Source organism: Photobacterium sp. SP02 (assembly GCF_038519165.1).
Classification (GTDB): Bacteria; Pseudomonadota; Gammaproteobacteria; order Enterobacterales; family Vibrionaceae; genus Photobacterium; species Photobacterium halotolerans.
Map to the genome: position 1 here is coordinate 1 of NZ_JASJOJ010000039.1, position 42,606 is coordinate 42,606.

At 49.6% G+C, this 42,606-nt stretch carries 33 protein-coding genes; 22 read left to right on the plus strand and 11 right to left on the minus strand.

Annotated features, from left to right (window positions below; all coding sequences use genetic code 11):
• The 3 genes from P0Y67_RS15535 to P0Y67_RS15545 all read right to left on the minus strand — a co-directional run.
• The coding region (locus tag P0Y67_RS15535) for a transposase (RefSeq protein ID WP_446728846.1) at positions 1-484 on the minus strand (484 nt) is incomplete at its 3' end.
• 293 nt (positions 485-777) lie between these two features.
• On the minus strand, positions 778-1,488 hold the full coding sequence (gene deoD, locus P0Y67_RS15540; protein ID WP_342392600.1) for a purine-nucleoside phosphorylase: 711 nt from the start codon (positions 1,486-1,488) through the stop codon (positions 778-780).
• A gap of 34 nt (positions 1,489-1,522) precedes the next feature.
• Positions 1,523-1,693, minus strand: coding sequence for a XapX domain-containing protein (locus P0Y67_RS15545; RefSeq protein ID WP_036760236.1), 171 nt, complete (start codon positions 1,691-1,693; stop codon positions 1,523-1,525).
• A gap of 576 nt (positions 1,694-2,269) precedes the next feature.
• Here P0Y67_RS15545 and P0Y67_RS15550 point away from each other — a divergent pair.
• The 3 genes from P0Y67_RS15550 (at position 2,270) to P0Y67_RS15560 (ending at position 3,906) form a co-directional block, all read left to right on the plus strand.
• Positions 2,270-2,785, plus strand: coding sequence for an outer membrane beta-barrel protein (locus P0Y67_RS15550; RefSeq protein ID WP_342392601.1), 516 nt, complete (start codon positions 2,270-2,272; stop codon positions 2,783-2,785).
• 143 nt (positions 2,786-2,928) lie between these two features.
• Complete coding sequence (locus P0Y67_RS15555; protein WP_342392602.1) at positions 2,929-3,573, plus strand: hypothetical protein; 645 nt, start codon at positions 2,929-2,931, stop codon at positions 3,571-3,573.
• Positions 3,574-3,699: 126 nt separating this feature from the next.
• Complete coding sequence (locus tag P0Y67_RS15560; protein WP_218387299.1) at positions 3,700-3,906, plus strand: DUF3283 family protein; 207 nt, start codon at positions 3,700-3,702, stop codon at positions 3,904-3,906.
• Positions 3,907-3,918: 12 nt separating this feature from the next.
• Here the strand turns inward: P0Y67_RS15560 and P0Y67_RS15565 are convergent, their stop codons facing one another.
• The gene (locus tag P0Y67_RS15565) at positions 3,919-4,848 is read right to left on the minus strand and encodes a DMT family transporter (RefSeq protein WP_342392603.1); all 930 of its coding nucleotides are present in this window, start codon (positions 4,846-4,848) and stop codon (positions 3,919-3,921) included.
• A gap of 180 nt (positions 4,849-5,028) precedes the next feature.
• Here P0Y67_RS15565 and P0Y67_RS15570 point away from each other — a divergent pair, with 180 nt between their 5' ends.
• From P0Y67_RS15570 to P0Y67_RS15585, 4 genes are all read left to right on the plus strand, one after another.
• Positions 5,029-5,478 (plus strand): Lrp/AsnC family transcriptional regulator, encoded by a 450-nt coding sequence (locus P0Y67_RS15570; RefSeq protein ID WP_027254278.1) that lies wholly within the window; start codon positions 5,029-5,031, stop codon positions 5,476-5,478.
• A 260-nt stretch (positions 5,479-5,738) separates the two neighbouring features.
• A complete protein-coding gene (locus P0Y67_RS15575) occupies positions 5,739-6,107 on the plus strand; it encodes a diacylglycerol kinase (RefSeq protein WP_342392604.1) in 369 nt (122 codons plus the stop codon).
• Positions 6,108-6,143: 36 nt separating this feature from the next.
• Positions 6,144-8,117, plus strand: a complete 1,974-nt coding sequence (locus P0Y67_RS15580) for an LTA synthase family protein (RefSeq protein WP_342392605.1) — start codon at positions 6,144-6,146, stop codon at positions 8,115-8,117.
• A 146-nt stretch (positions 8,118-8,263) separates the two neighbouring features.
• The gene (locus P0Y67_RS15585; protein WP_192016320.1) at positions 8,264-8,485 is read left to right on the plus strand and encodes a hypothetical protein; all 222 of its coding nucleotides are present in this window, start codon (positions 8,264-8,266) and stop codon (positions 8,483-8,485) included.
• Between the two features lie 4 nt (positions 8,486-8,489).
• Here the strand turns inward: P0Y67_RS15585 and P0Y67_RS15590 are convergent, their stop codons facing one another.
• From P0Y67_RS15590 to P0Y67_RS15600, 3 genes are all read right to left on the minus strand, one after another.
• Complete coding sequence (locus tag P0Y67_RS15590) at positions 8,490-9,053, minus strand: DUF4145 domain-containing protein (RefSeq protein WP_342392606.1); 564 nt, start codon at positions 9,051-9,053, stop codon at positions 8,490-8,492.
• Positions 9,054-9,177: 124 nt separating this feature from the next.
• The gene (locus tag P0Y67_RS15595) at positions 9,178-10,002 is read right to left on the minus strand and encodes a helix-turn-helix transcriptional regulator (protein ID WP_342392607.1); all 825 of its coding nucleotides are present in this window, start codon (positions 10,000-10,002) and stop codon (positions 9,178-9,180) included.
• 108 nt (positions 10,003-10,110) lie between these two features.
• A complete protein-coding gene (locus P0Y67_RS15600; RefSeq protein WP_342392608.1) occupies positions 10,111-10,869 on the minus strand; it encodes a DeoR/GlpR family DNA-binding transcription regulator in 759 nt (252 codons plus the stop codon).
• Between the two features lie 282 nt (positions 10,870-11,151).
• Between P0Y67_RS15600 and ltnD the strand changes: the two genes are divergently transcribed.
• The 13 genes from ltnD (at position 11,152) to P0Y67_RS15665 (ending at position 26,304) form a co-directional block, all read left to right on the plus strand.
• Positions 11,152-12,051, plus strand: coding sequence for an L-threonate dehydrogenase (gene ltnD, locus P0Y67_RS15605; RefSeq protein WP_342392609.1), 900 nt, complete (start codon positions 11,152-11,154; stop codon positions 12,049-12,051).
• Between the two features lie 2 nt (positions 12,052-12,053).
• Entirely contained in the window at positions 12,054-13,313 is a 1,260-nt protein-coding gene (otnK, locus tag P0Y67_RS15610; protein ID WP_342392610.1) for a 3-oxo-tetronate kinase, read from the plus strand.
• Complete coding sequence (gene otnC / locus P0Y67_RS15615; protein ID WP_027254286.1) at positions 13,306-13,938, plus strand: 3-oxo-tetronate 4-phosphate decarboxylase; 633 nt, start codon at positions 13,306-13,308, stop codon at positions 13,936-13,938. Before otnK ends, otnC begins: the two co-directional genes overlap by 8 nt.
• Positions 13,938-14,714, plus strand: a complete 777-nt coding sequence (gene otnI, locus P0Y67_RS15620; RefSeq protein WP_342392612.1) for a 2-oxo-tetronate isomerase — start codon at positions 13,938-13,940, stop codon at positions 14,712-14,714. The genes otnC and otnI overlap by 1 nt, the downstream gene beginning before the upstream one ends.
• Before the next feature lie 101 nt (positions 14,715-14,815).
• A complete protein-coding gene (gene denD / locus P0Y67_RS15625) occupies positions 14,816-15,781 on the plus strand; it encodes a D-erythronate dehydrogenase (protein WP_342392613.1) in 966 nt (321 codons plus the stop codon).
• Positions 15,781-17,277, plus strand: a complete 1,497-nt coding sequence (locus P0Y67_RS15630) for a GntP family permease (RefSeq protein ID WP_342392614.1) — start codon at positions 15,781-15,783, stop codon at positions 17,275-17,277. Before denD ends, P0Y67_RS15630 begins: the two co-directional genes overlap by 1 nt.
• 421 nt (positions 17,278-17,698) lie before the next feature.
• A complete protein-coding gene (locus P0Y67_RS15635) occupies positions 17,699-18,367 on the plus strand; it encodes a response regulator transcription factor (protein ID WP_342392615.1) in 669 nt (222 codons plus the stop codon).
• Positions 18,364-19,797 (plus strand): sensor histidine kinase, encoded by a 1,434-nt coding sequence (locus tag P0Y67_RS15640; protein WP_342392616.1) that lies wholly within the window; start codon positions 18,364-18,366, stop codon positions 19,795-19,797. The genes P0Y67_RS15635 and P0Y67_RS15640 overlap by 4 nt, the downstream gene beginning before the upstream one ends.
• Positions 19,794-20,858 carry an ABC transporter substrate-binding protein gene (locus tag P0Y67_RS15645; RefSeq protein WP_342392617.1) on the plus strand — a complete coding sequence of 355 codons (1,065 nt, stop codon included), beginning with the start codon at positions 19,794-19,796 and terminating at the stop codon, positions 20,856-20,858. The genes P0Y67_RS15640 and P0Y67_RS15645 overlap by 4 nt, the downstream gene beginning before the upstream one ends.
• A gap of 117 nt (positions 20,859-20,975) precedes the next feature.
• Positions 20,976-22,043: a 4-oxalomesaconate tautomerase gene (locus P0Y67_RS15650; RefSeq protein WP_342392618.1), complete on the plus strand. Its 1,068-nt coding sequence runs from the start codon at positions 20,976-20,978 to the stop codon at positions 22,041-22,043.
• A gap of 175 nt (positions 22,044-22,218) precedes the next feature.
• Positions 22,219-23,334, plus strand: coding sequence for a Bug family tripartite tricarboxylate transporter substrate binding protein (locus P0Y67_RS15655; protein ID WP_342392619.1), 1,116 nt, complete (start codon positions 22,219-22,221; stop codon positions 23,332-23,334).
• Positions 23,335-23,465: 131 nt separating this feature from the next.
• Entirely contained in the window at positions 23,466-25,439 is a 1,974-nt protein-coding gene (locus P0Y67_RS15660; RefSeq protein ID WP_342392620.1) for a tripartite tricarboxylate transporter permease, read from the plus strand.
• A 13-nt stretch (positions 25,440-25,452) separates the two neighbouring features.
• The gene (locus P0Y67_RS15665; protein WP_342392621.1) at positions 25,453-26,304 is read left to right on the plus strand and encodes a universal stress protein; all 852 of its coding nucleotides are present in this window, start codon (positions 25,453-25,455) and stop codon (positions 26,302-26,304) included.
• Between the two features lie 216 nt (positions 26,305-26,520).
• Here P0Y67_RS15665 and P0Y67_RS15670 read toward each other — a convergent pair whose 3' ends face one another.
• Positions 26,521-26,739 carry a DUF6500 family protein gene (locus P0Y67_RS15670; protein ID WP_342392622.1) on the minus strand — a complete coding sequence of 73 codons (219 nt, stop codon included), beginning with the start codon at positions 26,737-26,739 and terminating at the stop codon, positions 26,521-26,523.
• A 10-nt stretch (positions 26,740-26,749) separates the two neighbouring features.
• A complete protein-coding gene (locus tag P0Y67_RS15675) occupies positions 26,750-27,628 on the minus strand; it encodes an AraC family transcriptional regulator (RefSeq protein ID WP_342392623.1) in 879 nt (292 codons plus the stop codon).
• Positions 27,629-27,723: 95 nt separating this feature from the next.
• On the opposite strand from P0Y67_RS15675, the gene P0Y67_RS15680 reads away from it, so the two are divergent.
• Positions 27,724-29,106, plus strand: coding sequence for an MATE family efflux transporter (locus tag P0Y67_RS15680; RefSeq protein WP_342392624.1), 1,383 nt, complete (start codon positions 27,724-27,726; stop codon positions 29,104-29,106).
• A gap of 483 nt (positions 29,107-29,589) precedes the next feature.
• Positions 29,590-37,377 (plus strand): hypothetical protein, encoded by a 7,788-nt coding sequence (locus P0Y67_RS15685; protein WP_342392625.1) that lies wholly within the window; start codon positions 29,590-29,592, stop codon positions 37,375-37,377.
• 556 nt (positions 37,378-37,933) lie between these two features.
• Here the strand turns inward: P0Y67_RS15685 and P0Y67_RS15690 are convergent.
• A complete protein-coding gene (locus P0Y67_RS15690) occupies positions 37,934-39,526 on the minus strand; it encodes a sigma 54-interacting transcriptional regulator (RefSeq protein WP_342392626.1) in 1,593 nt (530 codons plus the stop codon).
• Positions 39,513-42,176, minus strand: a complete 2,664-nt coding sequence (gene tssH / locus P0Y67_RS15695; protein WP_342392627.1) for a type VI secretion system ATPase TssH — start codon at positions 42,174-42,176, stop codon at positions 39,513-39,515. The genes P0Y67_RS15690 and tssH overlap by 14 nt, the downstream gene beginning before the upstream one ends.
• Positions 42,177-42,606: the final 430 nt, after the last annotated feature.

A 42,606-nucleotide genomic window follows, 5' to 3' on the forward strand; every position in this document is an offset into this window, starting at 1 on the left:
TACCGAGTCGCCGGCAGATATCCCGGATGGGATGACCGGTAAACAGCAGGGCGAGCAGCTTTTGCTGAACCTGGTGTTTAGGATTAAAGCCAGACCATCTGTCGACAAACGTCGCCTGACAGCTTTTGCAGCGATAACGCTGACGATCACCACTGTAACCAAAGGCATGATACAGGTGGCGATGTGTCAGTACGGGCAACCCCAGATTGTCACAGTCCAGATTGCTGCAGGCGGGTAAGCCGTTACTTTGCTGTAATTTCAGGTAACGCCATTCTGCGATGACATTCTGATTGCTGATAAGGGGAGGAAAAGCGCCGCATTCTTTGCAAATGAAGGCAGGACGGTTTGGATTGGTTCTCTGAATGATATAGTCGTCTGGATTACGGGAACCAAAATTCTGGCAATGCACAGTTTTGCAATGATTCAATTGCCAGTGCCCGCTGGCTGGCGGCAAGGTTGCAGAGTGTTTTTGATTTGTCATCATGCTTGCCACCCTCCTCGTGTACGGACTACAGCGAAAACCTGCACGGAAAAAGGTGCCGAGTCATTACTGCATACGATGACCCGACACCCATTAGTTGGCCCAAACTGCCAGGCATAGCATTGTCGCCCGGGTAAACCCGCTTCAAATTGTGTAAGACGCCACATTTTACCAATTTTTGAGCTGCGACAGGCAAATCCCCTGATTGAGCTGACTAATTCTTTACTAAGGCGGAGCATTGGCGCCGGCCTTAAATACGCAATCCGGCCTGTATATGACAGACCGGATCAGATGCATCAGATAGTGATCGCTGTTTCCAGCGCAACTTGCATCATAGAGTGGAATGACTTCTGACGATCTTCAGAACTCAGGTGCTCGCCACGGGTAATGTGGTCAGACACTGTCAGAATGGTCAGCGCTTTCGCACCCAGCTCTGCTGCAACACCATAGATACCGGCGGCTTCCATGTCGACACCCAGAATGTTCAGCTTGTTCATCTTATCGAACAGGTCAGCTTCAGGGCTGTAGAACAAATCGGCAGAGAACACGTTGCCGACACGAACCGGCACGTTTTGCTCTCGCGCCTGGTTTACCGCTGTTTCCAGCAGGTGGAAATCGGCAATGGCGGCAAAGTCATGGTTGTTAAAACGGATGCGGTTCACTTTGGAGTCGGTGGATGCACCCATAGCAATCACGATATCCATCAGTTTGATGTCATCGCTCACTGTACCGCAGCTGCCGATACGGATGATGTTCTTAACACCGAAGTCTTTGATGAGTTCGTGAACATAGATAGAGCAGGACGGGATACCCATACCATGGCCCATCACAGACACTTTCTTGCCTTTATAGGTGCCTGTGTATCCAAACATGTTGCGTACATTGCAGACTTCTTTGGCATCTTCCAGATACGTTTCTGCGATCAGTTTCGCACGCAGCGGGTCACCTGGCATCAGTACTGTTTCTGCGAAATCACCAAATTCGGCATTGATATGCGGGGTAGCCATAGCGGACTCCTGACAAGTTATTCGTTTTAAAAAATTATGAGAAGAAACGTTCAACCACTGCTTGGTATGCCATACCACCCAGGTAAACACCCACAATCCCCATGATGCCAGACAGTACTGGCGGAGCGGGTAGTGGCAGTTTTACTGCACTGAAAAAGAGACCGACAACGACTCCTGCAATAGTTGCAAGCAGAATCTCGTTCATGTGTTTACCCTCTGTTGTATGTCGTACTCAAGTGGTACGTCTTATCTGAAAAAAACATCAGCACAGCAGTGGCAGAAACTCAATGAGAGTCAGTGAAGAACTGTTGCTGAATCAGGGAGCCAGTCTAGTGAAGTTACCAAGAGCAACTTTTGAAGTTAGTCACATTTTATTGATTGTTCAGCTGTCGATCCAGAGTTATTTACCAAATCTGTTGAAAACAGGAAGTTAATCGTTTGCGTTTTATTATTGTACTGAGTTATTCAACATGATGAATAAAGCTGTGTTTTTTAGTATAAATATTTATATAACAGTACCTTGTGTGAATTATTCTTACTTTTTAAGACTAGGATAAGATTGTTGAATTCAGGAAACGGGTAAAAATGAATGTAATCGATATCATTGCTTTGCGTGATTATCTCTGGTGTGTGAAACAGGAAAGAAAAACACAGGCAGAGATAACTATCTGCTTGTTTTTAAGATGTGTTTAGTTGGCGAAAATAAAGATATGGGCTATTGATTAATTGGGCACAGTCTGCAACGACAGTTTTCACTCTTTTGCTACGAAGGAACGTTAACATGAAAAAATTGATGCTATCAGCGGCGCTTGCAGTGTTAAGCCTGCCAGCCAGCGCTGACATTTTAGGTTTATCTGTCGGGGCCAATGCAGGTGCATCCCGCCTGGAGTATGACGGTAACTCTGATTATGGCTATGAATACGGGGTCAATGCGTCTTATCAGGTGACCAGTATTTTTAGTGTCAATGCCGGGTTAGCCATTGGTAGTGCGGAAGTGGATTCATCGTTGTCATCGGCAAAAAATGATATTGATTATACCTCTGTGCCGCTGACACTTCAGGCCGATATTCCACTGTTGGTGGGTAGTGTTTATGCCAGAGCCGGCACTAACTATTACGATGTGGATCGTAAATTAGCCGGTGTGACACACAAGGATGATGGCTGGGGATTTGCCGGCGGGGCCGGTTTCGTGCTGGGTATTATACCTTTGCTGGATTTGACACTCGGCTATGAATACCGGGATATGGGAGAGGTTGACAGTAACGCTATCCTGTTGAGCGTAGGATTCGGATTGTAACCGTCATTGAGTGCTGAAAAAGCGCGGAAACAGTAGCGAGATCAACACCTGTTCTGCCCGCAACCCGTATTGTGTTCTGTTTATGGGGTTGTTTATCCGGTGACAGCCAGGATAAGCAACGCCCGATTGCGGCGGAGGCATTCATGACCAATTTTGAACGATATGAGAAAACCAGTCGGGCTGTTTTTCTGGCGTTGTCGGAATGTGGTCCGGTGCAGGATTACTGGCAAGCTAATCAGGTACGGCCGGATTGCCAGGCGTTCATTTTACGCGGTCTGTCTCGCTTGTTACCGCTGCGACAGAATGTTTTCAGAGATGCCATTGATCCCTGGCTTGAAAATGCGCAGCAGGCGCTGCAGTCTCCGGGCATGCCAGTTTCCCAATTATTGAAGAATGACACTTATCCTTTTCCGTGCCGAGTCGATATTCAGGGTAATTTTCTTCCCTGCTGGGTGTGGGGCGAGTCAAAACACCTCTTAGTGATCAGTATCATTGAGTCCAGAACCGGGCGGTTTGGTTCTCCGCGAAATGTGCCTGCTGAACGTTTAGTCGACAGACACAGATGGTTTGATGCCCAGGTGATAGACGGAGAGCAGGATTGTATCAGCGCAGGGCAAACCCATTTTCATCAGTTCGTTCAGCCTGACATGAAAAGCGATGAGCCAAGCGTTATCGATGCGATACGTCACCCCAATCGGCGTACCCTGAATCCGATCCTCAGTGTGACTTTAATCGCGATGATCGTGGTTGTATTTACCTGGGTGGTGACATCCCACCTTGGTTTTTGACCTGAGGCAGACAGGTAACCAGCGCCTTGAGGCTACCGGGTAGTACAAGCAGGTCTTCATTTTAACGCTGAATTCGTTACTATGTCGCCAGACCCAAGCGTTGACTCCGTAATTGTAAGGAAAACCATGCATAATCTTTCTTTGTTATCGGCTTCTGAGAAAAACCGTATTGAACTTGATAAGCAGGCGGCTTACGCCGTTTGGCAGTTAAAAAACGGCAAAGCCGGGCCTGAAGTGTTCTTTAATCAGGCGGAAAGCATTTCTGATGATGACGAACGTGCTTTCTATGAAAAAGCCGTTGAGAAATACAAAAACCAGATGGGCATGGCCTGACAGCGACTCAATTTAACGCATGGCTTTTTTCACTATCTTACTTCTGCTGATGGGGAACGGTATGACTTCGCTGGCCGTGAGCGCGCCGATCACAATCAACGCCATAGCGATCATCGTTTGCCCGGTGAGGGGTTCGGAAAAGAGTGGAATCGCCATCAGTGCCGCTAAAACCGGCGTAAATGCCCCCAGCGCGGCACTCATTTCAGCCCCCAGCCGTGAGATGGCCAAGGTATAACACAGGCTGGAAACTATCCCTACACCGACTCCCTGAACCAGAAAATGGTACATCACTTCCTGAGTGTCCACCGACAGCAAATTAAACGTCATTGTCTGGCTGAGAAAACCAGCCAGTAGCAGGCCACATCCTGATATTGCAATCACAGCCGCCCCTTCTGTTGCTGACAGGCCAGAGACGCGCATCGCTATGGTAAACCAGGCCCAGCTAAAACTCGCCAGTAACAAAATGGCATAGCCAGTCAGCATGCCGGGCTGCCCGTTCGCCAGTGACTTGGCGACAAAGCACACTACACCCAATGCGATACACGCTAAACCGGTCCGGCGCATCGGTGAGAGAGGCTCGCCAAAGCAGACGACGGCAATACCTGACACAAGAAGCGGCAATATACCCGGAATTAAGGAAGCGCCATCCGCAACAGGAACATAATGTAACCCGTACCCGGCAAGAAGCAGGTAGGGTAGCCCGGCTCCCCAGCATATCAGCGCTAAGTATCGCTTTGGGGTCTGAAAAATGTGCCTGGCTTTATGCCGGCACAACCAGCCAAACAGCAGGGCGGCGGGAACAAAGCGTATCAGGGCAATATCGGCGATCGTCAGATCTGACTGGCTGGAGGCCCGCAGTGAAATAAAAAAACCGGACCAGATCATTAAAGTAACCGTCATGGCTAACAGTCCGGTCAGCATAGCGGGCGTGTTCTTTTGCATCAGCGTAATCCTTGCGATTGAAGTGATTTCAGTATCCGCAAAAGCACGCGATAATAGTTGGCAAACTTAACTACCCATTTCTGCTATATTGGTGATTTTTTCCAATTTTATTTAAATTAGTGACTTATTTTACTAACTTGTTGTTAGTGATGAGTAACAAACAGACGGGATGCGGGCGTGATGGATAAAAAAGATAAGCAGATTCTGACTGAAATACAGCGCGATGCACGTCAAAGCACCGCTGAGATCGCCGATAAGGTGGGTCTGTCGGTGTCACCTTGTGCCAGACGGATAAAGAAGCTGGAATCAGATGGTATTATCGCGGGATATCAGGCCACCCTGGACAGACAGAAGCTGGGATTGATGATGACCTTTTTTGTCAATGTCAGCCTGAATAATCACAGGGATCAACCCATTGATGAGTTTGAGCAGGTGATGTCAGGTATGCCTGAAGTGATCAGTGCGCATGTCATATCCGGAGCACACGATTATCTGTTAGAAGTGGTCGCCAGAGATTTACCCCATTACGAAGCTTTCATCCGCAAACTACAGACCCTGACCATGGTAAAAGATATTCATACCAACCTGGCTATCCGAACAGTCAAAACCGGTCAGCAACTACCAATCTAGCAACGCTTTTCAGTCAACAATGTCAATATTTTGCTCGCATTTCTTAAGTTTTTCTTAAGAAACGCGAGTCATACTGTATCTTTAATCTTGATGTAAAGGGTTTTTCTGAATTGGTGGTGACAAAAAAGCGCTCGACCTCACAGATTGAAATACTTGATCGCTTGTAAGCGGGAGCAACATCATAACTGGGTTTTTGCAGATTGTAGGCAGAGCAATATTTCACTATTTTCGGCCGTCTTAATGACTAAGCAAGGAACACTATGAAACCGGGTAACACTGGGTTGGTGCGTATCGTGAAAGCGGCGGGCTATTCGGTCCAGGGACTGAAAGCCGCCTGGAAGCATGAAGCGGCCATCAGACAGGAAATTATTTTGCTTGTTGCACTAACAACCATTTCATTTTTCCTGCCTGTCACTTTTATCGAGCACATTTTGCTCGTTGCCAGTTTATTTCTGGTTGTGATCGTTGAGCTGCTCAATTCAGCGATTGAGGCTGTGGTAGACCGAATTGGCAGTGAGTTTCATGAGTTGAGTGGCCGGGCGAAAGACATTGGCTCTGCGGCGGTATTTATTGCTCTGCTGCTGGCCGGCGGCATCTGGCTGGCGATCATCCTCAAGCTGTTTTGGTAATCCTTTGGTGATACCAAATATTTGGATCTCTTTGTAATGCAAAAACTTAAATCTATAACCGGGGTGATGTTTCCCATCGTCCTGTTTACTCTGCTGTCTCTGATTTTGCTCAGTGTGTCCCGCGTTGCGCTCACCCTCTGGCAGGTTGATCACATTACCGGTTGGCAAGATTGGCCATCAATCCTTTTATCCGGCATCAGAGTCGATGTCGCGACACTGTGCTGGCTGTTAATTCTTCCTTCGTTGTTATTGGCATTGCTGCCGACGAATGGCCTTCTGGGCCAGATTTGGTTGTTCATTCTCCGGCTATGGCTGGTGGCGGGCTTGTGGATTCTGGTTTACATGGAACTGGCGACCCCAAGTTTTATCAGTGAATATAATTTGCGCCCGAACCGCCTGTTCATTGAATACCTGATTTATCCGAAAGAAGTCTTCAGCATGTTGTGGGTGGGTTATAAGCTGGAACTGGCTATCGGTCTGATTGGTTCGGTATTAACCCTGTGCCTTGGCTGGTTGCTCAGTGGCTATGCGGTGCGAGATTTGGATGCTCCTCGCTGGTACTGGCGACCTGTGCTGGCGATTTTTGTGGTGGCTCTTGGTGTGATGGGCGCGCGTTCAACCTTCCAGCACCGGCCGTTGAATCCGGCCATGGTGGCGTTTTCTACCGATCCTTTGCTCAACGATCTGACACTGAATTCCTCGTATTCTGTCATTTTTGCCGCCAAGAACATGGCTTCTGAAAAGAGCGCGGAAGAGTTTTACGGAACAATGCCGCTGGATGACATTATCGAAACCGTGCGGGCGTCTTCTGGCCGTCCTGAGACTTTCTTATCAGATGACATTCCAACACTGAATACCAATCTGCCAACCGTTGAAGGTAAGAAAAATCTGGTGATCCTGCTTCAGGAAAGCCTGGGTGCGCGTTTTGTCGGTGGTTTAGGCGGACTGCCGCTCACGCCGAATCTGGATGCCCTGATGCAAGAAGGCTGGAACTTCACTCAAGTGTATGCCACTGGAACGCGCTCAGTGCGGGGTATTGAAGCCATGACAACCGGTTTTACGCCAACGCCGTCCCGTGCGGTTGTGAAGTTAAGTAAAAGCCAGACCGGGTTTTATACTATTGCCGAACTGCTGGACCGCCAGGGATACCACACCCAGTTTATTTATGGCGGGGAAAGCCATTTTGACAATATGAAGTCTTTCTTCCTGGGCAATGGTTTTGAAGATATTGTTGATTTGCCTGATTTCGTCAATCCTAAGTTTGTGGGCTCCTGGGGTGCCTCAGATCAGGATCTGTATCAGATGGCAGACAAACAATTTACTAAGCTGCATCAAACCGGCCAGCCTTTCTTCAGCCTGGTGTTCACCAGTAGTAATCACTCACCGTACGAATTCCCCGATGGTGAAATCGAACTGTATGAACAACCTGAACATACCCGTAATAACGCGGTGAAGTATTCCGATAAAGCCTTAGGCGAGTTTTTCGCCAAAGCCAAGCAATCTGAATACTGGAAAGACACGGTTTTCATTGTCATTGCCGACCATGATGCCCGTGCCGAAGGTAATGTACCGGTTCCGGTCGACCGCTTCCACATTCCGGCGGTCATTCTGGGCGGGGATATTCAGCCTCGTCAGGACGATCGCCTGGCCAGCAACATTGATATGGCCCCTACTTTGCTGTCACTGATCGGTGCCGATAACACATCGCCTATGATTGGCCATGACTTGACCAAAGAGATCGCGCCGGAATATCAGCGGGCAATGATGCAGTTTGATAAGAACTTCGGGTATCTGACCAGAGACAAACTGGTCGTGCTGCAGCCGGGCAAAGCCGCCATCGGCTACCAGTACGATTTTAGCCGGCAGACACTAACGCCATCGGGTATTTCTGAGCAGGAATCTCAGCGTGCGCTGGCCCATGCCTTGTTGGGTGGCAAGCTCTACAGGGAAGGGCGTTATCGTCTGCCGCCGCAGACGGATCAACAGCAAGCGATGGCAGTGAGCCACTAAATGACTGAGCCGCCTTTGAACAGGCGGCTTTTTCTTTTTGGTGATTGTGTGTCACAAGGAGTAGATTGGACACTACGGCTGAGCATCAAATTGGTGCTACGCTGAACCTGAAATGCGATTATCGGCATTAAGATAAGGGAGTATTTATGACAGCGGTTTGGATTATTGCCATCATTTTTGGTGCGCTTATTGTCCAGCAATACCTTCGCCTTCAGGCGAAACAGAAGGACAGGGATCGACTGGCCAGCCAGGAAGCGGAAGCCTTGAGAGCGGAAATGACCGAACTCAGAGAACGGCTGTCCGTACTGGAAAAAATAGTGACCGACAAGGGCTATCAGATTAAAGAAGACATAGAAAAACTGCCTTAGCAGATTAAATGATCGCGGGCGCCTCGACCATGGACTGGCTCAGGTTATGTTCCAGTTTGTCCAGTAGCGGGCCGGATCGCATCAGTATCAATTCCGCTTCTTCCGAGTGAACAAATTGCCCCTGAGAGGCGGCGTTACCTAGCTTAACGATCTCGAGCAAGGCATCGGCTAAGTGTTGATTAATCACGTTTTCTTTTGCCAGTTTGTGCAGCCGCGCGGGCAGAGAATAACGGCTTGAGCGCAGATCTGGCTGATACCGGCGGACGATTTTTTCTATTTCTACCCGCAAGGCGATAAAGGCAAGGGCAGCATCCACACCCTGATACCCACTGGGTTGCTCGGAGTCATCTATTTCCGCGGCAGCCTGCTCAACCTTTTCCAGCACGTTTTTCATTTCAACTTTGATTCCCCCCGGCAGTTCCAGCGATTTCAGGTAAGGAAATACCCAGGGCAGAGTGGCTAATACCATAAGTACAATGGTGATGGCATCGACATCTATGGTATCGACAAACACATGGGTATATGCCAGAACCAGAAAGACGAGGGAAAACGCGGATGCAATGATCATAACAGCCTTCCTTGCTGATAAAGCTCTTACTATTTAGTGGCTTAGAACCACCTCAAATGGACGGACAGGGTGAAAAAGGACGTAACTTGGTCAGCGATGTTTACTAATGTAGCAGGAAAAAGAGTTATACGTGTTTCATATAGTGGCCGGGTGTGATGCCCATTGCACTTTTGAAATGGCGGTGAAAATGGCTCTGGTCGTGAAACCCTGCCTCTGCGGCGGCATCTTTAATCGAGAGTCCGCGTTTGAGCATGTGTCTGGCCAGTCGGAGCCTGGCCTGTATCTGATAGGCGTGCGGCGGTAAACCAAATTGGCGTTTGAAGGCCCGCACCAGACTGAAAGGCGTCATGCAGGCCAGCGCCGCCAGTTCTGTCAGGCTGATCGGCCATTGCGGGTACTCATCCAGAAATTCTTTCACCAGATGCAGCGACTGTGCTGAGCCTTTGGCCGGTTTGATATTCAGCCGGGAACCGCCATGCTTGAGTACCAGCTGCGTCAGTGTGGTGTAGATCAGGGTTTCTCTGAGCAGGGTATCCTCTGAATGGTCCAGCGTATTGAACAAATGACGTAAACTGGCGGCTAATTCATCATCTTTCACCACAGACTGGCGAAAGTAAGGCGCGCCGTATTCCGGCTGCCCTAAATCCTGACTGATGTGCTCAAAATGCTGGGGTAACGGATACAGGGCGCGATAACTCCAGCCCGTTTCCGTGGCGGAATAGCCGGTGTGAATCTCGTCTGCGTTCACCAGAATAATGGTGTTTTGTGGCGCCAGATGCTCGGCGCCGTTGTGGTAAAAACCTTGGGCACCTGCACTGATCACACCGATGCAATACCCTTCGTGAGAATGGCGGGAGAAAGTCTGTTCAATATAATCAGCATTCAGATATGCCAGGCCATCCAATTCATCCACCTGCCCGTATGTGATCTTCGCTTTCTGCCTGTCCATTATCCTGCCTCTGAATACCCCGTGTTCCCCGGCACTGTATCTTACTTGCCCGCGGGCTGTTTTGTACGAAATTGTCTTTTCGTTATCAGCCCGTGTGAGCAAGGCTGCCTAAACCCTGTCCACCGCTATGCCTTTTTCGGCGAAATCATGCAGGCTGCTTTCTGACAGGGCTGTGTCAGTGATGACTTTGTCAAAGCTGCTGATGTCGAGCGCATGGAAGGTCGCGACTTTGCCGTATTTTGACGCGTCTGTGACCAGATAATTGGTTTTGGCTGCCGCCACGATCGCCCGTTTTACTGTCACTTTATCTTCGCTGGGGGTCGATATTCCGCGTTGATTCCAGGATGACGATGAGATGAAGGCCATATCCACATTCATTTCCCTTAACAAAGACACCGCTTTGTCTCCCACACAGGATTGGTTATGGCGATCCACTTTGCCGCCGGTGTGATAAAGGATGCAATCTGAGTGCGCCATCAGATACGCGGCGATGGCGAAATCATTGGTGATCACGGTCAGATCATCCCTGTGGTTCAACTGGTGCGCGATTTCCAGCGTTGTGGTTCCCGCATCCAGATAAATCGTACTGTGTGGCTTGATATAGCTGGCCGCATGTTGCCCGATCCTGGCTTTCTCATCCCGTTGCTGCGCGATTTTATCGTCGTGGGGCAGCTCGATGTGAATCGACTCTGACAACTGCACGCCACCCGAGACTGACATCACCCGGCCATCGGCCTCCAGCTTGGCAATATCGCGGCGGATAGTCATGTGAGACACATCCAGTTGCTGGGTCAGCTCACTGATGCTGATGACTTGTTGGTTTCCTAATAAGGCCAGGATGGCGCGTTGACGTTCAGCAGGAATCATAGGGGTTTTTCGCTCACACTGATCAATAACGGCATCAAGTCTAACACGTTAACGTGTTACTGATGTGAATTTTTGTTAGGTATGGTGAGAATGTGTGAAATATAACATGCTGATTTTTATGAGATAGGTGTGAAGTCATTGATTTTTTCACCTGACAGATCAGATCGGAGGTGTTTATTGGTGTTAATTTTTGTGACGAGCTCGGCAGAATGATCCTGGGTCTGCACCTAGAATCACAAACATGAACATTAATTCACAAAATATAACAAAGGGGCCTGCACAATGAGCGACATGCATTCTGTTGCGGTGATCGGACTGGGTTCTATGGGGATGGGCGTGGCAAAGTCCTGTATCCGGGCCGGGTTTGATGTCTACGGTATTGATCTGAGCGATGCGGCCCGTCAGGCACTGGCTGATGCGGGTGCAAAGGGCACGTCTCAGCAATGCACGGATTTTGCGGCTCAGCTTGATGCCGTGATTGTGCTGGTGGTCAATGCGAAGCAGGTGAAATCTGTGTTGTTTGAGTCGGGTCTGGCTGCAAGGTTAAAAGCCGGTACGCCTGTGATGGTGTGCGCCACTATCTCTGCCGATGATGCAAAAGCTATCGAAGCCAAACTGGCACAATATGACTTACGTATGCTGGATGCGCCTGTGTCGGGCGGTGCTGTGAAAGCGGCCAGCGGCGATCTGACGGTAATGGCATCCGGTGAAGCGGGTGTGTTTGACCAGCTGGAACCTGTGTTAAATGCGGTTGCGGCCAAAGTCTACAACGTGGGGCCGGAGATTGGTAAAGGCTCGACGGTGAAAATTATTCATCAGCTGCTGGCTGGCGTCCACATTGCGGTGGGGGCCGAAGCCATGGCCATGGCGGCCCGTGCTGATATTCCGCTGGATCTGATGTACGACGTGGTCACCAATGCGGCCGGTAATTCCTGGATGTTCGAAAACCGCATGAAGCATGTGGTGGAGGGGGATTACACCCCGACTTCTATGGTTGATATTTTTGTCAAAGACCTGGGTTTGGTGGCCGACAGCGCGAAAGCGATGCACTTCCCGCTGCCGCTTGCCAGTACCGCGCTCAATATGTTTACCGAGGCCAGCAATGCCGGCTTTGGTAAAGAAGACGACAGCGCCGTGATCAAGATTTTCTCGGGCATCGAATTGCCGAAAAAGGAGCGTTAATTATGTTACTCGGAGTCATCGCCGACGATTTTACCGGCGCCACCGACATCGCAGGTTTTCTGGTTGCCAACGGCATGAAGACCATTCAGCTCAACGGCGTGCCTGCCGACTCGATGAGTGCAAACGCTGATGCTGTGGTCATCAGCCTGAAATCCCGCTCTTGCCCTGTCGATCAAGCGGTTGACGATTCTGTGGCGGCATTACGCTGGCTGCAGGCCGCCGGTTGTCAGCAGTTTTACTTCAAATACTGTTCCACCTTTGACAGCACAGCCGACGGCAATATCGGGCCGGTCACCGATGCGTTACTGGCGGAACTGAATGAATCTTTTACTGTGATTTGCCCATCACTTCCGGTCAATGGCCGAACCGTCTGTCATGGCAACCTGTTTGTCAACGGAGAGCTGCTGAGCGAATCCGGTATGCGTCATCACCCTGTGACTCCCATGACGGATGCCAACCTGGTGCGCCTGATGAATGCCCAGGCGCAGGGCGTGAGCGGTCTGGTGGATTACCAGACGCTTGATAAAGGGACAGACGCTGTAGTGACGGCCTTTGACCAGCTGCAAGCTCAGGGCGTGCAGTACGCCGTGCTTGATACGCTCAACGATCTGCATCTGTTGACTATCGGCGAGGCCTGCAAACACCTCAAGCTGATCACAGGTGGCTCAGGGCTGGCTGCCGGCATCGCCCGAAACTGGGTGACCGCGCAGGCTAAGCAGGCCGAAGCATTGTCAGCCGGTCATCCGCGAGCCGGAAAAACGGTCGTGCTGTCGGGGTCGTGTTCCGTGATGACCAATAAGCAGGTGGGACAGTATCAGCGTGTGGCACCGCACTTTGCTTTGGATGTCAAGGCCTGCCTGACCGATGACAATTACGGCAACATCGTGTGTGACTGGGTGATGGAGAACCTGGACGGCGAGTATGCCCCTATGGTGTTTGCGACCGCCAATCCTGAGATGCTCAAAGTGATACAGGCTGAATACGGTGCGCAGGCGTCCAGCCTGGCCGTTGAGCAGTTCTTCAGCCAGCTGGCACACAGATTGCGCGAACAGGGTGTGCGTAACTTCATTGTGGCTGGCGGCGAAACGTCCGGGGTGGTGACCCAGAGTCTGGGCGTGAAAGGTTTTCATATTGGCCCGCAAATCGCACCGGGTGTGCCCTGGGTGACCGCGATCGATCAGGATCTGTCGCTGGCACTGAAATCCGGCAACTTTGGTGACGAATCATTTTTTACGACTGCACAAGGATTTTTCCATGACTGAACAAGCGTTAAGAGAAGACATGGTGACGCTTGCCCGTTCAATGTTTGAGCGGGGCTATGCCACCGGTGGGGCAGGGAATCTGTCTCTTAAACTCCCTGACGGCAATTTTCTGACCACACCAACAGGCTCTTCCTTCGGACGTTTGGTGGCTGAACGTTTGTCGGTGGTGGATATCGACGGCAATCATTTGTCGGGTGATCGCCCGTCAAAAGAAATTGCGTTTCATCTGGCGATTTACCGCAACAGCCCGGATTGTAACGCCATTGTGCATTTGCACTCTACTTACCTGACGGCCCTGTCGTGTCTGGAAGGACTGGACCCTGACAATGCGATAAAACCCTTCACACCGTATTACGTGATGCGGGTCGGTCAGTTGCCGGTGATCCCGTATCTGCGACCGGGCGATCCGCAAATTGCGACTGAACTGGCCAATCGAGCGGCCGACTACCGGGCATTTTTGCTGGCCAATCACGGCCCGGTCATTACCGGTACCGATCTGCGTGATGCGGTGGATAACGCCGAAGAGCTGGAAGAAACCGCTAAACTGGCATTGATGCTCGATGGCAAAGCCATTCGTTACCTGACAGATGCAGAAGTCAGCGACCTGAAAGGGAGAGGAAAATAATGGCCAGATTTGCAGCCAACCTCACGATGCTGTTCACTGAAGTGCCTTTTATTGAGCGCTTCGGCCAGGCCAGCAAAGCCGGTTTCAGAGCGGTCGAGTTTCTGTTTCCTTATGACTATGAAGCGGGTCTGCTGGCAGAGCAGCTCAGTTCACACCAGCTTGAACAGGCGCTCTTTAATATGCCGCCGGGCGACTGGGCGGCCGGTGAGCGCGGTATTGCGGCGCTGCCGGATCGCATTGAAGAGTTTGAGCAAAGCGTTGATATCGCCCTTCACTACGCACAGGCACTGAGCTGTAAGAAGGTACATGCCATGGCAGGTATTCTCAGCCCCGACTTCTCGGTTGAGGCGCACAGAGAAACCTTTATCCGTAATTTGCGCTATGCCGCTGATCGCTTTGCTGCGCACGGTATCTGCGTGATGATTGAGCCGCTCAACAGCCGTGATGTGCCGAACTATTTCGTGGCCCATCAGCGTGAGGCTGTTGAGCTGATCAAAGCCATCGACCGACCGAATGTGAAACTGCAGTTCGATGTGTATCACGCGCAAATCATGGACGGTGATCTGTCTGTTCTGATCAAAGAGGTCGCGGATTACATCGGTCATGTGCAGATAGCATCTGTTCCCAGCCGTCATGAACCCTGTGAGGGAGAAGTGAATTATCCCTTCCTGTTCGGCGAGCTGGACAAATCAGGTTATCAGGACTGGATTGGGTGTGAGTACAACCCGCGACAAGGCACACGAGAAGGCCTGGGCTGGGTCACACCTTATCTGTAAACGGCGTCATATATAAACGGACCTGTTTGTCAACGGAAGCAGACATCGACAATTTCGTCAACAGACTTAAGACAAGATAGAAGAGAGCAAGGACATCCCCTATGAAAATTATTATTACAGGTGGGGCAGGCTTTTTAGGAGCCATGCTTACCGACACCCTGCTACAACGTTATGACAACATCGAGCGCATCAAGATAGTGGATCGCATCGCCCCGGATATGAGTCAGTTCGACAGCCGTGTCAGCGCGGTTGTGGGCGACATTACGCACCCGGCAGATATCGATTCGCTGATCGATGCCGACACCACCCATGTTTTTCATCTGGCGGCGATTGTGTCGAGCCATGCCGAAGAAGATTTTGATCTCGGCATGAAAGTGAATTTGCTGGCCACCCAGTTATTGCTGGAAAAATGCCGCCAGGTGAATCCGGCGATCCGCTTCGTGTTCTCCAGTTCACTGGCGGTGTTCGGTGGCGAACTGCCGGATCGGATCGAACCCATGACGGCCACTCAGCCGAGCTCTTCGTACGGGACGCAAAAAGCCATCGGTGAGCTGCTGGTTAATGACTACGGCCGCAAAGGGTTTGTTGATGCCATCACTGTGCGCCTGCCGACCATCTGTATTCGCCCTGGCGCGCCGAACAAAGCCGCGTCGTCTTTTGTCAGCGGGATCATCCGTGAGCCGCTGAAAGGCGAAACGTCAAACTGCCCGGTTGAGCCCACGCTGCCGCTGTGGATTTCCAGCCCGGAAACAGTGATCGATAACATTATCCATGCCAGCCAGTTACCGGCTGAGGCCATCAAGGGTTATCGCACCTTTAATCTGCCCGGTATTCAGGTGACACCTGCTGAGATGATTGCGGCCATGTCAGAGACAGTGGGGACAGGCTTTGCTGAGCGTGTGAGCTACGACGCGGATGCTGCGGTTGCCCGTATCGTCGGCAGCTGGCCGAAAGGGTTCAATAATGCGTCAGAACTGACGCTGGGTTTTAAAGCGGATAAGGATTTCCAGTCGGTACTTCAGGCGTATTTAGCTAAGTATCCGGTACGCGAAGAGGAGGCGATCTAATGTTACCCATTTCTGTTATAGGCTTAATTATTGCGGTTTTTGTCCTGATTTTCCTGGTGCTGAGAACCCGTGTTCACGTCTTGATCGCGATGCTGGCGGCAGCCTGTATTGCCGGTTTGATCGGCGGGCTGAGTGTGGATGACACCATGTCGGCGATCAGCAAGGGGTTCGGCGGTACACTGGGCGGTATTGGGATCGTGATTGGTCTGGGTGTCATGATGGGCGCCATTCTGGAAACCTCCGGTGCCGGTGAGTCCATTGCCTATCACTTCATCAAGTGGCTGGGCAAAAAGAAAGAAGAGATGGCACTGGCGATTACCGGTTATATCGTCAGTATTCCTGTGTTCGTCGACAGCGCACTGATCATCCTGTATCCGATTGCCAAGTCACTGTCTAAAACCTCCGGCCGTTCCATTCTGACACTGACTGTTGCCCTGGCTGGTGGTCTGGTGGTGGCGCACCACTGTATTCCGCCGACACCCGGCCCGCTGGGCGTCGCCAGTATTTTCGGTGTTGATATTGCCTCTATGCTGGGTCTGGGTCTGGTGATTGCACTGCCGTCTATCTACGGCATTGTGATGTACGCCCGCTGGTTAGAAAAGCATTTCCCGGAATACGCGACACCTGTCTCTCTGCCGCAGGAATCTGATGATCTGAAGCAAGTGCATGACGAGTACATGGCGTCTAAAGCCACCAAAAATCTGCCTTCGCTGATGAAATCTATCATGCCGATTGCGGTGCCGATTCTGCTGATTCTGGTGAAATCGCTGGCCAGCCTGCTGGAAAAACAGCTGGGATTCGAAGGACTGTCGGACAGCGCGCTGGGCGCGGTGATCAACTTTGTCGGTCATCCTGTGATTGCCTTGTCGATCAGTACGCTGCTGGCGGTGTATACCCTGACACCATACCTGGACAAAGAAACCACCACCCGCAAGCTGGAAGAAGGGATTTCCACCTCAGGAATTATCCTGCTGGTGACAGGTGCCGGTGGTGCACTGGGCAGTGTACTGCGTGAGTCTGGCGCGGGTACTGAAATCGCCAACCAGATTGCGGCACTGTCCATCTCACCGATTATGATCCCCTTCATCATCGCGACACTGGTACGTGTGATTCAGGGCAGCGGCACAGTTTCAATGATTACCGCAGCGTCTATCTCGGCACCTGTACTGGCTGAAATGGAAGGCATCAACATGCTGTTTGCCGCATCTGCTGCAACCATGGGTAGCTTGTTTGCCGGTTACTTCAACGACAGCCTGTTCCACATAGTGAGCCGTCTGATGGGTGTCACCGAAGTGCGTAAGCAACTGGTGATCTGGACGGTGCCGACGACCATTGCTTGGTCAATCGGCGGTTCACTGGTGATGATCCTGAACCTGATTTTCGGCAGCCAGGGCAGCGTGTTCGACCCGGTTATGCCACTGCTGTTCCTGGCAGGTTGCATCTACTTCGTAAAGTCGCAAAGTAAACCCGCGGCTGAGGTCGCTGCCAGTAATTAATCTGTAATGTTAGTGTGTTGATTGACGTATCGCTTTACGTGCTACAGCCCCCGGCTCCGGGGGCTTTTTTGTTTGCCCAGCGCAGCTGGCAAACCCGTCAGGTGGCAAGAGATCTTACTCACCCGTTTGTGTTCTTCGGTTTTGAATTCAATGATGACGGGTAAAAAGCAGGTAAATAAAAAATATCATTCATATATCGTGATTGTGATCTATGTTTCGCGCATGTTGCACATGGTTTGTTATGTGCGGCATTTGGATTCACCATTAATCAGGTAGTATAAAGCCATGAGGGTTGGAAATTGGGAACGATTCATAATGCAAACTTGTTGCTGTGAAATCGTCAATTTTAATGTATGTAAAAGATACAGATAGTATTTCCAGGTACTCATCGTGAGTAAACAGGCAGTGAGACGGTGGTACGATGAGAGTTTTGATTGTAGAAGATGACAGACTGATCAGTGAATCCCTCGAGCAGCGTTTTAAAGACTTAGGCCATGGTGTGGACACCGCCTATGATGGGCAAGTTGCGTATTCGTTAGTTGCACACACAAAGTATGATCTCGTGATTCTGGATCTTAACTTGCCTAACCGTTCGGGTGAGGCGATCACTAAAAAAATTCGTCAACACGGCAATACGCCGATCCTCATTTTAACCGCTCGCAATGAAGTGTTCGACCGGATTGAATTGCTCGACTTAGGAGCCGATGACTATTTAACAAAGCCTTTTGATTTGGGGGAGCTGGAAGCCCGCTGTCGCTCTATAGTGCGCCGTAGTCAAGGTAATGATCAAAATGTGATAGAGATTGGTGATATCTCTTTTGATGCCGCAAGCGCCCGTGTGCTAGTCCAAGGGCAGGAGATTGACTTGAAAAACCGGGAATATCGTCTGCTCGAAGTGTTTGTGTGTCATCCTAATCGTGTTTTAAGTAAAGATGAAATCATCGATCACTTGTATGGTTATGATAATCCCCCCAATCAGAACGCCATAGAAACGTACGTCGGTCGGTTACGTAAATCGCTCAGTGCAAGTAGTGTCGAAATAAAAACGCTGCGCGGGTTGGGATACGTTCTGTCTGTGAAAAAGCCATGATTGCCGTTCCATTCCGGTTTTCGACTCGGTCGATGCGTTTTCAGCTCCTGGTCTGCTCAGCGGGTTTACTCTTGGTTATCGGCCTGCTCGCATTGATGGTTGTAAAGCGTTTTGCGTTTGAGACTGCCCAAAGTACATTTGACCGGCCATTGGCCAATTCTGCGTTGCAAATATTAGAGGAAGTTCGACTTGAAGGTGGGGAGCTGGCTATTGATATGCCTTTTTCTGCGTTTAGCGGACTCGCCGATGCTCCCCGCGATAAGGTGTTTTATCTGGTCACCACCAAACAGCAAGTGTATGTCACCGGTTATCAAGGATTACTGGCCAACGACTCGGTACGCCATAAAATTCAGGCATATACCATGCAGTTGGAAACGTCACCAGAGTATTTTGATCTTAAGTTTCGTGGCGAATACTTACGTGCTGCACTTGTGGGGCGCGTGATTTATACGCGAAATGGCCCGCAACAAGTATTGGTGCTGGTGGGACAGACTGCGGAAGCGCGTACAGAGTGGGAACACCAACTTTCAGAAGTCGCATTAAAATTGATCACGGCAGTGATTCTGTGCACCCTCATTGTCATTGTTCTTTTGATTTACCAGGTACTTAAACCGGTAAAATTACTTAATCAAAAAATGATGAAGCGATCGAACATAGATCTGACACCGATTGATCTGGATGTGCCGGAAGAAGTCAGCCATCTGGTCAAAAGCATCAACATATTTATGGGGCAGCTAGACGATACGCTGTCAAACCTGAAAAATTTCACCAGCGAAGCGGCGCATCAATTGAAAACCCCACTGGCGGGAATGCGGGTGCAAGTTGAGCTACTGCACAGTCGCGAAACCTCGGCCGAAACGGAACGCGCTTTGGCGCGTGTGCTGGAGGCGTGCGATGTGCTGGAGCGCACGATTGAACAATTACTCAATCAAGCCACCATTAAACATCGATATCGCAGCATCGAACCGCAAACTATTCACATTAACGCATTGGTTGAAAAGGTGTGTCGTTCTTTGGCCATACAAGCATTGACACGAGACATTGAATTAAGCCTGCAGCAAGAGGCTCAATTTTCAATTGTCGGTGATGCGTTTGGCGTCGAGCAAATGTTGTTAAATCTTATCGAGAATGCGATTAAATACTCGCCAAACGGCAAGTCAGTCGAGGTGGAAGTGGTTCGCCGAGGTTCGAAAGCCAGTATCGTGATCCGGGATTTTGGTCCGGGGATCGCAGATAAAGACAAGCCTTTGGTGTTTGAGCGTTTCCACCGGCTTGCCGGCGGTGAACAATCGGGTACGGGGCTGGGTATGAGTATCGCCGCGGATGTCGCTGAGCATTGTCGGGCTCTGCTTTTGCTTAAAGACACCATCCCAAACGGTCTGACAGTTGAAATTCAATTTCCGTACAAAACATGGCAGGAGGCTGAATGACGGTATTGAAGGGCATTATTTGGGTGTGTGTGTTTATTGCGAGCGCACTTGTGAATGCAAAACCAACCAAAAGTCTTCCTGTCACGTTAAGGGTATTTGGTGCCGCATATTTATCGGAAATGAAACCGCTGTTAGATGATTTTTCGATGCGAAACCCGAACATTAATGTGCAGTACCGTTGGATGAGCAGCGAGGAACTAGATAGCTACATCCGCTCCAAGGCCGAACCTCAGCCTGATATTACGATCAGCTCGGTGATGCATTTGCAATTACGTTTGGTAAACGATGGTTATGCCTTGGAACATGAGCAATTCCTTGCTCAAGAGACATCAGAACACAACCCGTTTCCAATCTGGAGTCAATGGAGAAACACGTTATTTGGTTTCAGCTTCGAGCCTGCTGTCGTGGTGTTCAATAAAGCATTTATACATGACAAAGAGGTACCCACCAATCGTACTGAGTTACTCGGTTTTATCCGTCAGCACAGCGATGAATTGATGGGGCGTATCGGATTGTTTGACATAAGAAAAGTGGGGATTGGCTATTTATTGTGGTCCTTTGAACGTCAACAAGCGCGTAATTATGGTCAATTCCTTGAGTTATTTAACTATCACTATGCTCGTACCTTTGACAGTACGCGCAGTATGCTCCGGGCATTGAGCCAGGGGCAAATTGCTATGTCCTACCAAGTCGTCGGTTCTTATGCCAACAGTTGGCAGAAGTTACACGACGATATTGTGGTGGTGCCGATGGAAGATTACACACCGGTTATTCTGCGCACCGCATTCATCAACCGTACAACCCAAAACACGGAGCAAGCGAAGCAGTTTATCAGTTACCTGCTCTCCTCACCGGGTCAATGGGTGATGGCAGAACAGACCAACATGCCACCTATCCGATTGGATGTGACGGGAGAGAAGTCTGCCCAATACATGAGACAAGAGTTTGCAGACCAGTTAAAGCCGCTGCCTTTGGACGTACGGCTATTGGTGTTTGCTGACAAGAGTAAAAAAGAGATAGTGATCACTGAGTGGGAAAGCGCCCTCAAAAATTACGACTAACACATAACAACTCCTTCCTTTCGCTGTCAGTAAGTCAGTCATTTGACAGGTTCGTTTTGTAGCGTCTTACCACCACTTTCAAGGGTGAAAGTGGGTAAATGGTAAGGAGCTCTCATCATGTTTGATAGTCAATTTATCCCTTGTATGCTGATTCGCGGTGGCACGTCAAAAGGAGTCTATTTTCTTTCCCGCGATCTGCCCGACGAGCCGACGTTGAGAGACCAGATGCTCATCAAAATCATGGGCTCTGGCGATATTCAACAAATCAACGGTATCGGTGGAGGCACGACACTAACCAGTAAAGTTGGCATTATCTCGCCCTCATCGGTATCAGGCGTCGATCTCGATTACTTGTTTGCCCAGGTGGGTGTCGAACAGCAGGTTGTGGATACCAAGCCATCGTGCGGAAACATCCTATCTGGCGTGTTGGCGTTCGCGGTAGAAAAAGGGTTGATACAACTTGATGAAACGAGCACAACCGTGCGCGTGAGAAACGTCAATACAGACACCATTATCGAAGTGACCGCCGAAACACCAAACCGAACGTTGCGTTTTGATGGCACGACATCAATAGATGGCGTGCCGGGAACGGCTTCACCCATACTACTGAACTTCCTGAACGTAGGCGGAGCAAAAACTGGCAGGTTGTTCCCGACCGGATCCACTACAGAAACGATTCTCGGTCTAACGGTCAGTTGCGTGGACGCTGCAGTACCTATGGTACACATTGCTGCGCATGAGCTGGGCATACACGGCGATGAAACCAAGCATGACATCGATAGCAACCGCTCTCTTTTGCAAAAAGTAGAAGCCATCCGCTTGATTGCGGGTGAACGTATGGGGTTAGGGGATGTGTCAGGCAGTGTTATTCCTAAAGTGGCGATTCTGTCCGCGCCCAAACAGGGTGGCACTATCACCTCGCGCTACTTGGTACCGCATAATTGTCATGCAAGTCATGCCGTTACCGGCGCCATTTGTGTAGGGGCGGCTTCGCTTATCGATAACACCATTGCCCATCAATTGGCGAGTCTAACCACTGATAGCGCAGTCTGTATCGAGCATCCGAGCGGAAAAATTGAAGTCAAAATTGCCCTGATACCAGGGGAAGTGGAACCCATTATTGCGCAAGCAGCACTGGTGAGGACAGCGCGCCCGCTCTTTAAAGGCGAAGTCTTCATCGGATAAAGCCTGTTTGCAGCGCTGTTACATCCGCGCGCCTGCTAACCAAGCGATCTGTGTAACATTTTTGTTAATAAAAAGTGGCAAGTCAGTTTGGTGACAGTTTTGCGTCTTAGGGTGTGAACATCGCTCCGATGCGATTTGAATTCGATGCTGCCATGACAGAATTGAGGAAAATCCTATGTCACTTAACGATTTTTTTAATAAAACCAAGTTATGCCTCAGCTGCCAGCTTGTATCCACTGCCCTGATGACGATGCCTTTGATGTCACCTGTTTATGCTCAGCCAGTGAGCTTTGAGGGGGAGCGCGTACAAGTGACAGTGCCATATAAAGAAGGCGGAGGTACCGATACCTGGGGCCGATTTTTTGGTCCTTACTTCACTCAGGCACTGCCTGGCGAGCCGGTTGTGATGATCAAAAACGTTCCCGGCGGGGGGTCAACGAAAGGTGCGAACCAGTTTGCCAGACAAGCTAAAGAGGATGGGCTGGATGTGCTCGCAAGCTCTGCGTCAACGCATTACACCTATCTGTTGAGTGATCGCCGTGTCAGGTACGACTACCACGAGTGGTCGCCAGTACTGGCATCTCCTACAGGTGGCGTGGTTTATGTGTCCAAGGATGTGGGGGTGGCCAATGCACAAGAATTTGTTGATAAGCTGGACACCCTATCATTCAAATACGCGAGCCAGGGGGCGACGTCGATCGATTTGGTGCCACTACTGGCATTCGATCTCCTGGGTGCAGACGTTCAGGCTGTATTTGGGATGAAAGGCCGCGGCGCGGGGCGTCTCGCGTTCGAGCGTGGTGAAGTGAGTTTAGATTCGCAAACCAGTTCGGCCTATTTAAAAAAGGTCGCGCCATTGGTTGAAGAAGGAAAGGCGATCCCGCTATTCAGTTTTGGGGTGGTCGATGATGAAGGCCGCTTACAGCGCGATCCTAACTTCCCCGATTTGCCGCATTTCGGTGAGGTATATGCTATGGCGAAAGGTGATACGACAGGCTCGCAGGGCTTTCAAGTTTGGCGATCTTTCTTTATCGCCGGGTTTGTTGCACAAAAAGTCTTCTTTTTGCCGAAGTCTACACCAGAAAATATCAAGCAGGCGTGGCGGGATTCAATGAGTAAACTCATCACCCAACCAGAATTTCAAGCCAGAGCCGAGGGCGTTTTAGGGAACTACGCGCCTTTAACGGGTGTAAAAGCCGATGCAGCGGTTGAAAGTATGTTGTCTCTCGACGACGCCAGCAGAGCATGGGTAACCAACTGGCTGAAAGAGAAGTACAACACCAGGTTGTAACCATATCAGACTTCGGCGGAACCTTGTTCACGGTAGACAAAACCGCCATCCACATCTCCAATTTCAACAGATTCTCCGGGTTTTGAATTGAAACCCGGAGCCGGTTTCAATGAATTCACAAGGACTCAAGGATGTTTAGTGATTTACTTGCTGCCTTGCATACCATACTAACGTTTCAGCACATCAGTTACATGATGGGGGGCGTTTTACTTGGACTTGCAATTGGCATTTTCCCTGGCTTGGGCGGGATAGCGGGGCTGTCCTTATTACTCCCGTTTCTCTATGGCATGGACCCGATTTCTGCGCTGGCGATGTTGATTGGACTTGTCGCCGTTATCCCGACATCTGACACCTTTACTTCGGTGTTGATGGGGATACCTGGCTCCAGTGGATCCCAGGCAACCGTACTGGATGGCTTTCCGATGGCAAAAAAAGGGCAGGCTGCGCGGGCACTTTCGGCGGCTTTTACCTCTTCATTGTTCGGCGGTTTGTTCGGTGCTGTGGTATTGACCGGCTTTGTGTTAGTGGCAAGACCGGTAATTTTAGCCTTTGGATCCGGCGAGCTGTTTATGCTGACGTTGCTGGGGCTAACCATGGTCGGCTCGCTGGCAGGCAAAAGCCTGGTGAAAGGTTTGTCAGCTTGTGGATTAGGGGTGTTGCTCGGCAGTGTAGGCAGTGCGCCAGCTACCGGCGAATATCGCATGTCGTTTGACAATTTTTATTTGATGGACGGCATTCCTTTAGTGGTGGTGGGCTTAGGCATATTTGCACTCCCTGAAATTATCGATCTGCTAAGACAAAACAAGCCTATTTCCAATGCGAGCCGGTTAGGGTCTGGTTGGATGGCCGGTGTCAGAGATTTTATTGCTCATCGCTGGCTTGCGCTGCGGTGCAGTGTGATCGGCTGCATCATAGGGGCACTTCCAGGGTTAGGAGGCAGCGTTGTCGATTGGATTGCTTATGGGCATGCGGTGCAAACCACCAAAAATAAGCCTGACTTTGGGCATGGCGACGTGCGGGGCGTTATTGCGCCAGAGTCATCAAACAACGCGAAAGAGGGCGGGGGATTAGTGCCAACCTTATTGTTTGGGATTCCCGGTTCTGGTGGTATGGCTGTCTTTCTCGGTGGCATGGTTCTGGTTGGCCTTGAACCCGGGCCGGCAATGGTCAGTACCGACTTAGATGTTACTTATACAATCGTGTGGTCACTTGCGTTAGCGAATGTGCTTGGGGCCGCTGCCTGTATGCTTATTTCGCCCTGGGTAGCGAAGCTCACGACAATTCGGTACGCCTTGTTGGCGCCATTTATGGTAATGGTGATCTGCTTTGCCGCGTTTCAGGCAACACGCGACCTAGGGGATCTGGTGACTCTGCTGGGTATTGGTGTGCTGGGTGTGCTGATGAAGCGCTTTGACTGGCCAAGACCGGCATTCTTAATTGGCTTTGTGCTTTCAGCGGGAATGGAAACGTATTTGTATCAAGCCATTCAGTTTGATGGTGTGGCGTTTTTACTTCGTCCCGGTGTCATCATCATTGGCGTGATTACCTTGGTATCTCTTGCGTTAATGATTCGTCAAAATCTGAAAACAAAGCCGGCACAAGAAGTATCCTCGCCTTCGGGTCATCGTCGGCCACAGATCATTTTTGCGCTTTTGGTGAACCTCGTTTTTGCGTACGGGATTTATGATGGCTATCAGCAGAGCTTTCTCGGAGGGATTTTCCCCATCGTCGTCGCGAGTGGAATGTGGATACTGTCGGCTGTGGTGATTATTCAACTGTTAACCTGCCCGGATGACGCACCGGTTTGTTTCGACAATGAGTACGTGCAAGGGTATGCCTACGACAGCAATACAGCCTCAATGATGCACTATCTTTACTGGCTTGCGGGTTTGATTGTGGGCAGCTATCTGGTGGGCTATGTCATCTCGATTACGATCTTTTTCTGTGCGTTTCTCATGTCAAAAGCCGGGTTAAGTCTTGGACGATCACTGACCCTGACCGCCGCGGCATCGTGCTTTTTGCTGGCGCTTACCCATGTCATGTTGTTGGATCTGCCGATTGGTATTTTGCAAGATACCGTGCCTTTACCCTGGCCGTTGGGCTAATGAGGAGTGAAAAATGTCAATTAACACAATCATTATGCCTTTTGCTTCACAGGAAAACGGCGAAATGCGGTTGCGAGGTGCGCTGAGTCTGGCTCAATATTTTGGGGCCCATTTAGACGTGCTTCATGCCCAAATGGGCTCGGAGCAGTTAATGCCAACTGAAAAACAGTTAGTGTCCAGAAAGTTTTATGATCAAATCGATAAGATTGTGAGAGATTACATTCACTATGATATGTCTCAGGCTAAGCAGATTTTTGAGCAATGGTGCCGCGCTTCCCACATCGTAGAGGGAGAGACCACCTCGTCACAGGCGAGTGCCAGCTGGCATGACATTTTTGGTTATCGGGGTGACATTGTCGCCGAATGGGGAAAAGTGTCTGATTTGATCATCATTCCCAAGTCACTCAATGGCCAGACAAGCATCAGCTTTGAATCAGCGATCAGTCATGGCGGTAAACCTGTTATTGTCATGCCGCGTACGCAAACGCACTTTTCGCCAGAAACCGTGATGATCGCTTGGAATGGTGACAAAGCAGCGGCAAATGCAGTCAGTAGTGCGCTTCCCCTGTTAAAACGGGCTAAGCAGGTGGTTGTCGTCACCAGCGAACGCTCAATCGCGAAAAAACCCACACAGCTTGATGTGGCCTGCTACCTCAACCGGCATCAGGTTGAAGTGGAGTGCATAACCTTTGGGCAGAGAAATCGTAATACAGGAACGCAGTTGCTTGAAGTCGCGAAAGAGCTTCGCGCGGATGTGATTGTGTCTGGCGCATTTGCTCATCAGAAGCTGCACCAAAAGGTATTTGGTGGTGTTACCAAGAAGTTGCTGGTTGAGTCCGCTGTACCCTTGTGGATGATGAGTTAAATGATCTGAAGACAGTTTGACGCCAGGTGCGCTTGATACTGTTGCTTACATGGCTGGTTAGCCATTTATCTGCCCGCCCGGGAAACGGCAAGGTAGTTATCTCCATCCTGCCGGATGCTAACCAGCCTTTATTATTGGTTGTAATGCCAAATCAGCTTTGCTGTCTGAAACCACCCTCTTATAGCGGTATCCGCTATTCGCTATTTGAAGTGAAGGCTATTTGTTCGCCTCAACCATTCCTATGATCTTCCTGGCTTTTTCAAAGTGGTCCAGTTGATGGGTTTGTATCCACCAGGTTGCGGCTTCCATCAGCAGTTCGGGGTCATCGTTTTTATTGGCAAAAAAGGCATAAAAAGACACACCGACATTGTCACCCTTCTGAGCGATTTTTTTGTGGCAGATCTGAATGATTTTTTGTCGCAGCGATTCGCGCATAGGGTTGTCCTTAAATAGGGTTATTGTTGATGTTAAGTAATTTATCAGCCAGAGACGGCCGCTGACGAAATTGCCTCGGTGTCATGCCTGACCAGGTTTTGAAGCGGGTACTGAAATTGGCCGGAATGGGGTAACCGACCATTTCCCCGATCTGTTGCACTGACCATTCAGAGGAGCGCAACAGCCGGGCCGCGTATTCCATCCGCATCCGGGTTAAATGTGCCATTGGGCTGCGTCCCATGTACTGCTGGCATAAGCGATGAAAATGCGGTTCAGAGCAGGGATAGAGCGCAGCCAGCTGGCGAACATCCCACTCTTTATGTAGCTGGCGCTGGACGCGGTCGAAGACCCTTTTTAACCGAACCTGATGACGCGGTTGGCTTGTGATGTCCGGCGTGCGAAGCAGTAAGTCAATTTGCTGCACGCTGTGTGCGATAACGGCACCACTTAAATCCATCTGCAGAGACTGGCTTCTGAGCAGGGTCTGAATACAGGCGTACATGACTTCGGCCGTTGGCGTCAGCAGGTAGCTGATCTCGTCCGTGACCAAAGCCGGCCAATCTTTGGCCGTATCCAGAAACAGCCAGGCAATTTGCCAGCCATCCTCTGCGATACCAAACCCGTTCTCAGTGCCTGCAGGCACAGTGATCATCGACCCCGGCTCCAGCAGCCAACGGCGTCCTTCGCTTTCCAGCCATCCCTTGCCGGCAACCGTGTACATCAGCATGTGTTTTTGCGGATGTTTCCTGAACACCGAAAACTGTTCACGGCAGTGTGCTATCCCGCATTGCACCAGGCCATGCTCTTCCAGCAGCAAGACTTTGGTCTGGTCCAGGAACTCCTGCTGCGTTTTCTCTGAGATCAGAAACCGCTCTTGCTTGTCGTTCATCTTGATAGTCTGGCAAATGTTTTGGATGAGCTGAAAGAATACGGGATTCAGTCTGAGATTTACACTGTGCGCATAATCACCGGAGGAGAATTGTGATGTTGCTTTCAGCTCAGTACATTGATCGCGCATTTTGGCAGAAATTGCTGAAAATAGGTTTGCCTGTCTCGCTACAGGCGATGTTGTTTTCATTGCTGGGCGTTGTCGATATTTTCATGGTCAGCCAGCTTGGCGAACAGGCAACGGCTGCTGTCGGCGTGGGCAACCGGATATTCTTCTTCAATCTGATCATGGTGGTTGGCGCCAGTGGTGCGGTAAATGTACTAGCTTCGCAATACTTTGGTGCCGGTAATATGGAAGGCGTTCGCCGCACGCTGGCCCAGTCATGGATGCTGTCCGGGCTGGTGGTTCTGCCCTTCGTTGTGCTGTATCTGTTGATTCCTCAGCCTTTGGTGGCACTGGTCGCTTCCGAGCCGCATTATGTGCAGCTGGCAACGGATTATCTTTGGATCACCGGGCCGAGCATTATCTTTACGGCACTGGTGGTGCCACTGGAATCGGCGTTGCGCTCCATAGGGGATGCCAGGCTGCCCACTATCATCAGCATCTTTGCGATAGCCATTAATGCCTTACTGAACGCCTTGTTGATTTTCGGTCTGTGGGGACTGCCTGAACTGGGGGTGCTGGGCGCAGGTATCGGCACAATCATTTCCCGGTTACTGCAAACCGCGCTGCTTTTCTGGGTGGTGGCTCGCCGCTATCCGCATCTGCTGCCTGAGCGTTTTCACTGGGTTGAGGCTGTTAAACGCCATCATTTACGACGCTATTTCAAGGTGGCGATGCCGATGTTTGTCCACGACACCGGCTGGGCGGGCGGGCTGCTGGTCTATAACGTGCTGGTGGGCCAGTTAGGGGTCAGTGAGCTGGCGATTATCTCGCTGCTGTCACCGGTTGAAAGCGTGCTCATCTCGGCGTTTCTGGGCTTTGCGGTGGCCGCGTCAATCATTTTAGGCAATGACATAGGTGCGGATAACTACCAAAGGGTCGAAGGCACCGCCTGGTGGTATGTGATCATCAGTTGCAGTTTTGCGTTATTACTGGCCATAGCCTGCTGGCTGGCTCAACCAGTGATTGTTTTTCTGATCGGGTTAAGTCCGGTCGAACAAAAAGATCTGGCCGTGAATGTGACGCTGGTGATGGCATTTGGCATGGTGCTGAAAGTCTTCAATATGGTGGGGATTGGCGGCGTCATGCGCAGCGGCGGCGACATCAATTACAGCATCTTTATTGATCTGTTTGCCCAGTGGGCGATAGGCATTCCGTTGGCTTATTGCACAGGCCTGGTTCTGGGCTGGTCACTGGACTGGGTACTGGCGGTCATTTTGCTGGAAGAAGTGGTCAAGATAGGGCTGACCACTCAGCGTATTCAGTCGAAAAAGTGGATCAATAATCTGATTCGGGAGCCAGAGATTGTCAGATAAGATTAAGTACATATTAACTTCCTAAATACCAAGGGGAGCATTCAGAACAAAATGGTGTTTTTGAGGGGCTGATTTCCATATAGCCAGGTAACCGAACTCATCAGCTAATAGGTAAACCTACACTTGCAAATGCACCTTCCGTAAAAACGAAGGTGACAGCATTTTTGGCTGTGTAGAAATGCTAGTTTTATGGTGAAATACTACTCAGTAGCTTGCACTAAATTAGTTCTCGGTATACAAGCTTGGTGAACAGCTCACAAATATAGTGATTAATAAGACATTTTATTCGGCCAATGTGCGCTCAGAAGTGTCGTTTTTGATTAGATTGTATGAAATTCACCTGATTATATTACTTATTAGCCTGTCATTTCGACGGTTGAAGCTGTCGATTTGTTATTGCAACTTGTTGTTTTTACTGGATTGTTTTGAGTCTTGTACTGCATATAATAATGCGCTATTGACCAATTATTCAGTGTGGCTAACGTGTTCAGACAAATTGTTTTATTGTTGCTTTTTGTACTCCTGTCGGCTTGTGGCAGTGAAGAAACCTATCCTGAGTATCCGAAAGATCGCCAGCAAGGTATTCTCAGCGGCGTCGTATTTGATGCTGCGGTTTCTAATGCAAGAGTCAGTGTTTACGAATTCAACAATGGTAAAGCAGGTCGTTTATTAGCTGCCACCAACACCAACCCGGATGGGCGTTTTTCTATCGCGCTCACGGCCGGGACCACACCGTTGTACATTGAAGCTAACGGTGGCGGATATCTGGACCCGCATTCAAAAAATGTCGTGACTGTGAATGACAGAGGCCCGCTGAAGTTCCGGGCTTATGTCAATTTTGTGGAAGGTCAAAACCGGAATGTCATGCTGACTCCGCTGACCAATATTGCCGCGGGTCTGGCTGAATATAATTTTCAGCGTTTAGGTCAACAGACTGCGGCAGCCATTGAATCCGCAAACGCAGCCGTGAACAGCCAGTATGGATTTGATGTCTTTTCGGTTCAGCCACTGGATATTTCTGTCGGTAACTACAGCGCTGTTGCCACACAAGGTCATCAGTATGGCGCATTCTTGCTGGCATACTCTTCAGCAGCTTATGAGCTGCTGGAAAAATCAGGCGGCAGTGACAAAGAAAAGCTCATTTATACCTCTTACAATCTGGCTGATCTGCAATATCGTGATATTCAGGCAACCGGACAATTGGATGGCTGGTCACTGGATGAAGTCTCGGCTTTGCCGGTGGCGCTGTCGTTTGGTCTGCAAAAACTAAATGTTGAGTATTACACCAACACATTAGCCCAGCATTTGCTCCGGGTGGTGAACAACCCGGACATTAATATTTCTTCGACACCTGCCAGTGATTACACCCCGCTGGTGAATCGTCTGAACAATGCTTCAGGCGGGATTTATGCCCCGAGAGCACCGGTTTCCATTGATGAAGATGCGCCGGAAGTGGTGCGTTTCGGGAATGAAACCTTGTCCGGCTCTGGATTGGTTTCTGTTAAAGTCACCGACTTTATCGGGATTGAGTACGCGGAAGTTTTCTTGCAGACCAAAACCGCAGAAAGTGGCTGGGGCGAGCTGGAAAACTGTAAAAACGGTATTTCTTCACTCTGTAGTGTGCAGTCTGAGGCTTTCGACAGTGGTGTGCGTGAAACACTGGTGGTCACCAAGGTCAATACGCTGGAAATCGATAAGTTATCGGCTGAACCCGTTGAGGGACGTCTGGTTCTGAAAGTGGCTGATGTGCTCGGAAATGCCGATGATGCACAATCCGTTTCTTTCCGGTGGGATAACCTCGCACCAGTGATCAATGTCACGTCGCCGAAGACCTTTAACCCGGTCAACAAGGCATTCTATACCCTGACCGGAACCATCAAAGATGCAGGTTCAGCTATTGCCAGCGCAACCATTGCAGTGAACGCCGGTGCGCCGGACGTGCTGAACTGTACCATGCAAAAAGATCCTGACACTCAGGAAGATGTGTGTGCGTTTACCCAGAATTTCGACCGGGGTCTGTTCATTGGCGGACAGACCACCTTCTTCCTCACCGCAACGGACGGTAACGGCAACAAAAGTCAGGCACAGCATCTGATTCTGTCGGATACCACAGCGCCGACGCAAAGCGTCGCGTTTCCTGAAGTCGCGATGAAGTTCTTCGACGCAGATACCGGCGAATATCAGGACAACCTGACGCAAGAATATTTCCAGGATCTTTACGGAAAACAGTATCTGAACCTGAATTATGCTTATGCCCTGCAAGGGCTGAAAGGCGTTCATCCGGAAGTTGATTTTGCAGACTTTACCACCCTGGTGCTTGATCAGAATCAGGTGCCGTATCTGACTCTGAGTGTTTCAGACGCCACGGGCAGCTCTGAAGTGACCAGTTCCTCGGCAGAGGAACTCAATGTCATTGTCACTTATGAAGCGGGGAAAATCGGTGAGCCGGTCGCGATTACCCGGACAGTGAAAAGTAATCTGGGCCAGCTTCCCCATGAAGTGTTTCCGGCACCCGACAGCGAAGGCTATATCAGCGAAGCGCGTTATTTCATTCCTTTTGTCCGGGAAATCTTCGGGGCAGACTTCACCCGGGTGGATGAAAGCTACGCGCAAACCATTACCATTGTGACTGAGGACGGTTCAGGCAACTTATCTGTGCCTTATAAGTTTCAGTTCAAATCTACTTTTAACCTGCCTTCGATCAAGGTGACGTCGCCTTATATTGGCGCGAGTGCAACCATTGAACGGCTAAACGCCTCCGGCCAGTGGGCGTCGATTGCGTCGTGTAAGATGCTTGCTGAGCCGTCGAAAACAGGCGGCGGCACGCTGAAAGACACGGCCAGTTGCCAGACGCATTCTCAGTTTGCCGGTGAGATCCACAGGGTAACGGTGACGGGGTCAACCCAGTTCTACAAATGGAGTCAGAATGCACTGACTGAATTTGACCTGACCGAAGAACACGGCCTGCGCAGCTACGGCATTGTAGGCGGTGAATCCGGGGATCGTGAGTTTATCATCACGGAACTGTCGGTTTTCCAGTCCGGGTTCTTTGATTACCTGTTTGATCAATCGAATAAAACACAAGGCACGGCTCAGGGCATTCTCTCGGATGTGAATGCCATGTTCGGGGAGCAGACCAGCCAGTTCTTCGGCTTCAACCCGACCACAACTTATTACGCGAATAATGATGAGTTGCTGACGATTCCAAACCCGCCGTCCAGTAAATATCTGTACCGCTTCCTGCTGGAAGCCATGGGTGATATTGCCAATGCGAGTGCGGTACAAAACAGTACGGATCTGGCAAAACTGTATTACACGGATATCGTTGGAGACGGAAAACCGGATGGAAAGAATGCCGCTGGTCAGCAACTGTATTTTGCCAATGATCCGCTGGGTGAAAATTATTACCGCGAGAAACTGGGCGAACATTTCTACGACATTGTGAAAACAAAGTTTACCGGCAAAGTCGATGACAAAGTGGCGATGTATTATGCCAACCGCTTTGCGAAATCGGATCCGACGCTGCAAAGCCAGAAGGTCTTTAACTCGCCTGCGGAAGCGGTCGATCAGGAGCCGCCAGCAGTCAGCCTCGACCCGCTGGCCAGTAATGCCATTCAGTTATTCAACAAGTGGTACGTGAGCGGGGATCTGAGCGCAATTGTGAATGTGACTGACCCGTCAGGTCTGGATAAAAGCGCGCAGCCGACCAAGCTAGAATTGTTCTGGGGTGTGGACACCGAGAACAATGCGACTACGCCAACCGGGATCTCGGCCAATAAAATCGATAACGATGCCTATGCAGAGAAGCATCAGTTTGGATTGGATACGGCCAACGACTATCCGGGTATCGCCCGTTTGGATCTGTTGCTGAGTGCAACTGACCGTGAAGGCAACAGCCATGGTTATAACGGCCAGACCAAAAAAGCGACCATCTTTATTATTGATAACGATCCGCCGAAGTATACCTTCGTTCCGCCGTTTAAAGCCGACAATCTGCCAGATACCACGTATATCAACACCAACTTTAAACAAACACTGAAATTTGAAGTGGATGAGCGCGTTGGTGAGGATCCCGCCAAGCGTCGATTCATTTTCCGCAACGGCACCAAAGAGCGTGTGGTGACGCAGGATGAATCCAAATCCGAGAGTAACATCGTGACCCTGTATCTGTGTCTGGATACGCAGTGTGCCGATGATCTGGAAATTCCGAAACCGGTTCATCTGGATGCCGGTTCATGGACGCTGATCACCGAAGGTGCGGATAAACTCGGGAACTTCATTCCTGCTACCGATCCGAATGTCGGTCGTTTTCGGGTGAATGTCGATTTTCAGGCACCGGAAGTGCTGGATTCTGACGTGGAACTGCTGGGCGGTAACAGCCAGTGGTCGCCACTCGCGGTGCTGAATAATGGGATCGGGAATGTCAGTGCGCTGGGTGATATTGAACTCAAACTGCATACCGGCGCAGGACTGATTGATCTGGCGCCGTGCGGCCCGGATTGCTCAACAGTACCAGCGTATCTGCTGGGCGATAAAGCCAACACCAAAATGCAGCTGGTCGCGGCGAACCTGGAGCATGGGAAAACCTACACGCTCTATATCACAGCGCGGGATACAGCTTATCCGCCGAATGAAGGGGAAGGCACCTTTGCATTCAAGATTGATAAAATGGGTCCGGCGATCGCGACACCGACGCTGAAAGACGGTACAGCACCTGAGTTATCCGGCAATATTATGGGGACCAAATTCATTGCCAATATTGCCAGCATTACGGATGACTCCAGTGTTGAAAATATCAGTTTCTGGCAGGAACTGAGCGCCAGTGAAGTCAAGCTGGTGGAACCGTTCAAGCCGGAGGGGCTGACCAACATTAATATTGATCTGCAAAAGGCGAATACGTCGCTGATCAATACCAGCGAAGGCCATCAGATCAAAGTGTTTGTCAAAGCGACAGATAAATATGGCTTCGAGAGCCGCTCAAATGCGGTCTCAACTTACTTCGATAATGAAGGCCCGACAATCACGTTAAATAACTTTGATGAAGTGAATGACTTCGTTGAGCCGGGTTATGTGTTCAGTATCTCGGTTCAGGATGAGGGCACAGATCCGATCAAACCGGGTTCAGTGGTTTACTGGACTTACACCGGCACAACCCCACCGCCGGGCGTAGCTGGGACACAGCCAACCAATCCGAACGAGATTGAAACCAATATGCAGCAGAAGTTCACCCTGAAAATCAATGCTGAGGATATTCGTGGCAATCTGCAGGATAAAACGACCTTTGCTATTCAGGTGGATACCACACCGCCTGATGCCTCACTAACAGCGCGTTATCAGAGTAATAACCTTGAAATTAGTCCGGCCCAGACGATCACTGAAGTGGGAACCGTCGACCTCTATCTGAATGCGGTCGATCCTGAAAGTGGTATTGATAAGGTGGAAGCAACCCTGTTCCGTGTTGGCACCGAGCAGGGCGAAACCATTGTCTTTAGTCCTGTACCGGGCAATGAAACACAACGTAAAGCGACCTTGAATACTCAGATTGCCAACGACGGTAAATACAACCTGGTTGTTGATGTCTATAACAAAACCAAGGTCAACCAAGCGAGTCCGCGTCAGAAAACAACCGTAGTACGTCCGCTGACCGTTCAGCGTGAAGGCTACAGCCTGACCGTTCTGAACCCGGCAAACTTCGGGACATTCACTTTTGGCCAGAGCCTGCGTGCTGAATTCGGCATTCAGAATGCGGAAGGTGCCGTCCTGAATAAACTCGAATGTTGGCTACGCGAAGATTACACCGGTGACGGCGCGCCGGATAACGATACGTCGGGCTACTACAAGGTCTACACCAACACCGCCTCGCCTGTGTGTCAGTTCGACAACATTGACCGCAATATGGCGAATAATCCGGTGCTGATCACCCGAACAACTGCAAGTAATGATGCCAAAGTTGACCAGATTTTCTCGTTCAACATGGTCGATATCGATGCACCTGTGATCGCCAATAAAGACAACTTTATGTTGAAGAAAGGCGAAGTAGACAAGGTTGATGGTGTGAAAATGATTACCTTGAATATTATGGTAACAGATGCCTTGTCAGGCATGAATGACACTGCTGCCGTTAAATTATTGAAAGGCTTGAAAGAATACGAGCCAACGGGTATTCAGCGGAGTAATGGTAACAAGACGATTACTTATAAGTTTACCGGTAAATATGATGATTTGGTTCGAAATGGTGATGTAGAGCATTTTGTTAAAATCACTGGGCTTAAAGATATGGCTGGCAATACAGTATTGGATGTAGATTCTACGATTCAATTGTTAGTGCCAAATACCAAGCCAGTTGTTGAAATTACAGATAAGAAAAATGGAGATTTTATTAATAGTAAGACGGTGGAGTTCAATCTAAAAATAGGTCTGGGCCAAGAGGCTAATCTTGGAAATATCTATATTAATTTAGGTGGTACTAACACAGGTAATACTAAATTTGAATTCAATACTCACCCGGATAATTTTGGTGATAGTGTAAATCAATGCGTGGATGATCCAGCTTACCGCTGTACCACATTTACAGGACAAATTGCAGCGGATTATGTTGAGAACAGTATTCCTGTGACTGTCCGAGTTGAAGATGATTGGGGGAATAGCAATTATCCGGTAACTAAGATAGATCTTGGTATTGATCAGGCACCACCAGTTATTGCTGATGTTTACAGTATTGGAAATGACGGTAATGGTAATGTATTGATGAACTTTGATGTGTCTGATGAAGCAAGTGGACTAGAGAAGGTCACATATACGGTCAAAGATCTGGGCAACTCATCATTTGTTGTTGAAAAATCATACGGTGATGACACTATTACACAGCTGACGTTTGATGCTGCACTATTAGGAAATAAAGACAGTTTCCGAGTGGCTCTGACAGTTGAAGATAAAGTTGGGCAAAAAGACGTCAAAGAATTCACTGTCAATATCATTAAGCCAATAGCGACGCTAGAACTGTTAGGGGCGCAGAAAGTCGGTTCGAACATTGTTCTGAGAAATAACAGTCAGACGTTTAATATCAGCACGACTACGGATCCGAATTCACGCGCAGAAGTGAAAGGCTATGCTCTAACACTGGAGCCACAGGCTGCGGGTCTGAGCCCAATTACATTGGCCGGAGAATTCAACGGTCTGACGACGGCGACTGAGATTGCAACTCTGACTGAAAGTATGCAGGGGCCATATCACCTGAAACTGGCCATTCTGGATAATCTTGGACGCTCACTGACTAGCTATACCTTGAAAGGCGAAAGCTCACCAGTGACCATATCACCATTGATTATTGATATGGTAAATCCGATGATTCTGAACATTTTACCTAATCAGTTGAAGGTACAGCCAGAAAATGGTCGCTACAGATTGGAAATTACGGCTGATATTTCTGATGCGAACCTGGATCCAACATCAGTTATTGCAAAGCTAAAGAATTCTGAAGGGAATTTGCAAAACCCTGCAAGTATTTCGAAGCCAGGCGAGCCAAGTGGAACCTATGGTTTTGAGTTTGCTGTCATACCGGGTGTATATGATTTGGAAATCACGGCCAAAGACTATGCTGGTAACCCTGTCACCGAAGTTCAGCAAGGTATAGTGATTGAAGCTTGGACTGTGCCAACAGCGACGATTACTTCTCCTGATGGTGTTGAAATGGGTGGAAACAAAACCAAGACGTTGTCTATTCAATTCTCTGAAGGGATTGAAGGTTTTACGGTTGATGATTTGGTGGCCACACCGACTGTTGGCAGTAATGTAGGTTATTTCAGTAACTTTAATGAAAGATCTGGTAATCGCTGGGAAGTTGATTATATATCGCCAAATGGTTTGGATACGGATGTCAATATCAGTATTCCTGAAGGCAGCTATGTCTCTTCGGATGATCAGATGCCAGGTGATCCTGCTGAAATGAATATAGCGGTGATTGGTTCGCCATTGACAGCGCAAATTACATTCCCGGATGGTAGCTCAACGGTTACACAAGGGCAGAAATTGAAAGTTAAATTTACATTTAATCGCTCAGTTCCGGGTAGTATTACACCGACACCTGAAAATTCTATATTATCTAAAAAGTGGACTATCCTGCAGACTAATCCAGAACGGACTGAGTTTATATATGAATTAAATTCAGCTAAGCTAGATCTAGGCGCTCAGAGCATCGGTGTTCAGGCTGGTTATGAAGATAAATACGAGAATTACGGCCAAGGAAAAACAGCCAATATATTCGTTCAGTAAGCACTAATAATCACCGCCATTCGGCGGTGATTTTTTATCTCCCCCCTACCGAATCTTGCTAAACGTTACTGGGTGTTTTTTCGCCGTTACCGAGCCTCATCAGTGATCTTCATGCAATGAAAACCATATATGCATCTTGGTGTATTGAGTTCATATGATCATGAGTATTCGCACCATTTATCATATTGATTTTACATATTCGAAGAGATGATAAATGAATAAAAAAAACGCTGTTCGCTTCACTCGTCATTGTATGCTGTAGCAATGCTTAAGCCGATAATAATTATTATTAAGTGCCGATTTAATCCGGATGATTGAGTGCTGCGTCAGGCTATTCGAACGTTGTATCAGGAAAGGTAGCACGGCCTATAAGTTATTAATAAAGCTATTTTTAGCACAATAAACTGGGCTTTACTGAAGCATCTGATGTGGGTGATAGAAACAGAAATAGGTCAAATGAATTGAACGAATAATGAATGGAGATTATGTTGGCGGGGTAATGCTTTGGTTGGCTACGCAAGTATTCTCCCTCAACACAGAGGGAGAAACGTGAAGGCTAAGGCAAAATCTCATACTTCTTGATTTTATGATTGAGCGTACTCAGAGGGACAGCAAGAGATTCAGCGGCTTTTCGGGTCTGCCAGTTAAAGCGCTCCAGGGTTTTGATAATGACATCCCGCTCGTACTGATTGACCGAATCTTTTAATGAGCCGGCGTCAATCTCGGGTAATTCAACCTCAAAAATCGTTTCTTCGGGGATATCTGCGGGAATAAAGGTATCCGCTTCGCCCAGCTCAAGCGCGTCTACAGTTTCAAAATCCGACAGCAAAACCGCCCGCTCTATGACATTTCTCAGCTCCCGCACATTACCCGGAAAGCTGTACTCCAGCAGTTGCTTGCGGGCTTTTTTGCTCAGCACAGGCTCGCTGTCCAGTTGCATTTTCTGGCTGGTATGGGCAATGAAATGCTCTGCCAGTGGCAGAATGTCATCTTGTCGTTCACGCAGTGGCGGCAGATTAATCGGGAAGACATTCAGCCGGTAAAACAGGTCGGCGCGAAACTCGGCTTTCTGGATTTTATCCATCAGATTACAGTGCGTCGCCGCAACCACACGAACATCAATACTGCGCTCTTCACTGGAGCCAATGGCGCGGAATTTACGCTCCTGCAGCACACGTAGCAACTTGGCCTGGAGCAGCAGTGGCATATCACCGATTTCATCAAGAAATAATGTGCCGCCATCAGCCGCTTCAAACAGCCCGATTTTGTCTTTATCGGCCCCGGTAAAGGCGCCTTTTTTATGGCCGAACAGCTCCGACTCAAGGAGTTGTTCCGGAATAGCCGCACAGTTCTGCGCGATAAAGGGCTTATCTGAGTGATTGGAATTGTCGTGAATATAACGGGCAATCACTTCCTTACCAGCGCCGGTTTCACCTCGCAGCAGCACATCAACCGGTAAGGTCAGAATGCGTTGCAGCCGTTCAAGTACCTGACGCATCGGTTCGCTTTCCGCAATTGGCCCATCATAGTTGGGTTTTTTTCGGGCTTTCAGTTGCTGATTTTCACGGTTAAGCGCCGCATTGTCGGCTTCTAAATTACGCAGGCTGGTGTGGTAGGTATCCAGCAGGGTGGCCTGACGAATACTGGTGCCAGCCAGTTTGGTAAAGACAGACAGCGACTGTTCATCGTCGATCAGACACAAGTCGAACAACACCAGTAATCCAACGGTCAGATTCTGGTGATCTTTCAGCGGCCAGGCCAGCAGGTTGGTACTGTGCAGACCCATGGCGGCTTCATTCTGATAAATCAGATCGCAGTTATAGCCGGAATAGGTGTACAGATCGTTGATCAGAACGATCTCGCCCGAAGTGATGGCATAACCAAAAGGGTCATTATCTTTGAGCATATCCAGCTGCATGGGCAGCCAGATGTGGTCAATAATGGCTTGCTCGTGTTTATGTACGCTGAGGGGAACTAATGCCTGTCCGGTTTGGTCCAGCACGTACATGATACCGTGCTTCGCCTGAGTCAGTTGACGTGCCGCGGCCAGAATGGCGTCCATGGTGGACGCCAGCTGTGTACGGTCTGACAAGGTCTGACTGATTGCCAGTAACAGGTTATTGAGTTCTCCAGAATTAACTGAAGGCATACTCGATCGATCCTTGTTCATCAACAGAAACTGTCAGTGTGGTATGAACACTTTCTTCACCCTGATGCCCCAGCAGTTCGTTGGAGAGCTGAGGCAGAAGCTGACGGTTGATCACGGCATCGATATTACGCGCACCGGTTTCGCTCAGTCGGCAATGGCCCAGCACAAAATCAACCAGATCCTGTTCAAAGGCCAGCGTCAGATCGTGATTGGCTTTCAGGCGGGCGCCGAGTTTGCCCAGCTTGTGCTGAATAATGTCGGTCATCGCCGCATCGGCCAGTGGCAGATAAGGGATCACGTTCATGCGGGCCAGCAGTGCCGGTTTGAAGTAGCGGTTCAGTGTCGGACGAATGGCATCAGCAATCTGCGGTGCGGTAATGTCATCGCTTTGCTGAGTCAGCGCTTCGATTTCTTGCGTCGCCAGGTTACTGGTCATCAGGATCAGGGTGTTTTTGAAGTCAATCGCCCGGCCTTCGCCGTCGTTCAGTGTGCCCTTGTCGAAGACCTGATAAAACAGGTTCATCACTTCCGGATCGGCTTTTTCCACTTCATCCAGCAGCACCACAGAATACGGGCGCTGACGGACAGCTTCAGTCAGCATACCGCCTTCACCATAACCCACATAACCCGGCGGTGAACCGATCAGGCGCGAAACGGTGTGCTTCTCCTGAAATTCCGACATGTTGATGGTGGTCATAAAGCGGTCGCCGCCGAACAGCTGATCGGCAATGACGCGGGCCGTTTCCGTTTTACCCACACCACTCGGACCGACCAGCAGGAAGACGCCCATAGGGGCATCCGGATTCATCAATCCGGCTTTGGCGGCGCGGATGCCTTCACTGAGCGAGCTGATCGCAAACGGCTGGCCCTTGATCACGCTTCCGAGTGATTCATCTAGTTGCAGCACCGACGACGACTCGTCTTTTAAGACCTTACCGACAGGCACGCCAGTCCAGTCTGCGATAACCTGACTGATTTCTTCGGGGCCAACTTCAAAGTGAACCAGCACTTGGTCTGTACGGCAGGCATCCAGTGCTTCCTGACAACGCAGAATGGCAGCACGAATCGAGGCCTCATCCATATCGGCTGCGTTGCTATTTTCTGCATGGTCTTCTGCAGAGGCGGTTTCTTCGGCTTCGCCAGTGGCGATGTGCAGCTTCTGGCGCAGGCTGATCATTTCATCGATCAGCGATTTCTCCTGATGCCACTGGGCTGTCAGTGCCGTCAGTTCTTCTTTTAAATCAGTGATCTGGTTTTCAATCTGCGGGATAAGGGAAGCGTTTTTCTTATCGCCGGTTTGTTGCAGTTCGTCGCGCTTCAGACCTTCCAGTTCCCGGTTGAGCGAGGCAATTTGCTGTTGCAGGCTTTCAACCGGCGCGGGGGTTGCTCGCAGGCTGATATTGACGCGGGCACAAGCGGTATCGAGCACATCAATGGCTTTGTCCGGCAGCTGACGACCTGAGATATAGCGAGAAGACAGCTCGGCCGCACAGGCGATGGCATCATCACGCACATAAATATTGTGGGCTTTTTCATAAGCCGGACGCAGGCCGCGTATGATCAGCGCAGCTTCTTTCGGTGAAGGCTCGTCTAACTTCACCAATTGGAAGCGGCGGGCCAGCGCCGGATCTTTTTCAAAGTATTTTTTGTATTCCGACCAGGTGGTCGCCGCGATGGTTTTCACTTCACCCCGCGCCAGCGCAGGTTTGAGCAGGTTCGCCGCGTCACTGCCGCCAGCCTGATTACCGCCGCCAACCAGAGTATGGGCTTCATCAATGAAAAGAATAATCGGCGTTGGTGAGTTTTTGACTTCATCAAGAACGCCATTCAGACGTTTTTCGAACTCGCCTTTTACGCTGGCACCGGCTTGCAATAAACCCATATCCAGGCCGAACAATTCGACGCCTTTGAGGATATCCGGCACATCGCCTTCGACAATCTTCAGCGCCAGGCCTTCTACCACGGCGGTTTTGCCGACACCCGGTTCACCGACAGCAATGGGATTATTCTTACGGCGACGGGCGAGAATATCGATGATCTGGCGAATTTCACGATCGCGACAGAACACAGGGTCGATTTTACCTTCACGGGCTTTCCCGGTGAAATCGATGGTGAACTTACTCAGTGCAGTGCCTTCTTGGCGCGGATCGCTGCTCTCGGTATTGGCAACCTGCGCTTCGATCGAATCTGCGGTGAACTGATCAAAGTTTCGTTTCAGGGTTTCGCTGTTGATCGGTTCAAACAAGCTCTGAATGTCATGCTGGCCGTAACGCACCGGGTTTTTAACCAGTGTCAGCAGTAATGCCCCGGTTCGGATCTGTTGCTGCCCTAAGTCGATGGATGACATCAGCCAGGTTTCCTGCAGCCATTCAATCAATAGGGCAGAAAAAACAGGTTTACCACCGGCGGATTTATCACTGCGCTGCAGCGAGGCATTCAGAGACTGGCGAATTAAATTTTCGGAGCAGTCAAAACTTGCCAGGATTAAGTCGAAATCACTGTTTGGGCGTTCAAGCAGACTAAGCAGGTAATGCTCAATCGATACTTCCGTTGAACGTTCAGAAACAGCGAGTGCGGCTGCATCTTCCAGTGCGACTTTCGCAATAGGATGCAGGCGTTGAATCAGAGAAGCTAAATTTACGTTAATCATAGGCCCATCAAATTCGAATCAGGTAAAGCCCGGATTATAATCAGATTTTAAAAAGGCCGATGGCCGAAGCCAGTGCGATAAGTCGCTGTATTAGTGACTATTTTAATACTTGGTGGCAATTAGCATGGGTGCATGGTGGTAAGGGGTTTCACTATGAGCTTTTTAATAGGAAAAAACACTGTAAAGGCAGGCAATTTAACGGATGTCGAAAAATGTGGCAGAGGTTTTAGATTTCACTAAATAAGCGAGAGCTGGCCAGATAAATTGGCGTTTATATATAAAGAAGAAAGACAGTTAAAAGAAAAGTATGGATGTGAAAATAGTTGCTGCAAATTTCGGGTTTAAAAAACAAAAAATTAGAAAATTTTCCAAAAAGTTGGCAACAAAAATGAGTTTAAAATTCACGAAAAATCGTAACTGTTTGTTTTTG

Excerpts from the sequence above, each read along its gene's own strand:
- P0Y67_RS15570 (WP_027254278.1), top strand. The coding sequence starts at position 5,029 with ATGGATAAAAAAGATAAGCAGATTCTGACTGAAATACAGCGCGATGCA.
- P0Y67_RS15585 (WP_192016320.1), top strand. The coding sequence starts at position 8,264 with ATGACAGCGGTTTGGATTATTGCCATCATTTTTGGTGCGCTTATTGTC.
- P0Y67_RS15655 (WP_342392619.1), top strand. The coding sequence starts at position 22,219 with ATGTCACTTAACGATTTTTTTAATAAAACCAAGTTATGCCTCAGCTGC.
- P0Y67_RS15595 (WP_342392607.1), bottom strand. The coding sequence starts at position 10,002 with ATGGACAGGCAGAAAGCGAAGATCACATACGGGCAGGTGGATGAATTG.
- P0Y67_RS15650 (WP_342392618.1), top strand. The coding sequence starts at position 20,976 with ATGTTTGATAGTCAATTTATCCCTTGTATGCTGATTCGCGGTGGCACG.
- P0Y67_RS15590 (WP_342392606.1), bottom strand. The coding sequence starts at position 9,053 with ATGATCATTGCATCCGCGTTTTCCCTCGTCTTTCTGGTTCTGGCATAT.
- P0Y67_RS15575 (WP_342392604.1), top strand. The coding sequence starts at position 5,739 with ATGAAACCGGGTAACACTGGGTTGGTGCGTATCGTGAAAGCGGCGGGC.
- P0Y67_RS15635 (WP_342392615.1), top strand. The coding sequence starts at position 17,699 with ATGAGAGTTTTGATTGTAGAAGATGACAGACTGATCAGTGAATCCCTC.
- P0Y67_RS15600 (WP_342392608.1), bottom strand. The coding sequence starts at position 10,869 with ATGATTCCTGCTGAACGTCAACGCGCCATCCTGGCCTTATTAGGAAAC.
- P0Y67_RS15645 (WP_342392617.1), top strand. The coding sequence starts at position 19,794 with ATGACGGTATTGAAGGGCATTATTTGGGTGTGTGTGTTTATTGCGAGC.
- P0Y67_RS15675 (WP_342392623.1), bottom strand. The coding sequence starts at position 27,628 with ATGAACGACAAGCAAGAGCGGTTTCTGATCTCAGAGAAAACGCAGCAG.
- P0Y67_RS15660 (WP_342392620.1), top strand. The coding sequence starts at position 23,466 with ATGTTTAGTGATTTACTTGCTGCCTTGCATACCATACTAACGTTTCAG.
- deoD (WP_342392600.1), bottom strand. The coding sequence starts at position 1,488 with ATGGCTACCCCGCATATCAATGCCGAATTTGGTGATTTCGCAGAAACA.
- P0Y67_RS15630 (WP_342392614.1), top strand. The coding sequence starts at position 15,781 with ATGTTACCCATTTCTGTTATAGGCTTAATTATTGCGGTTTTTGTCCTG.
- tssH (WP_342392627.1), bottom strand. The coding sequence starts at position 42,176 with ATGATTAACGTAAATTTAGCTTCTCTGATTCAACGCCTGCATCCTATT.
- P0Y67_RS15560 (WP_218387299.1), top strand. The coding sequence starts at position 3,700 with ATGCATAATCTTTCTTTGTTATCGGCTTCTGAGAAAAACCGTATTGAA.
- ltnD (WP_342392609.1), top strand. The coding sequence starts at position 11,152 with ATGAGCGACATGCATTCTGTTGCGGTGATCGGACTGGGTTCTATGGGG.
- denD (WP_342392613.1), top strand. The coding sequence starts at position 14,816 with ATGAAAATTATTATTACAGGTGGGGCAGGCTTTTTAGGAGCCATGCTT.
- P0Y67_RS15680 (WP_342392624.1), top strand. The coding sequence starts at position 27,724 with ATGTTGCTTTCAGCTCAGTACATTGATCGCGCATTTTGGCAGAAATTG.
- P0Y67_RS15555 (WP_342392602.1), top strand. The coding sequence starts at position 2,929 with ATGACCAATTTTGAACGATATGAGAAAACCAGTCGGGCTGTTTTTCTG.
- P0Y67_RS15640 (WP_342392616.1), top strand. The coding sequence starts at position 18,364 with ATGATTGCCGTTCCATTCCGGTTTTCGACTCGGTCGATGCGTTTTCAG.
- P0Y67_RS15565 (WP_342392603.1), bottom strand. The coding sequence starts at position 4,848 with ATGCAAAAGAACACGCCCGCTATGCTGACCGGACTGTTAGCCATGACG.
- P0Y67_RS15580 (WP_342392605.1), top strand. The coding sequence starts at position 6,144 with ATGCAAAAACTTAAATCTATAACCGGGGTGATGTTTCCCATCGTCCTG.
- P0Y67_RS15550 (WP_342392601.1), top strand. The coding sequence starts at position 2,270 with ATGAAAAAATTGATGCTATCAGCGGCGCTTGCAGTGTTAAGCCTGCCA.
- P0Y67_RS15665 (WP_342392621.1), top strand. The coding sequence starts at position 25,453 with ATGTCAATTAACACAATCATTATGCCTTTTGCTTCACAGGAAAACGGC.
- P0Y67_RS15690 (WP_342392626.1), bottom strand. The coding sequence starts at position 39,526 with ATGCCTTCAGTTAATTCTGGAGAACTCAATAACCTGTTACTGGCAATC.
- P0Y67_RS15545 (WP_036760236.1), bottom strand. The coding sequence starts at position 1,693 with ATGAACGAGATTCTGCTTGCAACTATTGCAGGAGTCGTTGTCGGTCTC.
- otnI (WP_342392612.1), top strand. The coding sequence starts at position 13,938 with ATGGCCAGATTTGCAGCCAACCTCACGATGCTGTTCACTGAAGTGCCT.
- otnK (WP_342392610.1), top strand. The coding sequence starts at position 12,054 with ATGTTACTCGGAGTCATCGCCGACGATTTTACCGGCGCCACCGACATC.
- otnC (WP_027254286.1), top strand. The coding sequence starts at position 13,306 with ATGACTGAACAAGCGTTAAGAGAAGACATGGTGACGCTTGCCCGTTCA.
- P0Y67_RS15670 (WP_342392622.1), bottom strand. The coding sequence starts at position 26,739 with ATGCGCGAATCGCTGCGACAAAAAATCATTCAGATCTGCCACAAAAAA.